We start from the raw sequence: 47,500 nt of genomic DNA, 5'->3' as shown, positions 1-47,500 counted from the left end.
AGATGTGTATAAGAGACAGGCGCTGCTCCATTTCCTGGCGCAGCTGGCGGCGGATCAATGCGGCTGCCTGGCGGCGCTTCTCGTCCGACGTGACCGGCTGCAATGACGGCACCGGCGTTGGCCGGCCTTCCTCATCCACGGCCACCATGGTGAAGAAGCAGCTGTTGGCATGGCGCACGCTGCGCTTGAGGATGTCCTCGGCCACCACCTTGATGCCGATCTCCATCGACGAGGTGCCGGTGTAATTCACCGAGGCCAGGAAGGTGACCAGCTCGCCCACCGCGATGGGCTGGCGGAACATCACCTGGTCCACCGACAGGGTGACCACGTAGCTGCCGGCGTAACGGCTGGCGCAGGCGTAGGCGACCTGGTCGAGCAGGCGCAGGATGGCGCCACCGTGGACCTTGCCGGAGAAATTGGCCATCTCCGGCGACATCAGCACGGTCATGGACAGCTGGTGGGTTTTCAGTTCGGTCGACATGGGGCGATTGTATCGGCAACCGGTAGTGCCGGCCGCTGGCCGGCAACCACGCGATTGTTTCCGGAGGCCATGAAAAAGCCGGCCAGCGGCCGGCTCTACCAGAAGCAGAAGGGCCGCGTGAGCGGCCCTTCGTGTTTCTTACTTCAGCTTCGCATCGGCGCGCAGGGCGGCAGCGCGGTCGGTCTTCTCCCAGGAGAAGGCCGTGGCGTTGACGGTCTCGCCTTCGCCGTTGAGGTAGCTGAACTCCTTCGGCTTGCGGCCGAAGTGACCATAGGCCGCAGTCTGCTGGTACATCGGGTGCACCAGGTCCAGCATCTTGATGATGCCGTACGGGCGCAGGTCGAAGTGCTTGCGGATCAGCTTCTCGATCTTGTCGTCGCTGATCTTGCCGGTGCCGAAGGTGGTGACCGAGATCGAGGTCGGCTCAGCCACGCCGATGGCGTAGGAGACCTGCACTTCGCAACGGTCGGCCAGGCCGGCGGCAACCACGTTCTTGGCCACGTAGCGGGCCGCGTAGGCTGCCGAACGGTCGACCTTGGACGGGTCCTTGCCGGAGAAGGCGCCACCACCGTGACGGGCCCAGCCGCCGTAGGTGTCGACGATGATCTTGCGGCCGGTCAGGCCGCAGTCGCCCACCGGGCCGCCGATCTCGAACTTGCCGGTCGGGTTGATGTGGAACTTGGTGCCCTTGTGCAGCCACTTGGCCGGCAGCACCGGCTTGATGATCTCTTCGCGGACGGCCTCGATGAGGTCCTTCTGCTTGATGCCCGGGGCGTGCTGGGTCGACAGGACCACGGCGTCGATGGCCGAGACCACGCCGTTTTCATAGCGCAGGGTGACCTGGCTCTTGGCGTCCGGGCGCAGCCACGACAGCGGCGAGTTCTTCTTCTTGCGGATCTTGGCCTGCTGCTCGACCAGGCGGTGCGACAGGTGGATCGCGGCCGGCATGTAGCTGTCGGTCTCGTTGGTGGCATAGCCGAACATCAGGCCCTGGTCGCCAGCGCCCATTTCTTCCGGCTTCTTGCGATCCACGCCCTGGGCGATGTGCGGCGACTGCTTGCCGATCAGGTTCAGCACGCCGCAGGTGGCGCCGTCGAAGCCGACGTCGGAGCTGTCGTAGCCGATGTCCGTGATGACCTTGCGGGTCAGCGCTTCCAGGTCGATCCAGGCGCTGGTGGTGATCTCACCGGCCACAATGGCAACACCGGTCTTGACCATGGTCTCGCAGGCCACGCGGGCGCGCTGGTCCTGGGTCAGGATCGCGTCCAGCACCGCATCGGAGATCTGGTCGGCAACCTTGTCCGGATGGCCTTCGGAGACCGACTCGGAGGTGAAGAGATAGCTGGACATCAGGCGTAATATCCCTTGATTCGGATGGAAAGATGGGCGCGAATGATACACGGGGTGCGCCGCCTGTGCATTGTGAACCTGTACCGGTTGCCGGTGGTTAAGCCCGCGTAGGCCCGGCAGGGGCCGTCCGGCCGGGATTGGGGCTCAGCCTCGAGGCCCAGTGTTCCACCAGCGTGACAACGCAGCGGGCGGCTACCGGCCCCGACTGCGCGGGCCACAACGCCCGGCAGCGGCTGTGCGGCCGTCATCGTTCTGCCCAAAAACCGCCATCTGGCTGCCGCCTGCCGGGCGCAGGCTGTCGGCCAATCCGGCCGCCGGGCATGAGTGGATCTGCCATGCAGGAACTTGAACAGCGTCTCCAGCAACGCTTCCCCGATTGGTTCCATGGCCGCCGTGGCCAACTGGCGCGGCCGTTGCTGCGCAGCGTCGGCCGCTGGTCGCGGTTGGACCAGATCGAAGCCTTCCTGCAGCGCAGCTCAGGCCTGCGTGGCTTCGGTTTCGTCGCCGCCGGCCTGGAGTTCATCGACGGCCAGTACCAGGTGGACCCGGCCGCGCTGGCCAGGATCCCGGCCACCGGCCGCCTGCTGATCGTCGCCAACCATCCCTCCGGGGCACTGGATGCCCTCGCTCTGCTGGACGCGGTCGGCCGCATCCGCCGTGACGTGCGGATCGTGGCCAACGACCTGCTGGGGGCGATCGCGCCACTGCAGGACCTGCTGCTGCCGGTACGCATCCTCGGTGGCAAGGCCCAGCGTGGCAGCCTGCATGCCGTCGAAGAGGCGCTGGCCGCCGAGCAGTGCGTGATCGTGTTCCCGGCCGGCGAGGTCTCGCGGCTGTCGCTGCGCGGCATCCGTGATGGTCGCTGGCAGCGCGGTTTCGTCCGCTTTGCCCGTGCCGCTGGCGCGCCGGTGCTGCCGGTGCGTGTGGAGGCGCGCAACTCGGCGCTTTTCTACGGCGCCTCGACCCTGTTCAAGCCGGCGGGCACCGCGCTGCTGGCGCGCGAGATGTTCACCCGTCGTGGCCGTCCGCTGCGGCTGAGCATCGGTGAGCCGATGCAGCTGGGCAAGGGCGGCGACCCGGGCGCACAGCTGCTGGCGGTGCGCCGCGCGCTGTATGCGCTGGGCCGCAATGGGGCGGCGGGCGATGCAGCTGCTGTAGCAGGCCCCGAGCCGCTGGCGTCCCCGGTGCCGCCTTCACAGGTGGCCGCAGGCATCGCCGCGGCGACCCAGCTGGGCCAGACCGCCGACGGCAAGCAGATCCTGCTGGCGACCTGTGCCGCCGATTCGCCGCTGCTGCTGGAGCTGGGGCGTCTGCGCGAGCTGACCTTCCGCCAGGTAGGCGAGGGCACCGGGCGCAGCCGCGATCTGGATGATTACGATCCGCGGTACGAACACATCGTGATCTGGGACGCGGCCGCGCAGCGCATCGCCGGCGCCTACCGGATCATGCGTGGTGCTCACGCGCTGGCCCGGCACGGCCTGTCCGGGCTCTACAGCGCGTCGCTGTTCCGCTATTCCGACGACGCCATCACCCACATCGCCGAAGGCCTGGAACTGGGCCGCAGCTTCGTGGTGCCTGATTACTGGGGCAGCCGCAGCCTGGACTACCTGTGGCAGGGCATCGGCGCCTACCTGCAGTGCCGGCCCGGCATCCGCTACCTGTTCGGCGCCGTGTCGATCAGCGCAGCGCTGCCACGCGATGCACGCGAGCAGCTGGTGGCGTACTACCAGCGCTACTACAGCGGTACCGCCGGCCTGGCCGAATCGAACCGCCCGTTCCAGTACTTCGCCGCGCCGCCAAGTTTCGGCGAGCTGGATGCAGGTGCCGCGTTCGATGTGCTCAAGGCCAACCTGGCCGCACTCGGCACCGGCGTGCCGACGCTGTATCGCCAGTACACCGATCTGTGCGAACCCGGTGGCGCCCGTTTCCTTGCCTTCGGTGTCGACCCGGACTTCAGTGATTCGATCGACGGCCTGATCGAAGTGGACCTGTGCGCGATCCGGCCGAACAAGCGCAAACGCTACCTGCGCGACGCGGGGACGCCGGCATGAGCACGCTGGCGAACCTGTCGCCGCACCGGCGCGCAGTGTTCGTCTCCGACGTGCACCTGGGCTCACGTCATTGCCATGCCACCGAGCTGGCGCGGTTCCTCTCGCAGCTGCGCTGCGAACGGTTGTACCTGGTGGGCGACATCATCGACCTGTGGTGGATGGCGCATCGCCGCGCCAACTGGCGGCAGTCGCACAGCGAAGTCATCCAGGCCCTGCACGCGTTGCGCCGTGCCGGGACCGAGATCATCTACATTCCCGGCAACCATGACGCGTCGCTGCGCCATGTGTGCGGGCTGATGCTCCCAGCGATGCAGGTGCGCCGTCGCGCCATCCATGTGACCGCCGATGGCCGGCGCCTGCTGGTCGCGCATGGGGACGAGTACGACGGCGTGACCCATTTCGGTGGCCTGCAGGAAAAGTTCGGCGACTGGCTGTACTACCGCATCCTGACCGGCAACCAGGCGTTGAATGCGGTGCGGCGGCGGCTGGGGATGCGCTACTGGTCGCTGTCGGAGTTCCTGAAGAAGCGCAGCGGTGCGGCCGAACGCTACATCGAACGCTTCGTGCAGGCCGGGCTGGACGACGTGCGGCGGCGCGGACTGGATGGCATCGTCTGTGGCCACATCCACCGCGCGGCGCTGATCGAGCGCGATGGCCTGGTCTATGCCAACGACGGCGACTGGGTGGAGAGCCTGACCGCGCTGGCCGAAGACCATGATGGCGCGCTGCGCCTGCTCGACCACAATGGCCAGACCCTGGTGGAACTGCCGGGCGCGCGCATCAAGCAAGCGGCTTGACCCACTCTTGTAGAGTCGAGCCATGCTCGACTGCTCTTCTCAGACTGCCCCGCGTACAGCAGTCGAGCATGGCTCGACTCTACAAAAGAGCGCGAGCGGCTGTGCCATCAAGACGGCACGCCCGCAAGCCGCTAGCATCGGCCCATGGATTCCCTGACCCAGATCGTGCTCGGCGGCGCCGTCGCTGCTGCCATCGCCCCGCCCGGACATCGCCGTGCGGCCCTGCTGGCCGGTGCCGCGCTCGGCACCCTGCCGGACCTCGACGCCCTGTGGCTCGGCTTCACTGCCGCCGACCCGGTGGCGAACATGATCGAGCACCGCAGCTTCAGCCACTCGCTGCTGGTGCTGCCTTGGGTGGCGGCACTGATCTGGTGGTTGTTCAAGCGCTTCGGCAATGGCCGCGTCGCCCAGTCACCTGTGCGCTGGTTCTGGGCGATCCAGCTGGCGCTGGTCACCCATCCCATGCTGGATGCGTTCACAGTCTACGGCACCCAGCTGTGGTGGCCGCTGCGCCCACACCCGACCATGGGTTCAAGTGTCTTCATCATCGATCTCGGCTACACGGTATGGCTGCTGCTGGGCTGCGTGCTGGCCTGGTTTGGTCGCGCCCGCCCCTGGGCTGGCAAGGTGCTGGGTGTGGCGTTGCTGGTCAGCAGTGCCTACCTGGGTTGGGGCCTGATCGCCAAGGCGCAGGTCGACCGTGCTGCCCAGCAGAGCCTGGCGGCGATGGGCCTGGGCGATGCGCCGCGCTTCTCGGTGCCGATGCCGTTCAACACCCTGCTGTGGCGCGTGGTGGCAATGACGCCGAACGGCTACGTGGTGGGCGACCGCTCGCTGGTGGCCGACCACGGGCCGATGCGGTTCGAAGGCCACGCATCCAACGTGCAGGCCTTGCGCGAAGCGCAGGCCATTCCGGCGGTGCAGCAGCTGACGTGGTTCAACCGTGGCTTCATGCGTGCGCAGGTGGTGGACGGCCGGTTGGTACTGAGCGACCTGCGCATGGGGCTGGAACCGGACTACACCTTCAACTTCGCGGTGGCCGAGCAGGCTGATGGGCAGTGGCGGGCGATCACGCCCGAGCAGGTGCGGGTGGATTACAGCAGCCCGGCTGCACGCGCCGACGTCGGACGCCGGTTGGCCGCGATGTGGCAGCGGATCTGGCATCAGCCGGCAGCACAGCCGGGTGCGGCCGACCACAGCGCCGTGCATTGATCAGTAGATCCACGCCATGCGTGGATGGCGGGGGGCATCGGCGAAGGCAGCCACGCATGACGTGGCTCCACCGAATCAATACACCGTGGCGCGGCCCTGCACGAACGAATAGAAGAACACCGCATTCGGGTCGTTCTGCACCAGACGGAACTCGCGACGCATGCCTTCCACGGTTTCCTCGTCCACCGATCCGGCCTGCAACAGCTGGTCGGCAGCCGACAGCAGCAGCTGTTCCCAGAACGCGATCATCGTCTTGCGACGGGCCGGTTCGCGGTTGTCCAGGTGGATGGTCTTGATCTCGGTGTGCACGTCGCGGAAGCCGCCGGCCAGCAGCAGGTTGCCCAGCTTGGCGCCGACGAACGGATCTCCCCCGTGGTCGTACTGGAAATCGTTGAAGGCCATCCAGTAGCGCCAGATATGCGGCGAATACGGGTCGAGCAGGAACGAGGCATTCATCACCTCGGTGATGTAGACCGGCGAACCCGGGGCCAGCACGCGGCGCACTTCGCTCAATACGCGTGCTGGTGACGGCACGTGCTCCAGCACCCAGCACAGGAACGCCGCGTCGAAGCTGCGTGCTTCGAACGGCAGCTCGCCGGCGTCGGCCTGCTGCAGGGTGTAGCGGTCGCTGCACCACGGTGTGCGCGCCAGGTTCTCGCGCGCGGTGGCCAGCTGTGTTTCGCTCAGGTCCACGCCGGTCACGTGCAGATCGGGGAAGCGGCGCAGCAGGATTTCGGTCTGCGCGCCGACGCCGCTGCCGACTTCCAGCAGGCGACGCGCGCCGCTGTAGTCGATCTGGCCGAAGATGCTCGATTCCAGCAGCCGGGCCTGGGTCATCAGGCGCTGCTGCTCGGTGCCGGAGAATCCGTGCAGATAGGTCGGGGAGGAAATCGGCGGGGTCATGGGGGCGGGCTCTTGTAGCGTCGAGCGTGATCAATGGAAGGGGCGCGTAGAGTCGAGCTCGCTCGACTGTTCAGAAAGCCAGTCGAGCAAGCTCGACTCTACGGTGTGGAGCAGTCGAGCAAGCTCGACTCTACGGATCAAGGCAGTCGGGCGGGTTACGAGGGGCTGGCGCGCTCAGGCTGCCGAAGACAACGCCGGTTCCCCGGCGATCAGGCGGTCGAAGTACTCGGTGGTCAGCGCGATCTGGCTCTGCGGGTCTTCGGCACGGTTGACCACCGCGCGGAAGGCGGCATTCTCCGGCCGGTCCTTGGCGTACCAGCCCAGGTGCTTGCGCGCGATGCGCACGCCCTGCGGCTCGCCATAAAACGCATGCAGCGCATGCAGGTGACCAAGCAGGATGTCGCGCACTTCATCCAGCGACGGTGGCGGCAGCTCCTCGCCGGTGGCCAGGTAGTGCGCCACCTCGCGGAAGATCCATGGCCGGCCCTGTGCCGAGCGGCCGATCATCACTGCGTCCACGCCGGTTTCCTTCAGGACGTAGGCGGCCTTCTGCGGCGAATCGATATCGCCGTTGGCGATCACCGGAATGCGGAGTGCGGCCTTGATCTCGCCGATCGTGGCGTACTCGGCCTGGCCGGTGTAGTGCTGGTCGCGGGTGCGGCCGTGCACCGCCAGTGCCGCGATACCGCTGTTCTCTGCGATGCGCGCGATCACCGGACCATTGCGATGGTCGCAGTCCCAACCGGTACGGATCTTCAGCGTGACCGGCACGTCCACTGCGTTGACCACGGCTTCGAGGATGCGCGCCACCAGCTGCTCGTCGCGCATCAGTGCCGAACCGGCCCAGGCGTTGCACACCTTCTTGGCCGGGCAGCCCATGTTGATGTCGATGATCTGCGCGCCGTGGTCCACGTTGTAGCGGGCGGCTTCGGCCAACTGCTGCGGCTCGGTGCCGGCGATCTGCACGCTGATCGGTGCCGGCTCGCCGTCATGGTCCATGCGATGGATCGACTTGCGCGTGGTCCAGAAGCGCGGGTCGCTGATGGTCATTTCCGAGGCGGCCAGTCCCGCGCCCAGCCGTTTGCACAGCAGGCGGAAAGGCTTGTCGGTGACGCCGGCCATGGGCGCCAGCACGACGTTGGGGGCAATGGTGTACGGACCGATCTGCATGCGCCCATTGTAGGGCCCGGGCGGCGGTACGGCCGTGTCGGGGGCGTTCCGGTTCAGGCCGATCCGCACCCAGCTCATGCCTTACCGGCATCAACAGATGCTTGACGGTTGCTTCCGCCGCCCCCATGGGCGGGCGATGGTAGGCGGCTACCCCAGGCTCTGCCAGGCCTGGCGGGTACCCAACGCGAAGGCCAGCCCCAGGCTGAGGCAGGCCAGTGAACTGACTACCCAGAAGTACCGGCCGTTGTAGCCGGGCCGGAGCAGCGCCAGCCCGAAGCCCATCGCCGCGCGCAGCAGCAACAGCAGGGCGATGCCCGACAGCACCGGACGGCTGGCCGGCAGCGGCGAATGCCAGCCTGCGGCTGCCAGCGCATACAGCGTCCAGGCGACCAGCACGGCAGTAATGCCGGCGGTCATCAGTGGTGGCCACCAATGCCCCGCCTGTGCCAGCCGGACCATGCGCGGGCCAGCGCCGAACCACCGGTACCAGGGTGCCCCAAAGGCAATGCAGCCGATATGCAGCAAGGCTGCGATGGCACTGCCGGCGGCGGCAACCAGCAACCAGGGGAATCCGTCCATGTCCTGCCCACGCTGAAATGCTGCGCGGATGGTGGGTGAGGGGCGGGATGCGGGCAATGCGGCAGGCGGTCGCAGAGCTGGACAATGGGCAAAAGAAAGGCCCGGATGCCAGCGCACCCGGGCCTTCCCATCCACGCATGGCGTGGATCTACTTCACTTCCACGTCGGCCGGAGTGAAGTGCGGCATCGCCGCTGCAGCGCCTTCCTTCTCGGTCGAACGACCGGCGAACTGGTTGGCGAAGCGCACGTGGCGGGCGAACGGGGCGTCGGCCACCTGCGCCAGCGACGCTGCCAGCGCACCGTTGAAGGCGTCACCGGCACCGGTGGTGTCGATCGCCTGCACCTGTTCGGCACCCACGCGGTAGTACGGCTGGGTATCGCCGCGCAGGTTCTCATCGGCATGCGACACGAACACACCCACCGAACCCAGGGTCACCACCACGGTGCCGTTGCCGACCAGCTTACGGCACAGCGCATGCAGGCTGGCACCGTCCAGCGCGGCGACGTCATTGGCATCCACGCGCTCACCGACATGGCGGCCGAGCAGGGCTGCGAACTCGGTTTCGTTCGGGGTGATCACATCGGCCAGCTTGAGCAGGCCGATGGTCGAGGGGGCATCGGCCGGTGCGGTGTTGAGCACGGTGGTGACGCCGGCCTCGCGGGCCGTGGCCAGTGCCGCTTCGATGGTCTGCACCGGCGATTCCAGCTGCACCAGCACCACCTTGGCGCCGGTCAGCAGGGCCTGCTGCTGTTGCAGGAAGTCGGTGCTCAGCGCGGCGTTGGCACCCGGTCCGATCACGATGGTGTTGCGGCCACGGGCATCGACGTAGATGCCGGCGGTGCCGGTCGGTTCGCTGCTGGCTTCGGCGATCAGACCGAAGCCGTCCTGCGCGGCCAGCTCACGGGCGGTGGCGCCACCAGCGTCGTCGCCCAGCGCGCATACGAAGTGCGTGTCGGCACCGGCGCGGCAGGCCGCCACGGCCTGGTTGAAGCCCTTGCCACCGGGGCCGGTGCTGTAACGGCCGGCAATGGTCGCACCCGGTGCCGGCAGCGACTCGCACCGCCACACGTGATCGACATTGAAGGAACCGACGACAACGACACTGCTGCTCATAGGGAATCTTTTCTCAACCAAGGGTTCAACTGAAGTGCGTCAGCACGCCGGCGATGGTCGCCGTCATGAAGGTGGCAATGGTACCGCCCAACACCGCGCGCAGGCCGAACTTGGCCAGGTCGTGGCGACGTTCCGGGGCCAGGCCGCCAATGCCGCCGATCTGGATCGCGATCGAGCTGAAGTTGGCGAAGCCGCACAGCGCGTAGGTGGCGATCAGGCGACCTTCCTCGGACAGGCTCACGCCCGCGATCTGGCCGTTCACGATCTGCGACAGCTCGGTGTAGGCCACGAACTCGTTGATCACGACCTTCTGGCCGATCAGCGAACCGACGGTGGTGGCATCGGCCCACGGGGTGCCGATCACCCAGGCGATCGGGGCCAGTACGTAACCGAAGATGGTCGACAGGTTGGTCGGCTTGCCGATGGCGGCGGCCAGGCCGGTCACATCGCCGATCCAGGTCAGCGGGGCGTTCAGCAGCGCGATCAGGGCGATGAAGGCCAGCAGCATCGCACCGATGTTCAGCGCCAGCTTCAGGCCGTCACCGGCGCCGGCGGCGGCCGCGTCGATGATGTTGCTGGAGGTCTTCTCGACTTCCATCTTCACCGTGCCGCGGGTCAGCGGGGTGCCGGTTTCCGGGATCAGCAGCTTGGCCACGACCAGGGTGGCCGGGGCTGCCATGATGCTGGCCGCCAGCAGGTGCTTGGCGTAGAAGGCCTGCTGCGCTGGGTCGCCACCGCCAAGCATGCCCACGTAGGCCGCCAGCACGCCGCCGGCGATGTGCGCCATGCCGCCGATCATCATGGTCAGCAGCTCGGACTGGGTCATCTTGGCGATGTACGGGCGCACGGTCAGCGGCGCCTCGGTCTGGCCGATGAAGACGCTGGCGCAGACGCTGGTGGTTTCCGCACCCGACACGCGCATCACCTTGGTGATCGACCAGGCCATCACGCGCACGATGCCCTGCATGATGTTGAGGTGGTACATCACCCCCATCAGCGCAGAGAAGAAGATGATGGTCGGCAACACCTGGAAGGCGAAGATGAAGCCGTAGTTCTTGGTGTCCATCAACGAGCCGAAGATGAAGCCCGAGCCCTCGTTGACGTAGCTGAGGATCTTGACGAAGCCCTTGCCCAGTGCGTCGAACACGTCGCGTCCGCCCGGGACCAGGATCACCAGCGCCGCGAAGGCGATCTGCAGGGTGATACCGGTGGCAACCAGCTTCCAGTCAACCGCGCGCTTGTTATTGGAAAACAACCAGGTGATGCCGATCAGCACCGCCAACCCGAACAGGCCGAAGCCGATCCTGCCCAAACCTTCGACCATGTGAGTGACTCCCCTGGGGCGTCGCGAAAAACGGGAAGCCTAGTGCAGGGCAGGGGCCGGGGCAAGAAAAAGCAGCGTGTGCGCGGCCAACGGTACCGATCAGGCCAGCAACGGCAAGGGCTTGCGGCTGGCGGCGGCGGGTAGAATGGGGTTCGATCCCGGCCCGGATGCGGGCCCGCAGCAGGAGATTCGCATGCAATACCGTCGCCTGGGCTCCACCGGCCTGCCGATTTCCGCCTTGTCCTTCGGCGCCTGGGTGACCTTCGGCGACCAGGTCCCGCGCGATGAGGCCCGCAACCTGGTGGCCGCCGCCTGGGATCATGGCGTCAATTTCTTCGACAACGCCGAGGGTTATGCCAACGGCCGTGCCGAACAGGTCATGGGCGACGTGATCACCGACCTGCGACTGCCGCGCGACGGTTTCTGCGTGTCCAGCAAGGTGTTCTTCGGCAGTGCCAAGGACCCGCGGCCGACCCAGCGCGGCTTGTCGCGCAAGCACGTGACCGACGCCTGCCATGCCGCGCTCAAGCGCCTGCGGGTGGACTACCTGGACCTTTATTACTGCCACCGCCCGGATCCGGACGCGCCGATCGCCGAGACCGTACACGCCATGGATACCCTGGTACGGCAGGGCAAGATCCTCTACTGGGGCACCTCGGAGTGGTCGGCGGCGCAGATCCAGCAGGCGCTGGACATCGCCGAGGCGCGCAACCTGCAGGGCCCGTCGATGGAGCAGCCGCAGTACAACCTGCTGCACCGCGAGCGGGTCGAGGTCGAGTACGCGCCGCTGTATGCGGGTGCCGGCCTGGGCACCACCATCTTCTCGCCGCTCGCCTCGGGCCTGCTCACTGGCAAGTACGACCAGGGCATCCCGGCCGATGCGCGGCTGGGGCGGGAAGGCATGGAGTGGTTGCAGGACCTGGTGCTGGGGGCCGACGCCGGGGCCCGCCTGGGCCAGGTGCGGCGCTTCAGCGAGGTGGCACGCGCGCTCGGCCATGCCCCGGCCACGCTGGCGATTGCCTGGTGCCTGCGCAACCCGAACGTTTCCAGCGTGATCCTCGGCGCCAGCCGGGTCAGCCAGCTGCTGCAGAACCTGCAGGCACTGGACGTGCTGGAGCAGGTCGACGCGGCCGGCTGGGCCCAGGTCGAAGCCGTCTTCGCCTGACAACCCTTTGGAGAGTCGAGCCATGCTCGACTCCAGGTTGGTTGGGCCTTTGTAGAGTCGAGCCATGCTCGACTCCGCACGTAGCGCGGGCATTTCCAGGCGACGGCGCGAGAGCAGTCGAGCGTGGCTCGACTCTACAAAAGCCGTGTGCCCCCACCTTTCAATATATGAAATCTATCGAATTTCAGAATTCGATCATTAATCTCATCAATGAAATTGAGAATGGTTGTTGATTGTCAACTGAGAATCATTATCATTTAACTCGTCCCTCGCACGAGTCCAGATGCTCATGAATGCTCAACCTGTACTGCTGCGCCCCGAAACGCTGACCCTCCGCGATCGACCGGTCCGCGTCGTTCCGCCGGAAGAGGTCATCGACAGCGAAGCCCTGCTCAAGGGCCGTCGTGAAATCCTGATCCAGCACGGCGACCGCTTCTATCGCCTGCGGCACACCAGCAACGACAAGCTGATCCTGACCAAGTAATCGCGGCCTGGTCGCCCGCCTCCCTCCCTCCTGCCGGCAGCGCCGACAGGGTGGGCGACCCGTCCGCTCCCGCTCTCTCCCCCTCGGTCTACCGCGTGCACCTTCCGGGTGTGCCGGTAACCGGGGGTTCCCCTGCCTGACCGAACGAACCCGATGACCCGCCATACCGCCCTGTGTCTTGCTGTCTGGATGGCGTTGCCGCTGTCCGCCCACGCTGCTGCCGCCGCTGCGCCCGACGCGCGCGAATTTGACCGGGTGCAGGTCACCGCGACCCGCACCGAGCGGGCGGTGAGCGACGTGGCGGCCACCGTGGACGTCATCGACCGCGAGCAGATGGACCGGCACCTGGTGCAGGACATCAAGGATCTGGTGCGCTACGAGCCGGGCCTGTCGGTCACCCGCAGCGCGACCCGCTTCGGCCTGGATGGTTTCCGCATCCGTGGCCTGGACGGCAACCGTGTGCGCATCCAGACCGATGGCATCGTCATGCCGACCCGGTTCGACATCGGTTCGTTCGCCAGTTCCAACCGCAACTTCACCGACCTCGATACGCTCAAGCGCGTGGAGATCGTGCGCGGCCCGGCCAGCTCGCTCTACGGCTCCGATGCACTGGGCGGCGTGGTGGCGTTCGTCACCAAGGACCCGGCCGACTACCTCAAGGACGGCAAGAACAGCTACTTCGGCCTGAAGTTCGGCTACGACGGTGAGTGGAAGGGCCTGCTCGGCGGTGCCACCGCCGCCTTTGGTGGCGACCACTGGAGCGGCCTGGTCAACGTCAACCACCACCAGGGCCAGGAAACGGACAACAAGGGCACGGTGCGCAGCGACAACGATACTCGTACCGCGTCCAATCCGCAGGACCGCGACGGCCGCAGCCTGCTCAGCAAGCTGGTCTACGCACCGAGCGAAGACCAGCGATTCCGCCTGACCGTGGAAGGCAACGAAGACACCACCGATACCAATGTGTTGTCGGCGATTGCCAGCGTTGCACCGCGCCCCGGCGCGATGGCTGCGGCTACTGGCATGAAGTCCCACGACACGCAGAAGCGTACCCGCGTGTCCTTTGCCCACGAAATGGATGCGCTGGACCAGCCGTTCGCCGACAGCCTGCATTGGCAGGTGTATGCGCAGAACAGCGAAACGCGGCAGCAGACCGACGAGACCCGCACCGACGGCAGCCGCCGTCACCGCGTGTTCTCCTTCGACCAGCATGCCTTTGGCCTGCAGGCGCAGTTCAACAAGGCGTTCAGCACCGGCAGCGTCGAGCACGCATTGACCTACGGCTTCGAAGGCACCCGTACCGAGATCCGCCAGAAGCGCGACGGCTACCAGGTCAACCGTGCCGGTGTGGTCAGCAACATCGTTACCCCCGACACCTTCCCGGTGCGTGACTTCCCGATCAGCAAGACCACCGAGTTGGGCCTGTACGCGCAGGATGAAATGCGCCTGGCCGACGGCAAGCTGTCGCTGGTGCCGGGCGTGCGCGTGGACCGTTACGAGCTGAAGCCGGAAGTGGACAGCATCTTCGCCGAAGACAACCCGACCACGGCCGTGGCCCAGCTGAAGAAGACCAGCGTGTCGCCGAAGCTGGGCATGGTCTGGCGCTTCACCGACCAGTGGTCGCTGTTCGCCGGGTATGCGCGTGGCTTCCGCTCGCCGCCGTACAACGACGTCAACATCGGCCTGACCAACGTGGCCTTCGGCTACACTGCCATCGCCAACCCGGACCTGAAGCCCGAAACCAGCGACGGCTACGAACTGGGCCTGCGCTTCATCGCGCCGGCGGCGTACGTCAGCGTCAGCGGCTACTACAACGACTACAAGGATTTCATCCAGTCCAACGTCGATACCGGCCGCAACGCACAGGGTTTGACCGTGTTCCAGTCGCAGAACATCGCCGACGCGCGCATCTATGGCGCGGAAATGAAGGCCGGCATCGAGTTCGGTGAACTCAGCCCGGCGCTGAAGGGCTGGGCGCTGCGCAGTGCGTTGGCCTGGTCGCGTGGTGACAACCGGACCGATGACGAACCGCTGGCCTCGGTCGATCCGCTGCGTGGCACGCTGGGCCTGATGTACGACACCGATACCTGGGGCGTCGAACTGGCCGGCACCTTCGTGCAGCGCAAGAAGCGCCTGCCGCCGCCTGCTGCGCAGACCAATCCGAACGCACCGGCGCCGTTCGTCTACCAGCCGGCCGGCTACGGCGTGCTGGACCTGATGGCGCACTGGAACTTCGCACCGGGTGCCACCTTCAATGTCGGCGTGTTCAACCTGGCCGACAAGCGCTACATCGAATGGTCGTCCATCACCCCGAGCCTGATCACCAATCGCGCACTGAGCGATCGTTTCAGCAGCCCGGGCCGCACCTTCTCCGCCAGCCTTGCCGTTTCCTGGTGACCTCATGAGCCGAGCACTGTCCGCACGCAGGAATGACTCCATCGCCGCGCCGCACAGCGCGGCCTGGCCGACCCCGGCACAGCTGGCCACGCTCGGCACCGTGCTGTGCCTGTACCACGCCGACGGCAACGAGCTGGGCGGCTGGCGCCAGGCCGTACGCGTGCATGCCTGCCAGGGCGTGGACAGCGAAGGCCTGCGCGAAAGCCTGTGCTTCCTCGATGGCCGCGGCCGCTGCGTGTGGCGCCTGTACCTGCTGCCGGACAGCGACTTCCTGGCTTGGGACCGGCTGGTGGCTGCGCTGCCGCCGGGGCCCGAGCACGACAGCGATGGCAGCGTCGGCGAACGCCTGTGGCGACGCCTGGCCGGTCATCTGGGTGGCCAGCGCTGGCGCCTGTGCGCGCTGCGCCTGCATGCCGCCGACGATGGCCGCACGCTGGCCGCCAGTCTGTCGACCCTGTCCTCGCTGGGCGCAGCCACCGCGCGCCGCATTGCACGGCTGGAAGGTGCCGAAGGCGAGCTGGCAATCGACGATTGCTGCTGTGCCGATGTCGCGCGGCGTCCGGCGCCGCGGATTCCCGGCGACCTGCCGCTGATCCGCCTGTGACCCACTCCTGATGGAACGCCTGTCGGCCACGGACGGCCTCTCAACGCATCTGCAACCCCGAAGGAAGACCCCGATGAAGCTCCAGACAGCCAGCGCCCTGCTTGTGCTCGCCGCCAGCGGCGTGGCCAGCGCGCAGCCCTCCGATATCGCCCGTGACCACGACAGCATCCTTGCCATGCAGGGTGAGTACACCGTGGACTTCGCCTTCGACGAGACCGTGCTGCTGAAGCCGGGTTACGAGCGCGCACCGGCGATGCGCAGCGGCGGCAGCGAAGTGGTCATCGTGGTCGAGGACACGCCGAAGCGCATCGTGCTGCAGCACCTGCTGCTGGACGAGAAGAGCGGCCACATCACCAAGCACTGGCGTCAGGACTGGGTGTACGAAGCACCGAACCGTTTCGAGTTCAGTGCCGACCAGACCTGGAAGGTGCGCAGCATTCCGGCGGCGGTGAACCAGGGCGCCTGGACCCAGTGCGTATACGAAGTGAGCGACGCACCGCGCTATTGCGGCACCGGCACCTGGACCTACACCAATAACGTGCCGAGCTGGACCAGCGACCTGAGCTGGCGTCCGCTGCCGCGCCGCGAGTACACCAAGCGCAGTGACTACAACGCGCTGGCCGTGATCAACCGCCACACGCTGACCCCGAACGGCTGGACCCACGAGCAGTTCAACACCAAGGTGCAGCGCAACGCCGATGGCAGCCAGGTGGAGATCGCCCGCGAGTTCGGCTTCAACGACTACGTGAAGACCACCGAGGTCGACTTCACCCCGGCGCGCAACTACTGGAAGGCCACCGCCGGTTACTGGGCAAAGGTGCGCCAGCGCTGGGACGGCTTCCTCGGCCAGGCCCCGGGCGTGCACCTGAAGACCAAGATCGACGGCATGGCGATGATCATCCCGATGTTCACCCAGGCCGAAGAGATCCAGGCCGGCAAGAAGGTGAAGGACAAGCAGATCGACGACGTGTTCGCCAAGTACGTGGAAAAGGCCCAGTAAGTCGAGCCCTGCTCGACTCATGGCGCGGATCCTCTGGTCAGGTGCCGCGGCGCGTATCCGCTTCTGGTAGGTGCCGAGCTTGCTCGGCACGCTCTTCGCCGGTGATCGCACACCGCATCCACGCGTGGTGTGGATGTGCCGTGCCGGATATCCGCGCCTGGTAGGTGCCGAGCTTGCTCGGCACGCTCTTCGTTGGCGATTGCACGCCGCATCCACGCGTGATGTGGATGTGCCGTGCCGGATATCTGCTCCTGGTAGGTGCCGAGCTTGCTCGGCACGCTCTCCATCGGTGATCGCACGCTGCATCCACGCGTGATGTGGATGTGCCGTGCCGGATATCCGCTCCTGGTAGGTGCCGAGCTTGCTCGGCACGCTCTCCATCGGTGATCGCACGCTGCATCCATGCCATGCGTGGATGCGATGCACTCAGGACGCCGGCCCACTCAAGGTGGTCAGGTCCAGCCCGGCGTCCTGGAAGGCACGCAGGGTAGCCTGCAGGCTGGCCTCGTCATCGCGGGTGCGGACGCCCATGACAGCTTGGTGGCAACGCACTCGATCCGTGCTGCAGGCGCTCCGGTCCGGCAGCAGCAGCGCGGTCTGTGCGACGAGGATCGCCATGTGCGCCACTTCCTTTCTCGGCTTCGGTTGGCCCCGGTAGAACCGGTCGAACTCAGCACGCAGGTCGGCCACCACGTCGGCATCGCTGCGCGTGCGTGACACGCTGGCCGGAACCAGATAGGTCGGGTGGCCCTCGAGGAAGGCTTGCGCTTCATCGGCCAGCACCGTTTCCAGCACGAAGGCCTGCACCGCGTCAGGAACATAGCCCTCCGCCGCGCGGGCGCCTGCGGGCAGCACCGCGGTGAGCAGCGGGGAACTGGCCAGAAGGATGCGCAGGCAGAGGCTGTATTTCATCTTCATTCCTTGAACCTCGGGAGCGCGGGAGCAACCTTCCGCGCTTCCGGACGATCTGATCGGGTGGGGCGCGCAGCATAGCGCCCCACCCGAGCGTGTCACGATCGCGTCAGGCTTCGCGCAGGGCCAGTGCTGGTGGCGTATGCAGGATCGCCCGCGTACCCCACCAGCCTGCCAGCAGGCTCAAGCCGATGCCGACCAGGCCGCCGATCAGCAGGCCCGGCCACGGCGGCAGCAACGGCAGCTCGAACACCCTCTGCGAAACCACCACGCCGATCGCAGCGGCCGCGCCCACCGCCAGCAACGCCGCCAGCGTGCCCAGCGCACCGAATTCCACCAGTACCGCGCCACGCAGCTGGCGCCGGGTCGCGCCCAGCGTGCGCAGCACCGCGCTGTCGTAGCGGCGTTCACCGGCCGTGGCCTGCAGCGCGGCCAGCAGCACCAGCACGCCGGCCAGCAGACTGAACACCATCACCAGCTGCACCGCCTGTGCCACCCGTTCCATCACATCGCGCACCTGCGAGATCACCGCGTCCACGTCCAGCAGCGACAGGTTCGGCTGCGCGCGTACCAGCTCGCCCAGTCCGGCGGCCTTGCCGGCCGGTAGATGGAATGCCGACAGCAGGTTGTGTGGCGTATCGCCCACCGCATTCGGGTTCAGCAGCACGAAGAAGTTCGGCCGGAAAGTGTTCCAGTCGGCCTTGCGCATGCTGGTGACAGTGAACTCGCGTTCCTGCTCGCCCACCGCAATGGTGATGCGGTCGCCGGGATGCACGCCGTAGCGCTTGGCCCAGCCGATTTCCACCGAGGCTTCGGCGGCGGTGCTGTCTGCCTTCCAGAAGGTGCCGTTGACCAGTGTGTTGGCCGGCGGGAAGCTGTTGCGCCAGCTGAAGTTCAACGGCCGGTTCTCGTCGTCGTCATCGCGCTGGCCTTCGCCCTGTGCCGGCTGCCCGTTCTGCTCCGGCGAGCGGTCCACGCGCAGCGGCGGCTTGCCGTTGATCGCGATCAGGCGGCCAGTGGCCATCGGTTCGATGCTGGCGTCGTTGGCGCCCAGTCCACGCAGTGCGGCCAGCACGCTGTCGCGCTGTTCGGGCTGGATGTTGATCAGGAAGTAGTTCGGCGTATCCGCGGGCAGTCGCTCGCGCCACTGCTGCAGCAGGCCGGGGCCGGTCACCGCCAGCAGCAACAGCGCGCACAGCGACAGCGACAGCCCCACCAGCTGCATCACCGCCAGCATCCGGCGCCGGGTCAGCGCGGCCAGACCCAGCCGCCAGTGGCCATGCAGGCGGTGCTGCAGGCCGCGCAGCAGCTGCAGCAGCACGAAGCCGACCACGCCGGCCGCCACCGCCAGCGCGGCCAACCCGCCCAGCACCCACAGCGCCAGCTTGAGATCACCGGTGACCTGCACCGCCAGCAGCAGGCTGGCCGCCAGGGCAGCCACGTAGGCCAGCAGCGAGGCCGGCGGCAGGGCGGCGAAGGAACGGTTGAGCACCCGCATCGGCGGCACCCCGCGCAGGCGCAGCAGCGGCGGCAGGCCGAAGCCGAACAGCAGCAACAGCCCGATGCCGGCACCGGTCAGCGCAGGCATTGCCTCGGGCAGCGGCAGGCGCTGCGGCACCAGGCTGCCCAGCACCTGCACCAGGCCCTCCTGCGCCGCCATGCCCAGGCCGATGCCGAGTGCGCAGGCCGGCACCGCCAGCATCAGCAGCTGCAGTGCCAGACCGGACAGGATGTCGCGCTGGCGCGCGCCCAGGCAGCGCAGGATCGCCACCTGGTCGATGCGGCGCAGGGCGAAGCGGTTCGCCGCCAGCGCCGTGGCAACACCGGCCAGCAATACCGCCAGCAGCGCGCTGAGGCCGAGGAAGCGCCCGGCCAGGTCGAACGCCTGGCGCACGCCACGCTGGGTGTCGTCCACACTCAGCAGGCGCAGGCCCTTCACCTGCGGCAGCAGCCATTGCCGAAGTGCCGCGATCGGCTCTGCTGCTCCGGCGAACATCAGCCGGTAGTTGATGCGGCTGCCCGGACCGAGCAGGCCGGTGCCTTCCACATCGGCGCGGTTGACCAGCAGGGTGGGGGAAAGCGTAAGCAGGTCGCCGCCGGTATCCGGCTCGGCCTCGATGATGCCGGCGATGCGCAGCGTGCCAGCGCCGAATTCAAGGTCGTCACCGGCCTTCAGTCCCAGCCCCTGGAGAAGGCGTGGGTCGGCATAGGCCTGGCCCTTGGCCGGCATGCCGGCGTTGTCGATCAGGGCGCCGCCGGGCGTGGCCCGCACCCGCAGCGTGCCACGCAGCGGATAGCCCGCCTGCACCGCCTTGATGCTGGCCATCTGGCTGGCATCGGCGTTGAACAGCACGCTGCCGAAGCTGGCGATACGGGTGTAGGAAAGTCCGCGCCGCTGCGCCTCGTCGGCGAACGCCTGCGGCGGGTCATCGCGCCCGGCGATGCCGAGGTCGCCGCCTAGCATTTCCGCTGCGCTGCCGGTCAGTGCCAGGTTGACCCGGTTCACCAGCGTGCCGACCGCGGTCATCACCGCCACGCCCAGCACCAGCGCGGCGAACACGGTCAGCAGGTCGCCGGCCAGCGCCTCGCGGCGCAGCGCGCGCCACGCGTGCCGCAGCAGGTTCATGCCTGCGCCCCACGCTCGACCGGCAGCAGGCGGCCGTCGTCGATGCGGTGGATGTACTGGCAACGCTGGGCCAGGCGCAGGTCGTGAGTGACCAGCACCAGGGTGGTGCCGCTGCCGGCGTTGAGTTCGAACAGCAGGTCGCTGATGTGCTGGCCGGTGGCGTGGTCCAGCGAGCCGGTCGGTTCGTCGGCGAACAGAATGCGCGGGCGGGTGACGAAGGCACGTGCCAGTGCCACGCGCTGCTGCTCGCCGCCCGACAACTGGCGCGGATAGTGGCGGGCGCGATGGGCCAGGCCGACCTGGGCCAGCACTTCTTCGACCCGCGCCCGGTCTTCGCGCCCAGCCAGTTCCAGCGGCAGCGCGACATTCTCGGCGGCGGTCAGTGCCGGCAGCAGATGGAAGCTCTGGAACACGAAGCCGACCTCACGCGCGCGCAGCTGGGCGCGGGTCTCCTCGTCCAGCGCCGCCAGGTCCTGGCCGGCCAGCGCGATGCGGCCGCGGCTGGGCAGGTCCAGCCCGGCCAGCAGGCCGAGCAGGGTGGTCTTGCCGGAACCGGAGGCGCCGACGATGGCCGCGCTGGTCCCTTCATGGACGGTCAGGGTGATGTTGTCCAGTATGTGGACTTCACCCTCCGGGCCCTGCACGGATTTGCCGACCTGGTCGACGGCGATGGCAACGGACGCGCTGCGGGGGGACAGGCTGTCGATGAGGAGACTCCAATGCGCAAGATGGGATGGAGCCGGCGAGCCGGCGCGATGATGGTGCTGCTGCTAGGGTTCCTGCTGCTGCCCGGGCTGGCCTGTGCCAAAGGTCCGGCCGGCACCGTGCTGGTGCTCGGCGACAGCCTCAGTGCTGCCCACAATATCCCTGCCGACGCCGGCTGGGTGAGCCTGCTGCAGCAGCGGGTCAGGCAGCAGTCGAAAACCCCGGCGCGCATCGTCAACGCCAGCATGAGCGGGGAGACCACCGCCGGCGCACTGACCCGCCTGCCGGGCCTGCTGGCGAAGGAAAAGCCGACCGTGGTGGTGATTGCCCTTGGCGGCAATGACGCACTGCGCGGGCTGACCCCGGCGCAGGTGCAGGGCAACCTGGAAAAGATGGTGCAGGCCAGCCAGAAGGCCGGTGCCAAGGTGCTGCTGCTGGGCATCGACGTGCCGCCCAATTACGGGCCAGCCTATCGCCAGCGCCTGGCGGCGGCCTACAAGGCGCTGGCCACGCAGTACAAGGTGCCGCTGCTGCCCTTCCTGCTGGAGGGCGTGGCCCTGCAGCCGGGCATGATGCAGGCCGACGGGCTGCACCCGACCGCACAGGCGCAGCCGAAGGTGCTGGACAACGTCTGGCCGCTGCTCAGACCGCTGCTCTGAACCGTTTGTTTACCTCTTGACGGAACTTCACATCGCGTCCACCGTCGATCCGGCATGTTTCACAAAGCTGAAGTTAGAGGGAATCACATGCGTCAGACGAAGGAGACCTCCGGCTTGGTGCTGGTGGTCGAAGACAACCGCAACATCTCCGAGATGATCGGGGAATACCTGGAAGGTCGCGGCTTCGAAGTCGACTATGCACAGGACGGCCTGGATGGCTACCGCCTTGCGGCGGAGAACAGCTATGACGTCGTGGTGCTCGACTTGATGTTGCCGCGCCTGGATGGCATCGAAGTGTGCCGTCGCCTGCGCAACGATGCGCGCAAGTCCACCCCGGTGCTGATGCTCACGGCACGCGACACGCTGGACGACAAGCTCACCGGCCTCGGTTTCGGCGCCGATGACTACCTGACCAAGCCGTTCGCGATCCAGGAGCTGGAAGCCCGCCTGCGCGCGCTGATCCGCCGCGAGCGTCGCCAGGTCGGTTCGGAAGTGCTGAAGGTCGCCGACCTGGTGCTCGATCCGGTCAGCATGCGTGCCACCCGTGCCGGTACCGAGCTGCAGCTGTCGCCGATCGGCCTGCGCCTGCTGACCATCCTGATGCGCGAATCGCCGCGCGTGGTCACCCGCCAGGAGATCGAACGCGAGATCTGGGGCAACGGCCTGCCGGATTCGGACACCCTGCGCAGCCACCTGTACAACCTGCGCAAGATCATCGACAAGCCGTTCGACCGTCCGCTGCTGCATACCGTGCAGAGTGCCGGCTACCGCATTGCCGACATCGCCCAGCCGATGGCCTGAGCAGGCCCGCGCCGGTGCAGCCGCAGGCCGGGCCGGGCTGCGGCCAGGCACAAGGGCAGGGGATGACCGTCCGGCAGTGCCGCCGGTCATCGCCCGTGCATCCCAACGGCGCGGTGCGCTGCCTATAATCGCAGCGCTCTGACCGGGACCCCGCAATGCCGCACGGCCTGCCGCGCAAGATCCGTATCGCTTTCATCCTGCAGGCAGTGCTGGCCAGCCTGGGCATCCTGCTCGGTGCGTGGCTGGTTTCGCTGGTGATCAAGCACAGCCTGGTCGGCGCCGCCCTGCGCGAGGAGGCGGCGTACTTCTGGACGCTGCACGAGGCCTCGCCGGTGCAGCCGCCACCCAACACCCAGAACATCCGTGGCTACCTGCTGGAAAGCGGGCAGTCGGCCCTGTCGTTGCCGGCCAATCTGCGCAACCTGGAGCCCGGCTTCCACGAACTGCCCAAGGACGACCAGCTGGTGCTGGTCGATGTGCGCCCGGCCGGCCGCCTGTACCTGGTGTTCCTGCGATCGCGCGCGGAAATGCTGGCGTTCTGGTTCGGCATCGTGCCGGTGCTGCTGACCCTGCTGGCGGTGTATGGCGCCAGTTGGGTCACCTATCGTGCTTCCAAGCGCCTGGTATCGCCGGTGAACTGGCTGGCGCGACGCGTCTCGCGCTGGGACCCGGGCCACCCGGAGGCGGCCGACCTGGAGCCGAACAAGCTGCCGGCGGACATGCAGGGCGAGACCCGCCAGCTGGCGGCCGCACTGCATTCGCTGGCCAACCGGGTCAGCGCACACGTGGCGCGCGAGCGCAATTTCACCCGCGATGCCAGCCATGAACTGCGCACACCGTTGACCGTCATCCGCGTGGCCAGCGACATGGCGCTGGGCGATGACAGCCTGGAGCCGCGCCTGCGCCGCAGCCTGCAGCGCATCCAGCGTGCCGGCCGTGACATGGAGGCGGTGATCGATGCCTTCCTGATCCTGGCCCGCGAGGCCGACGTCGAGCCCCAGGTCGAGCTGTTCGACGTCAACGACATCGTCCGCTACGAAGTGGACAACGCCAACGAGCTGCTGGGTACGCGCCCGGTGTCGGTGCACCTGCACAGCGATGGCCCGGTGCAGCTGCATGCGCCGCCGCGGGTGCTGCAGGTGGTGGTCAGCAACCTGGTGCGCAACGCGTGCAGCTATACCGACGAAGGGCGCATCGACGTGCATGTGCACAACGATCGGGTGGTGGTGCGCGATACCGGTATCGGCATGTCGGCCGACGCACTGTCGCGGGCCTTCGAGCCGTTCTACCGCGCCGAGCCGAGCCGCCCGCAGGGCACCGGCCTGGGCCTGTCGATCGTGCGCCGGCTGTGCGACCGCTTCGGCTGGAAGGTCAGCCTGGCCAGCGAGCCGGGTCAGGGCACCGAGGCCACGGTGATCTTCCGGTAGAGGGCTTTTGCCGGGCTGCGCCCGGCACCCGCCGAGGCGACATCAACATCAAAAGCGGGCATTCCGTGAAATGGCGGGGCGGTGTGGGTTTGCAGGACACGCCGTAAACCCGTCCATGGGGGCTCGATGGCGCCATCCATGGCGCCAACGGTCCTGCAAACCCACACCGCCCCGCCTTCGACAGTTTCCCGCGATCCGCAGTAGATCCACGCCATGCGTGGATGGGGTTGCTCAGTTGCACTTCACCTTCGGCGCCAGCGCCCTGGTCCAGATCGCATAGCCGGCCGGGGTCATGTGCAGCATGTCCTCGCGGAACAGCGACGCATCCGGCTGGCCGTCGGCGCCCAGCATCGGCGTGTAGACGTCGGTGAAACCGGTGTTGGGCAGCTTGGCCAGGGCTGCCTTGATCAGCGTGTTGGCCTCGTTGATCGCCGGCAGCAGGTGCACGCGCGACGGGCTTGGCTTGATCGACAGGTACTCCACCTTCGTCTTCGGCAGGTCGCGATGCACGCGCTGCACGAAGGCAACCACATCGTCGCGCACCTGCACGGCGCTGCGGCCGCTGTTGAGGTCGTTGTCACCGGCGTAGAAGAACACCTTGCACGGTGCATATGGCACCACGATCTGGCCGGCATACCAGGTGCTGTCGCGCACTTCCGAACCGCCGAAACCACGGTTGAACACCGGCTCGCCGGGGAAGTCGGCTGCCAGGCCTTCCCACATGCGGATCGAGGAGCTGCCGATGAACTCGATGCCGCCCCGTGGCGGCGGGCTGGCCTGGTCGGCGCTGGCAAAGTGGGCCATGTCGCCGGCCCAGGCCACGTTGGAGACCTGCTCGGGCACGCGCGGCGGCTTGGCCGGGCTCAGCGCCTGGGCCAGGGGGGCGGCGGTCAGCAGGCCCAGCATCAGCAGGCAGGTACGGCGACGGGACATCAGGCGCTCCAGCAGGGAAGGGGAAAGCCATCATAGAAGCTGGGGCGGGCCGGGGCTTGCCCCTGGCAGTCCATTCACCGGGCCGGTGCCGGGATGCGGCTGGCGGCCTTGTGGCAAAATGGCGGCCATCTGCCTATCCCTGTGCACCCATGATTCCCTGCCGTGCGTCTGAGCGGTCGCTGCGCCGCGCCCCTGTTGCTGGATGTTCGACCCGTGGCTGATCAGTTCGGCCATCTGCCCCGCGGCCCGCGCCGCATCTTCCAGGCCGCCCGCTGGTCCTGGCAGGGCCTGCGCGCCGCCTGGCTGCATGAGTCCTCGTTCCGGCTGGAGGTCTACCTGCTGATCCTGCTGACCCCGGTCGCGGTCTGGCTGGGCCAGACCCCGGTCGAGCGTGCGCTGCTGATCGGCTCGATGCTGCTGGTGCTGGCGATGGAACTGGCCAACTCGGCCATCGAGGCGGTGATCGAACGTTACGGCAGCGAGATCCACGAGCTGGCCGGCCGCGCCAAGGACATGGGTTCGGCGGCAGTGTTCGTGCTGATGATGAACGTGCTTCTGTGCTGGGCGCTGGTCGTGGTCCCGCATGCAATGGCCGGCAATTACGGCTGATCCCCATTCCCCCACTGCCCTGAAGAGTTTCCATGTCCTTTGAGTTCCTCGCCGACCCCAATGCCTGGGTGACCCTGTTCACCCTGAGCGCACTGGAAATCGTGCTCGGCATCGACAACCTGGTGTTCATTTCCATCGCGGTCAGCAAGCTGCCGGAAGAGCGTCGCCCGTTCGCGCGCAAGCTCGGCATCGCCGTGGCCTGCATTACCCGCATCGCCCTGCTGGTGTCGCTGGCCTATCTGGCGCACATGTCCGCCAACCTGTTCACCGTGGCTGGTATGGGCATCTCCATCCGCGATCTGGTGCTGATCGTCGGTGGCCTGTTCCTGATCATCAAGGGCTACATGGAGATCAAGGAACTGATCACCGGTGGCGAAGACGAGAACCCGGCCACCAGCAAGGCCTCGGGTGTATTCGGCATGGTCATCCTGCAGATCGCCATCATCGACATCGTGTTCTCGCTGGACTCGGTGATCACCGCCGTCGGCATCGCCGATCACATCCCGGTGATGGTCGCCGCCATCCTGCTGTCGGTGCTGGTGATGCTGCTGGCCGCCAACCCGCTGGGCCGCTTCATCGACGCAAACCCGACCGTGAAGATGCTGGCACTGGCCTTCATCCTGCTGATCGGTGCGGTGCTGATCCTGGATGGCCTGGACGTGCACGTGCCCAAGCCCTACATCTATGCCGCCATGGGCTTCTCGGTGCTGGTGGAATGGCTGAACCTGCTGATGCGCCGCCGCGCACGCGATCACCACGTGCCGGGTGCTGGCGACTGGTAAGCAGATCACAGGCAAATGTGTGTCCCAGAACCCCCGGCCAGCGCCGGGGGTTCTGCGTTATGGGACCCATTGGGCTCGCCGGGCCATGCCCGGCGGGGAGGTTCCCGCCAGCTGTGAATTGAGGTCAACAGTGTTTTCCCGGGGCGAGGCTTAATCCGCGGCAGCAAAGCGCGCAGGCTACGCGCTCTTTTCCAGGACCTGTCCCACGCAGGATGACCCCATGAACTCCAGAGCCGCCTTGTTGGCCCTTGCCGTCGGCGCCTTCGCCATCGGCACCACTGAATTCGCGCCGATGGGCCTGCTGCCTGTCATTGCCGACGGCGTCGGCGTGAACATTCCCACCGCCGGCATGCTGATCACCGCCTATGCCGTGGGCGTGATGCTGGGCGCGCCGGTGATGACCCTGCTGATGGGACGGTTTGGCAAGCGCACCGCGCTGATGCTGCTGATGTCGATCTTCGTGGTCGGCAACCTGCTCTCGGCACTGGCCCCGAACTACGGCCTGCTGTTGCTGTCGCGTCTGGTCACCAGCCTCAATCACGGTGCCTTCTTCGGCATCGGTGCGGTGGTCGCCGCCAGCCTGGTGCCGAAGGACAAGCAGGCTGCCGCCGTGGCCACCATGTTCATGGGCCTGACCATCGCCAACATCGGCGGTGTGCCGCTGGCCACCTGGGTGGGCCAGCAGCTGGGCTGGCGTCTGTCCTTCGCCGGTACTGCGGTGCTGGGCCTGGTCGCGATCACCGCGCTCGGCCTCGCGCTGCCGGCATCCGCGCCGGGGCCGCGCCCGGACGTGCGCCGCGAACTGAGAGCGATCCTGCAGCCGCAGGTGCTGCTGGCGATGGCTACCACCGTGCTTGGCGCCGGCGCGATGTTCACCCTCTATACCTACGTGGCGCCGGTGCTGACCGAGCTGACCGGCGCGTCCAACGCCTTCATTGCGATGTCGCTGGCGCTGATCGGCATCGGCTTCACCTTCGGCAACGGCATCGGCGGGCGCATGGCCGACTGGTCGCTGGATGGCGCCACCCGCATCCTGCTGGCGGTCCTGGCCGTGTTGATGTTCGTGCTGCCGCTGGCTTTCATGAGCCACGTTACCGCAGCGCTCGGTGTGCTGCTGTTCGGCGCGGCGACTTTCGCCATCGTGCCGCCGTTGCAGATCCGGGTGATGCAGGCGGCCAGCGAGGCGCCGGGCCTGGCGTCGTCGATCAACGTCGGTGCGTTCAACCTGGGCAATGCCGTGGGTGCGGCGCTGGGCGGTGCGGTGATAAGTTCGGGCCTGGGCTATGCGGCGATTCCGGTGGCCGGTGGCCTGCTGGCGGCCTCAGGGTTGCTGCTGGCGTGGCTGGGGCGTCCGCGCACTTCGGTGGCCGAGGCTTGCTGAGAGGGGAGGGTTTCCGGCAGGGCTGCGCCCTGCACCCGCCGAAGCAACAGCAACAGCAACAGCCTGCATTCCGTGGGTTGGCGGGGTGGGTCCGGTTGCGGGGGACGCCGTGAATCCGTCCATGGAGGCTTGGCCGCGGCATCCATGCCGCGGACACCCCCGCAACCGGACCCACCCCGCCTTCGACAGATTCCCGCGGTCTGTCGGAACGGCGTTCTGCTTTGGTAGGTGTCGACCTTGGTCGACACGAATGCCTGAAGAATCGGCTTTTGCTTTTGTTTTTTCTTTTGATCTTCCCGCGGTGCGCAGGAAATTGTCCGTGGCCGGGAGGGTGGGTTGGCTGGGGGCGTGAGCCGCATGGGCCCGAGGCATGCCTCGGGCGGGTTGGGCAGGACGCCCAACCCCGGCCTTGCCGTGCGCGCAGGACAGCGCACACGAGCAAGCGGCGATCGAGCTTACATGGACGTACTTGCAGCGCCCCCCAGCCAACCCACCCTCCCGGCCAACCACAGAGAACCCGCCAGCCACCGCGGAGGGGGCGGCGCCCGATGGCCGGTCTTTCACCCGAACCATGGCATGCTCGGCGCCAAGCCCACCCGGAACCTCCGCCATGCGCCTGTTCACCCGTGTCCTGCCCCTGATGCTGTTGGCCTCCCTGCTCTCCGGCTGCGGCTACAACGCCATCCAGCAGAAGGATGAAGCGGTCAAGGCCAGCTGGTCGGAGGTCATCAACCAGTACAAGCGCCGCGCCGACCTGGTGCCCAACCTGGTGCAGACCGTGAAGGGCTTCGCCAGCCAGGAAGAGCGCGTGCTGACTGAAGTGACCAACGCCCGTTCGCGTGTCGGCCAGATCAACGTCAATGCCGACGACGAAGCCTCGCTCAAGCAGTTCCAGCAGGCCCAGGGCGAACTTGGCAGCGCGCTGTCGCGGCTGCTGGTGGTCACCGAGAACTACCCGGAACTGAAGTCGAACCAGAACTTCCGCGACCTGCAGGCGCAGCTGGAAGGTACCGAGAACCGGGTCACCGTCGCCCGCGGCCGTTACATCCAGCAGGTGCAGGACTACAACACCTACATCCGCTCGTTCCCGCAGGTGATCACCGCCAAGATCTTCGGCTACAAGACCAAGCCGAACTTCACCGTGGACAACGAAGCGCAGATCTCCAACGCGCCGGCGGTCGATTTCGGCAACGCGCCGCAGCAGCAGCCGGCACCGCAGCCGGGGACCTGATCGATGCGCCTGGCCTCTGCGCTGCTGGCCCTGCTGCTGTGGCTGCCGCTGGCCTCGCATGCGCAGCAGCTGGCGCCGGTTCCTGCGCTGGATTCGCCGGTGGTCGATACCACCGGCACGCTGGATGCCGCGCAGAAGCAGGCGCTGGTGCAGCAGGCGATCGAACTGCAGCAGCGCAAGGGCAGCCAGCTGCAGGTGCTGGTGGTGCCGACCACCCAGCCGGAGGACATCGCGCAGTACACCACGCGGGTCTTCGACCAGTGGCAGATCGGCCGCAAGGGCGTGGATGACGGGGTGCTGCTGGTGGTGGCCAAGGACGACCGGCGCGTGCGCATCGAGCCGGGCTACGGTCTGGAAGGCGCCATTCCCGATGCCATCGCCAACCGGGTCATCCAGGAATACCTGGTGCCGCGCTTCCGCAGCGGTGACTACGCCGGTGGCATCACCGACGCCACGGCGGTGCTGGTCAAGCTGATCGACGGCGAAACGCTGCCGGCACCGGTCAGCGGCCATCGCGGGCGTGAGCCCAGCGGTGGCGGCGATACCTGGTTCCTGGCGTTGTTCATCGGTGTGTTCGCCGGCAGCATCCTGCGCGGCGTGTTCTCGCGCGTGCCGCGACCGCTGCGCGGCCTTCTCGGCGGCGCCGGTGCAGCGCTGGCGGCGTTCCTGTTCACGTCCACGCTGCTGGCCAGTGGCCTGGCAGGCGTCGTAGGGCTGATCGTGGCCATGCTCTCCGGTCATCCGGGCCGCTTTGCCGGCGGCGGCGGCTGGGGCGGTGGCAGCTGGGGTGGCGGAGGCGGCTTCGGCGGGGGCGGTGGATTTGGTGGTGGCGGCGGCTGGGGTGGCGGTGGTGGCCGCTCCGGTGGTGGCGGTGCTTCGGGGGGCTGGTGATGATCCAACGTCTATGTCGGCACGTGTTTTCGCCGTCGGTACGGCGCGCGTTCCCGCCCGCCACATTGCAGGCGATAACCGAGGCCATCGCGGCCGGTGAGCAGCGCCACGGTGGGCAGGTGATGTTCGCGGTGGAAGCGGACCTGCCGCTGGCCGCGCTGTGGCACAAGGTCACCCCGCGCCAGGCTGCCGAGCATGCCTTTGCCCGCCTGCGCACCTGGGATACCACCCACAACAACGGTGTACTGATCTACCTGCTGCTGGCTGACCACGCCATCGAGATCGTCGCCGACCGGGGCCTGCAGGGCCGGGTCAGTCCGGCGCAGTGGCAGCGGGTCTGCACCCACCTGCGCGAGGGCCTGCGTGGTTCCCATCCGGTGGAAGCGCTGCAGGATGCCATCGACGAGGTCTCCAGCCTGATCGAAGGGCACTTTCCGGCCTCGACGCGGTCGAACGATGACGCGTTGCCGAACTCGCCCCAGCTCCTTGGTTGAGCCGGGGCGGCACTGGCCCGAGAATAGGCGTTCAACCGCAAGGCACCTTCCATGATCTATTTCCACGACATCGACCCCATCGCCCTCTCGCTGGGGCCGATCAAGGTGCACTGGTACGGCATCATGTACCTGCTCGGCTTCACTGCGGCCTGGCTGCTGGGCCGCAAGCGCATCGCTGACGGGCGCCTGCCGGGTGTCGATGCCAACGGCTTCTCCGACCTGCTGTTCTACGCCATGCTCGGCGTGGTGCTGGGCGGGCGCATCGGCTACATGCTGTTCTACGCGCTGGGCGATTTCCTGCACAACCCGCTGCTGCTGTTCAAGGTGTGGGATGGCGGCATGAGTTTCCACGGCGGCCTGCTGGGCGTGATTGCCGCCTGCTGGTGGTGGTCGCGCAAGCACAAGCTGCATTTCTTCGACACCATGGACTTCATGGCGCCGCTGGTGCCGCTGGGCCTGGGCTTCGGCCGTATTGGCAATTTCATCGGTGCCGAGCTGTGGGGCAAGTACACCGATGGCAGCTGGGGCGTGGTGTTCCCGTCCGGCCTGCCGGCCCCGCTGAACCAGCTCGACACCGCCACCCTGCAGGCGCAGTTCGCCACCGGCGCGCTGAACCCGTACGCCCGCCATCCCTCGCAGCTGTATGAAGCGGCGCTGGAAGGCCTGGTGATGTTCGTGGTGCTGTGGACGGTGTCGGCCAAGCCACGCCATCGCTACCTGATCGGTGGCCTGTTCGCCCTGCTGTACGGCATCTTCCGCTTCGCGGTCGAGTTCGTGCGCATGCCCGACAACGGCATCTACATGGCCTTCGGCTGGCTGACCAAGGGCCAGATCCTGTGCGTGCCGCTCATCGCCTTCGGGCTGGTGCTGCTGGTCCTGTCGCGCCGCGCACCGGTGCTGCAGCCGCAGCCGATGGTGGCCGCGGAGGGCAAGGCATGAAGGCCTACCTCGACCTGCTGTCGCATGTGCTCGAGCACGGCACCGAGAAGAGTGATCGCACCGGCACCGGCACGCGCAGCGTGTTCGGCTGGCAGATGCGCTTCGACCTCAGCGAAGGCTTCCCGCTGGTCACCACCAAGAAACTGCACCTGCGCTCGATCATCCACGAGCTGCTGTGGTTCCTGAAGGGCGATACCAACATCGGCTACCTGAAGGACAACCAGGTGCGCATCTGGGACGAGTGGGCCGACGAGAACGGCGACCTCGGCCCGGTCTACGGCAAGCAGTGGCGCAGCTGGGCCACCGCCGATGGCCGCGAGATCGACCAGATGCAGTGGCTGGTGGACGAGATCAAGCGCAACCCCGATTCGCGCCGGCTGGTGGTCAGCGCCTGGAACGTGGGCGAGCTTTCGCAGATGGCGCTGATGCCGTGCCACAACCTGTTCCAGTTCTACGTAGTGGACGGCAAGCTCAGCTGCCAGCTGTACCAGCGCAGCGGCGACATTTTCCTCGGTGTGCCGTTCAACATCGCCAGTTACGCGCTGCTGACCCACATGGTGGCGCAGGCCACCGGCCTGGGCGTGGGTGACTTCGTGCACACGCTGGGCGATGCGCACCTGTATTCGAACCACTTCGAGCAGGCCCGCGAGCAGCTGTCGCGTGAGCCGCGCGCGCTGCCGAAGCTGTGGTTGAACCCGGAGGTGACCGACCTGTTCGGCTTCCAGTTCGACGACATCCGCATCGACGGCTACGATCCGCATCCGGCGATCAAGGCGCCGGTGGCGGTATGAGCGCGCGCATGCTTTCCCGCTGCCTGTTGGCGCTGTGTGCCGCGCTGCCTCTGGGCATGGCCCAGGCCGCACCGTCGGATACGCTGTCGCTGGCCAGGCAGGTCAATGATCAGATCGTGCACAAGCACATGCGCGAGGAAGTGCAGGCGTTCGCCGGGGCATTCAACGGCAGCACGATGATGCCCCAGGATGTGCCGGAAGGCTGCCGGGCACAGATGCGTGAGGCGGTGACCGGCATGTACACGGCGATGACCGAGCACCTGAAGGCGGGCGTCGAGAACCCGGCGTATCAGCGTGAGCTTGAACAGGGTCTGGCCACCGTCTATTCCAACGACCAGCTGAAGGCGTTCCTGGCGCGCGGTGCCAGTGACGATATCGCTGCGCTGTCGGCAGAGATCCTGTCGGGACCGGGCCTGAAGGAGATCGAAGAGGCGCAGAAGCAGAAGATCCTCGCTGGCCTGGATGAGCAGACCACGTCCAGCCCTGCGCTGGCTGCGGCATTGCAGGCCGCCAGTGCCGCGAACGCTGCCTGCGAACGCCTGCAGATCGACGCCAGCTGAGGAGGTGGTAGCAATGAAGCTGTCGATGATCGTGGCGCTGGACCGCAACCGTGGCATCGGCCAGGGCAATGCCATGCCCTGGCACCTGCCGGATGATTTCAAGCACTTCAAGGCGCTCACCCTGGGCAAGCCGATCCTGATGGGGCGCAAGACGGCCGAGTCGATCGGCCGCGTGCTGCCGGGGCGGACCAACCTGGTGCTGACCCGCAGCGGCCAGGTGCCGTTCGAGGGCATGCGCGCGGTGGCGTCGCTGGACGAGGCGAAGGCGATTGCCGAAGGCGAGGGCGCCAGCGAGCTGTGCATCATCGGCGGCGGCGAGATCTTCCACCAGCTGCTGGACCAGGCCAGTGACCTGTACCTGACCTGGGTGGATGCCGAAGTCCCCGCCGATACCCATTTCCCCGAAGTGGACGTGCAGGACTGGCAGGAAGTGAGCAGCGAGCCGCACCCGGCGGACGAACGACACGCCTACGCGTTCCGCTTCGTGCACTACGTGCGCCGCTGATCGCGGAAATACCAACGAAAACACCGACGGGGTAGAGTCGACTGTTAGTCGACTATCGCGCGCAGCGCGGGGTTTTCAGAGGGCGTCAGGAGCAGTCGACTAACAGTCGACTCTACCGGGACTGTCGCTACGGCATCCGGTAATGCCCGATGATGGCGTGCCGGAACAGCAGGTTCTCTTCGAGGGTGCCGCGCGCGATGTTGTGCAGTACCAGCGGCGTGCCATCGGCCAGCTGCCGGTCGGAGACGATGCCCACATGCAGCAGGCCGTTGCCGTTGAGCTTCCAGGCAACGATGTCACCGGCCGCATAGTCGGTGGCGAGGGCGGTGATCGGTTGCTGCCAGCCCTGCCGTTCGAACCAGCGCATCAGGTTCGGTACACGACGATGATCGATGTTGCGGTCCGGCCGTGACAGGCCCCAGATCGCCGGATAGGCACTGAAGTTGCCGCGCATGTCTTCATGCACGCGTGCCTGCAGGTCCAGGCCCTGGCTGCGCAGGGCGCGCACCACCACATCGGTGCACACGCCGCGATCCAGTGGCACGTCGCCGCCGGGATAGGCCAGCACTTGATAGGCAGGGTCGTAGCGGGTGGTGACGCCGATCTGCGCGCGCGCCGCAGCCACCAGTGGCGGCGAAGGCGCCTGTGGTGGCGTCGGTGTGCGTTCAGCGCTGTCCGCAGCCGTGGGAGCAGTCGGCGAGCCGGGCTGGCAGCCGCTGGCCAGGGCCAGCGTCAGCAGCAGCACCGTCCATGGTGCCCAGCCGTGCCGCGTCATGCCTGCGGCGGGGTGCTGTTGTTGTTGGGACCGCCGGAGCCACCACCACCACCGCCACCACGGCGACGACGACGGCGCGGGCCGCGGTTGCCCGGGTTGGCGGCCGGAGCATTGCCGCCGCCCTGTTCCTTGCCCTGCGCCGGTGCAGCCGGGCGCTCGTGCGCCGGGCGCGCTGGCGGGCGGGCGTTGGGCACGGGTGCCGGTACATCGCGGCCTGGCACCTGCACCACGCGCAGTTCATCGGTATCGAGCTGGATCGCGGTCAGCTTGCCGCCCCAGACCGCGCCGGTGTCGATGGCGTGCACGCCCTGGGTGATGGTCAGGCCCAGCGCCGACCAGTGGCCGCAGACCACCTTGAGGTCACGCTCGACCCGGCCCGGCACTTCGAACCAGGGATACAGCCCCTGTTCCTGGGTGCCCGGCGTGCCCTTGTCCTCGATGCCGATACGCCCGCGCGGGGTGCAGTAGCGCATGCGGGTGAGCACGTTGATGATCGCGCGCGAGCGGTCGTAGCCGGACAGGTTCGGTGCCCAGCTCGGCTTGTCGCCGTACATGTTGCGGAACAGCTTGCGGTAGCCGGCGCCGTGCAGCTGTACCTCGACTTCGGCTGCATGCTTCTCGGCCATCTGCGTGGTCCACTTCGGCGCCAGGCCGGCGTGCACCATCATCCAGCCCAGCTCGCGGTCCACGTGCACCAGCTTCTGCAGGCGCAGCCAATCCAGCAGTTCGTCGCGGTCCTCGGCCTGCACGATGCGCAGCAGGTCCGGGTTGACCTTGCGCTGTTCCTCTTCGGTGCGCGCACCGACGGCCAGCAGCGAAAGGTCATGGTTGCCCAGCACCACCACGCTGTGCTCGCGCAGCGAATGCACCAGCCGCAGCGTTTCCAGTGACTGGCCACCGCGGTTGACCAGGTCGCCGCAGAACCACAGGGTGTCCTGCGCCGGGTCGAAACGGATCTTCTCCAGCAGTCGCTGGGTGACGTCATAGCAGCCCTGCAGGTCGCCGATCGCCCACACACTCATCGTTCGGCCTCCGTGTCAGTGCAGGGTACGCGGGATGGCCAGCACGAAAGGTGCGACCGGCGCGGCAAATTCGGTGCCGTCGTCGGCGACCATGTCGTAGTGGCCCTGCATGGTCCCGTGATCGGTCCCCAGCATGACACCGGACGTGTAATGGAAGTCTTCACCGGGACGCAGGCGCGGCTGCTCGCCGATCACCCCGTCACCATCGACATGCTCGACGCGGCCGTTGGCATCGGTGATGCGCCAGTGGCGTGCGACCAGGCGCGCGGCAACACGCCCCTGGTTGTGGATGCGGATCGTGTAGGCGAACGCATAGCGCCCGTCTTCCGGCGCGGATTGATCGTCGAGGAAGCGCGGAGCGACTTCGACGGAGATGGCATAAACGTCAGCGTCTTCCATACCGGCAGTGTAATCAGGAGGCATTGGCCAAAGCGATGAATTCGGCCACGTCCAGCTGTTCGGCGCGGGCATCGGGACGCACGCCGGCGGCAACGAACTGTTCGGCGGACACCACGTTGTTCAGGGCGTTGCGCAGGGTCTTGCGGCGCTGCCCGAAGGCGGCCTTGACCACCTCGGCGAAACGCTTGTGGTCGTGGATGTTGATCGTGGCCGGGTCACGCGGCACCAGCCGCACCACGGCCGAATCGACCTTCGGCGGCGGCCGGAACGCGCCCGGCGGCACCACGAACAGCGAGGTCACCTGGCAGTAGGCCTGCAGCATCACGCTGAGCCGGCCATACACCTTGCTGCCGGGGCCGGCGGCCATGCGGTCGACCACTTCCTTCTGCAGCATGAAGTGCATGTCGCGGATCACCGCCGCATGTTCCAGTGCATGGAACAGGATCGGCGAGGAGATGTTGTAGGGCAGGTTGCCGACCAGGCGGATCGGCTGGCCGGCAGCCAGCTCGGTGAAGTCCACGCGCAGCACGTCGCGGTGGACGATGGTCAGCTCGCCCAGCGGCTCGGCGGCGGCGGTCAGCGGCGCGATCAGGTCGCGGTCGAACTCGATCACCGTCAGTTTCGGATGCACGCGCAGCAGCGGCAGGGTGATCGCGCCCTGGCCGGGGCCGATCTCGACCAGGCGGTCACCGTCTTTCGGGTTGACCGCCATCACGATCTTGTCGATGTAGTGGCGGTCGGCCAGGAAATGCTGGCCAAGCTGCTTCTTGGCCGGGGCGGTGAACACCGGGCCGGAGGGGGAATGCGGGGAATTCATGCGCTCAGTGTACGTTGCCGCGCAAGCTGCGCACACAACGTCGTTGCCGCCTGCAGGCTGGAAGGATCGGCAATGCCGCGGCCGGCAAGGTCCAGCGCGGTGCCATGGTCCACCGCCACGCGCGGGTAGGGCAGGCCCAGGGTCAGGTTCACCGCCTGCTCGAAGCCCGAATACTTCAGCACCGGCAGGCCCTGGTCGTGGTACATCGCCAGCACGGTGTCGAAGCCTGCCAGCTTGGCCGGCAGGAAGGCGGTATCGGCCGGCAGCGGCCCGATCAGGTCCATGCCCTCTGCGCGCAGGCGCTGCAGCAGCGGGATGACCAGGTCCAGTTCCTCGCGGCCCAGATGACCGTCTTCACCGGCATGCGGGTTCAGGCCGAGCACGGCGATGCGTGGCGCGGGCAGGCCGAATTCGCGGCGCAGCGCAGCGTGCACGGTGCGCAGGGTGTGTTCCAGGCCGGGCGCGGTGATCGCGTCGGCCACCTCGCGCAGTGGCAGGTGGGTGGTGGCCAGGGCCACGCGCACGATGTGGTTGGCCAGCATCATCACCACCTTCACCCCGGCCTGGTCGGCCAGCAGTTCGGTGGTGCCGCTGTAGGCGATGCCGCCTTCGTTGATGACCGCCTTGTGCACCGGGCCGGTGACGACGCCGTGCAGTTCGCCGGACAGACAGGCCTGGCCGGCACCGAGCAGGGCGCCGATGACGGCGCCGGCATTGGCCGGATTGGCCTGGCCGAAGTGGCTGGGCACGGTATTGGCTACCACGCGCACACGCAGATCGCCGGGGACGCGTGCTTCGGCGTCCTCGGGCAACAGCTGCAGGGGCAGGTTCAGCGCGGCCGCGGCCGCGCGCAGGGTATCCGGGTCGGCGAAGGCCAGCAGCCGGCAATCTTCACGCGGCTGCTGGACGAGGCGGACACACAGCTCCGGGCCGATCCCGGCGGGCTCGCCCGGTACCAGAGCGAGCTCGGGGCGCATCGGTCAGGACTGCGGCGGCGTGGCGGTGTTTTCCGCGCGGTCGCCGCTGCGGAAGCTGACGTAGGCTTCGCCACGCAGTTCCTGCAGGAAGCGGTTGTACTCGTCTTCCAGCTTGCGGCGGCCGATGGTCTCGCGGACCTGGGCACGCTGGTTGTCAGTGGTCACGTCGGTCTGGCGGGTGCCCACGCGCTGCACGATGTGCCAGCCGGCATCGGTGCGGAACGGCTGGCTGACGCCGCCATCCTGGATGCCGGACACCTGCTGGCCGAACGCCGGACCGAACGCGTCGGCCGGGAACCAGCCCAGATCGCCGCCCTGGCCCTTGCTGTTGTTGTCCTCGGAGGACTCCTTGGCCACGGTCTCGAAGTCCGCGCCACCGGCGATGCGGGCACGCAGGGTATCGATCTTGGCCTTGGCGGCAGCGTCGGTCTGGTGATCGTCCACGCGCACCAGGATGTGGCGGCCGTGGTACTCGGTGACCGTGTGCTCGCCACCGCTGGCGGCGCTGGCATCACGCACTTCCACCAGCTTCAGCAGCTGGAAGCCGCTGGGGCCGCGGATCGGGCCGACCACTTCGCCGGGCTTCATCTTTTCCATCATCTGCGCGAAGGCCTGCGGGATTTCGTCCAGGCTGCGCCAGCCCAGGTCCCCGCCTTCCAGCGCGTTGGGGCTGTCCGAATAACGCACGGCGGCGGCGTTGAAGTCCAGCTCACCCTTGTCCAGCAGGGCCTTCACGCCTTCGGCCTTCTTCTGGCCGGTGGCGATCTGGTCGGCGTTGGAGCCGTCGGGCAGGGCGATCAGGATGTGCGCCAGGTGGTACTGGTTGCCAACCGTGGCCTGCTGCTTCAGGGCGGCGTCGACTTCGCCCTCGCTGACGCTGATGCGGCTCTGCGCGAAGCTCTGGCGCAGGCGCTGCACGGTGATTTCATCGCGCACCGAAGCGCGGAAATCGTTGAAGTCGATGCCGTCGTGGGCCAGGCGCTGGCGCAGTGCATCCAGGTTCGAGCCGTTCTGCTGGGCGATGGCATTCATCGCCTGGTTCAGCTCCTGGTCGCTGACGCGGATGCCGCTGCCCTGGGCGCGGGCCACCTGCAGCTTGACCAGCACCAGGCGCTCGAGCACCTGGCGGCTGAGCACGTCTTCCGGCGGCAGCTGGTTCTCACGGCCGGCGTACTGCGCCTTGATGTTGGCGATCGCACGCTGGAGCTCGCTCTGCAGGATCACGTCCTCGTCGACGACGGCGGCAATGCGGTCCAACGGCTGCGCCTCCTGCGCGAGCACCTGCAGGGGGGCGGACACGCTGGACACCGCCAGCAGGGAGGCGAGAAGAACGGGGAAGCGCTTGGTCATGGGATCTGATTCGGATCGTAGTCATCCCGGGTCGCCCCGGTGTTGCTGGGCGGCACGAGATAGAGGTCGTCGCGGTTGTAGCCGAGGATAGCACGGCGCAGCGTACGGTCCGTGTCCTGGCCGATGGAGCTGAGGCCCTTGAGGACGAACTCCAGCTGGATGGAATTGTTCATGTCGCCTTCGCGGTTGCGCACGTAGCGGCGGGCCACTGCACGCACGGCCAGGCAGCAGCTGTCCCACTGCACGCCGGCGATGATCTCCAGCGGTTCCTTGTCCTGCAGCGAGTAGTAATACCGGCCCACCAGGCTCCAGCGCGCATTCAGCGGGTACAGGAACGACAGGTCGGCCTGCTCCAGCAGGGTCCGGTCATGCTTGTTGGCGGTCGCCGGGGCGCCGGCATTGATGCGGTAGCGGTAGCTGAGGTTGATCACGCCATCGTTGGGCATCAGATAACGGGCGCGGACGCTGGCCAGATCCTCGCGCTTGTACTTCGGGTCCCACTGGTAGGTGGCGCCCAGGGTCCAGCGGTCGTTGATCATGTAGTTGCCGTCGGCGATCCACGCCGACTTGCCCTTCTCCACCGGCGCGCCGCCCGGCGTGGTGCTCACCCGCGATTCGTCGAAGTACTGGATCTGGCCGATCGCGGCCGAGAAGCGTTCCTTGCCGGTGGTCTGGTCGATGAAGCGGGTGCCCAGTGCCAGGGTCAGCTGGTTGGCATCGTTCTGGCGGTCGGCGCCGGTATAGCGCGAGTCGCGGAACAGCTGGCCCCAGCTGAAGGTGAAGTCACGGGTGTCGAAGATCGGCAGCTCGTCCTGGTTGCGGTAGGGGGTGCGCAGGTAGAACAGGCGCGGCTCCAGGGTCTGCAGGAATGACTTGCCTCCGATCGACGTCTCGCGATCGAAGAACAGGCCGGCATCAAGGCTGCCGATCGGCAGGCTGCGGCTGGGCGAGGTATTGCCGCGCAGCTGTTCCGGGGTGGCCGTGGCCGGGTCGATGCCCTGCGAGCGCAGGATCTGGGCCTGGATGCCCCTTACCCCATCCACTAGACCACGGTCCAGTTGATAGGCGGTGTAGCGGTAGGCCAGGGTAGGGGTCACATACCAAGCTGCGCCACTGATCGGGAACGACACGTAGGGCTTCACGTCCAGTCGCGAACCGCCGCTGACACCGACGCCGTCGGTCCACTGCACTCCATTACGGGTGTACTGCAGATCCTCGCCGGCGCCGACGGCATTCTTGAAGTTGATGTCGTCATGCGTGAAACGCACCGCTTCGGTGTAGATGCCGGTTTCCAGCCACGGCAGCACCGGCTTGTTCCAGTTGAAGAACAGGCGTGGCTCGCGGTTGTAGGGCAGGGCGCGCTCGTCGAGGGTGTAGTCGGTCAGCTGCCAGCGGTCGGCCATGATGCCGGCCGTCCAGTTCTGGCCGGTGCCGTACAGGCCGATGGTGCTCTGCAGGTTGGAGGCGGTCACCCCCACCAGGCGGTTGGCGAAGTCCTCGACATAGCGTTCGTCGCTCACCCAGGCCAGGTTGGCGCGGGCCTGCCAGTGGCTGTTCACGTTGTGGTAGCCGTCGAACATCACCCGGCCGCGGTCGCGGTCGCGCAGCTTGTCGTTGGGCATGTAGCTGGTCAGCACCTCGCCACGGCCGCCGTTGTAGAGGTAGCGGAACTCATTGTCGAGCAGCAGGCCGCGCCGGCTCATGTAGCGCGGGGTCAGGGTGTCGTCGTAGTTCGGCGCCAGATTGAAGTAGATCGGCTGCGCGTAGTCGACACCGTTGCGGCCGGACATGCCCAGCTGCGGGAACAGCAGGCCGGTCTTGCGACGGTCATCGATCGGGAACTTGAAGTAGGGCGCCCACAGCACCGGCACCTTGCCGATGCGCAGCACGGCGTTGCGGGCCGTGCCGAAGCCTTCGTCGTTGTCCACTTCGATCTGCGGCGCCGACAGCTTCCATACCGGCTGCGACGGGTCGCAGGTGGTGTAGGTGGAGCGGTGCATCTGGCCGACCGCGCCCTGCAGGTCGACCGACTCGGCATCACCGTTGCCCCGGCGCGACACCAGCTGGTACTTGATGTCGGAGATCTTGTGGGTGTCGCTTTCCTGGTTGCCTTCGGCGCGCTTGGCGACCATCCGGATCGACCCGTCCTGGTAACGGACATTGCCGTCGGCGATGTAGTTGCCGGTCTCGGTGTCGAAGCTGAGCTTGTCGGTACCGACGAACTGGTCACCCCGGCGCAGCGCCACGTTGCCCTCGTACTGCGGCACGGTAGTGGTGCCCAGCAGCTGGTCGCCTTCGATGTCGGTCGGCTGGTTCTCGCGGGCGGCTGCGGCAGCAGCCTTGTCCTGGGCCGGGACCGGGGTGGGGGCGTCGGTGAACGCGGGAATGACGTCAGTGGCCGGGCACAGGCCCCAGTTGAGCGGCTTATCATCGGCCATCGCCGGCAGGCTGATGGCGATGCTCAGAGGCAGGGGAAGCAGGCGGAGGGCTCGGCGCACGCGGTTCGGATTCGGGCGAAAACGGACGGTAGCTTGCCCCATCCCTTGCATAGGGGCAATGAAGGGCGCCGGAGCCTGCCGGTTCGGGTTCATCCGGCGGAGGCACCCGCAGAGGGTGTGATCAGGGCCTGGACATGGGCCACGCTGCACTCGGCCAGGGCCTGCAGGTCGTAGCCTCCCTCCAGCATCGAGACCACCCGGCCGGCGGCGTGACGGCGTGCCAGCGCATGCAGCTCACGGGTGATCCAGGCGAAATCGTCGGTCTCCAGCATCAGATCGGCCTGCGGGTCGCGCAGGTGGGCGTCGAAGCCGGCGGAGATCAGCAGCAGCTGCGGACGGAAGTCGTCGATGGCTGGCAGCATCTCGTCGGCCCAGACGTTGCGGAAGCGGAAGCCGCCGCTGCCCGGTGGCAACAGGATGTTCATCAGGTTGCCGGCACCGCGGTCGCGGCGCAGGCCGGAATTGGGGAACAGCCCGGCCTGGTGGGTGCTGTAGTAGGAGACCCGGGCATCGTGCTGGAAGATGTCCTGGGTGCCATTGCCGTGGTGGACGTCGAAGTCGACCACCGCGATACGCTCCAGTCCGTGGCGGTCGCGGGCATAGGCGGCAGCGATGGCGATGTTGTTCAGCAGGCAGAAGCCCATCGCCGTGCTGCTGGTGGCGTGGTGGCCCGGCGGGCGTACCGCGCAGAAGGCCAGCGGGTCCTCGCCCAGCATCACCGCATCGACCGCGGCCACGCCGGCACCGGCGGCGTGCACGGCGGCGCTGGCCGAACCGGGCGAGGTCCAGGTGTCCATGTCCAGCTGGCGCAGCGGCGCGGTCTGCGGCTGCAGCACGAAGTCGAGCAGGGCGCTGTCGTGGACCCGAGTCAGTTCGCCGAACTTGGCCGGCGGCGCCTCGCGCCAGTCCAGCTGATCAGGGAAGGCGGCGTGCAGTGCGTCGAGTACGTACTGCAGGCGCTGCGGGCACTCCGGATGGCCGGGGCCGGGGTCATGCAGCAGGCAGGACGGATGGGAGTAGACCAGCATCGTGCCGACTCAGCGCTGGCGCTGCTGTGGCTGCCACAGCGCTTCGCCGTGGCCATCGGCACGGGCCAGCACCCGGGCCAGCACGAACAGCAGGTCCGACAGCCGGTTGAGGTACTGCAGCGCTTCGCTGCGCACAGCCTCGTGGCGGGCCAGGGTGACCGTTTCGCGCTCGGCGCGGCGGACAATGGTGCGCGCCAGGTGGCAGCGCGCGGCGGCTTCGCCGCCGGCCGGCAGGATGAATTCCTTCAGCATCGGCAGGTCGGCGTTGTAATGGTCCAGCTGCTGTTCCAGGGCCGAGACGTCGGCGGCGTGGATCGCGGCATGGCCGGGAACGCACAGCTCGGCGCCCAGGTCGAACAACTGGTGCTGCAGATGCACCACCAGCGCGCGCACATCCTCGGGCAGGGGCGCGGCCAACAGCAGGCCGAGCGCGGCATTGGCCTCGTCGACGGTGCCGTAGGACGCCACGCGGGCGTCATCCTTGGCTACGCGCTGGCCGTCGCCAAGGCCGGTACTGCCGTCGTCGCCGGTGCGGGTGTAGATGCGCGAGAGGCGATGACCCATGGCGCGGCTCAGTGGCGGATGTCGCGGCGGGCCTGCTGGAGCTTCAGCACCTGCTCCACGGCCAGCTGCAGGGCGGCGGCCAGCGCCACATAGATCGCCGTGGTGCGCAGGTAGGGCCCGAACCACTGCGCGTAGTTCTGTGCCCAGCCGGCCAGGGTCGGCTCGCCCACGTTGCGGCTGCTCCAGTAGAAACCGCCCTGTGCCAGCAGGTGGCAGACCGCCACCGAAGCGACCAGCAGCAGTGCGCCCTTGGCCAGTACCGGCCAGCGCGCGCTCTGGTAGTTGCGGCCCAGCAGCATGCCGCCGGCCCACAAAGAGAAGTAGGCCGGCAGCAGCAGCCAGTAGCCCGGCGACACGCAGTAGTGCTGCCAGAAATCCAGACCGCTGCTGCGGATCACGATCCAGTCCACCAGCACCGCGAACACCATCAGCAGCGGGAACGCCCAGCGCGTCCAGCGCGCCAGGTAGAAGCCACCGATGAAGAACACGGCCCAGGAGGCATCCGGAATGGCCGCGAAGTGATTGACCCGGGTCGCCGCCAGCAGCAGTACGAGTACGGACAGGACGAAGGCGCGGTTGGCGGTATCGGACATGGTGGGGCCCGGAGCGGATTCAGGTTTCATTCTAGCCCGCCGCGCAGGTTGGCGCAGGTGCCGCCCGTTCGGCGTACAGTCGGGGCGAGCGCGTATCATGAACACATGAGTGAACGACATGACGTGCTGATTGTCGGTGGTGGCCTGGTCGGTGCCAGCCTGGCCATCGCCCTGGACCGCCTGGGCCGCGACGTGGGCCTGCTTGAGGCCAGCCCGGCCGGCGAGCTGCCTGCGGTGTTCGACCAGCGCAATCTCAGTTTCGCCGCTGCCACCGTCAATGCGCTGACCGCGCTGGGGGTGATGCAGAAGCTGGCGATGGCACCGGGCCCGATCCGGCGCATCCATGTCAGTCGTGCCGGCGATTTCGGCCGTGTGCAGCTCGAAGCGGCCGATTACGACCGGCCGTGGTTCGGCCAGGTGGTGGTCGCGCGCGATTTCGGCCAGGCGCTGGAAGCGCGCCTGCAGGAACTGCCGCGCCTGCGCCGTTACCGGCCGATGCGGTTCCTTGGGCTGGGTGAGGTGGTCGATGGTTACCGCCAGGTACGGGTGGCTGACGAGGCCGGCGAGCGCGTGCTGCTGGCACGGCTGGTGGTCGGGGCCGATGGCACCACCAGCGGCGTGCGTGGCGCGCTGGGCATCGAGGTCGACCGTCATGATTTCCAGCAGACCCTGTTCGTGGCCCGCGTGCGCAGCCAGCGTGCGCCGGACGGCACCGCCTGGGAGCGGTTCACCGATACCGGCCCAACCGCCCTGCTGCCTCGCGGTGACCGCCACTTCGGAACCGTGCACGGCGTAGCGCGCGACCAGGCCGATGCGGTGATGGCGTTGGACGATGCGGCCTGGCTGCAACGCCTGCAGAGCGCGATCGGCTGGCGTGCCGGCCGCCTGCTCGAGTCCGGCCCGCGCAGCGCCTACCCGCTCATCCAGGTGCTGGCGCGCGCGCTGGCCGGTGAGCGCACGGTGCTGCTCGGCAATGCCGCGCAGACCATCCATCCGCTGGGCGCACAGGGCTTCAACCTGGGCCTTCGCGATGCGCTGACCCTGGCCGAACTGCTGGAGGATGCGCATGAGGACGCCGGCAGTGATGCACTGCTGAAGGCCTACGTCGCGCGTCGCGAGGAAGATCGCCGGCAGACGGTGGCGTTCTCCGGTGGGCTGGCACGATTGACCAGCAACGCGGCACCGCTGATGCGGCCGCTGCGCAGCCTCGGCCTGGTGGCCGCGCAGCGCGCGTCGGTGCAGTCGATGCTGGTTGGTGGTGCGATGGGCTTCCGTGGTGACGTGCCGCGCCTGTGCCGTGGAGAAGCCGCATGAGCCGGCGCACGCGGCTTGATGTGGCCATCGTCGGTGGGGGCGTGGTCGGTGCCGCGTGTGCGCTGGCGCTGGCCGATGCCGGCCTGTCGGTAGCGCTGGTGGAAGGCCGTGAACCGGCACCGTGGCAGGCCGCACAGCCGGACCTGCGCGTGTTCGCCTTCGCCGCTGACAACGTGCAGCTGTTGAGCCGCCTGGGTGTGTGGCCGGCGATCGCGCAGGCCCGCGCCTGGCCTTACCGGCGCATGCAGGTGTGGGATGCGGCCGGTGGCGAGGATCTGCTGTTCGACGCCGATCGCTTCGGCCGTCGTGAGCTGGGCTACATCGTCGAGAACGGCCTGCTGCAGGATCGCCTGTGGGCGGCGCTGCCGGCGGCGGGCGTGCAGCTGCACTGCCCGGCACGGGTGGAAGCGCTGGAACAGGATGAAGACGGCGTGCGCCTGCGGCTGGATGACGGGCGCCGCCTGGAAGCGGCACTGGCGGTGGCCGCCGACGGTGCCGAGTCAACCCTGCGCCAGCTGGCCGGGATCGAGGTTGAAAAGCATGACTACCACCAGCGTGGCGTGGTGGCCTATGTGGACAGCGATCTTCCCAACCAGGCCACGGCCTGGCAGCGCTTCCTGCCGACCGGGCCGCTGGCGCTGCTGCCGGTGGCCGAGCGCCGCAGTTCGATCGTCTGGACCCTGCCCGAGGATGAAGCGGCTCGCGTGCTGGCCCTGGACGAGGACGCCTTCAACCGCGAACTGACCCGTGCCTTCGCTGCGCGCCTGGGCGAACTGCGATTGGCGTCACCGCGTGCGGCCTTCCCGCTGCGTCGCCAGCTGGCCCGTCACTACGTGGCTGGCCGCGTGCTGGCGCTGGGTGATGCTGCGCATGTGGTGCATCCGCTGGCCGGGCAGGGCGTGAACCTGGGCCTGCGCGATGTCGCCGCCCTGCAGCAGTGGCTGGCGCCGTCGGCCGAACGCCGCGGCCAGCCGCGGCTGTCGCCGCAGCGCCTGCAGCGCTGGGCACGCGAACGGCGCAGCGACAACCACATCGCCGCCTACAGTTTCGATGCGATCAATCGGCTGTTCTCCAACGACGAGATGCACCTGACCCTGGCCCGCGGCCGCGCGCTGGGCTGTGTCGGCAAATGGCCGCCGCTGGTGCAGGCGTTCTGGAAGCGCGCCGCCGGGGTCTGATGCAAAAAGGGGACGGAGGGGATTAAGTCGTATGTGCACATACGACTTAATCCCCTCCGTCCCCTTTTTCAATCAACCAGCCAACCAGCCAGGTCGGCACGATCCAGCTTGCCGCGACGCTTCACGTCCAACGCATTGAACTCATCGGCCAGCGCCGGATTCGCCTGCGCTTCTTCGCGACTGATGAAACCATCGCTGTTCACATCCAGCGCAGCGAAGTGGATGCGGTACTGGCCGACCACGCTGCTCGGTTCCAGCGAACGCACGGTCACCTGTGCCTCGCCGGCTGGCCGTGCAATCTCGACGCTGCCGCTGACCCGGCCGGCATCCAGCGGTTGCTGGCGGATCGCGCCGCCGGTCGGGCCCAGTGGCTGGCTCTGTGCAGGGGTGTGCGGCAGCTGCTGGGCAATGGCCGGTGCGGCTGCCAGCACGGTGATCAGCATGGCGAGCGGGTGGTATCGCATGGTTCCCTTCCTCGGTAGCGCCGGGCCATGCCCGGCGGGCATGTTCCTCAGCGCAGCGGCGAGGCCAGTACCGTGATCTCCTCACGGTCGTGATAGAGCTGCTTGGCACGTACCACCAGCGGCTTGCCGGCCTGCTCCTGGAACAGGTCCAGGCACAAGCGGGTTTCGTCCCAGCGCTTCTTCATCGGCAGCTTCAGGTTGAAGATCGCGTGCCTGCACCAGCCTTCGCGGAACCAGGTGGCCATGCGTTCGGCCACGCGCCGCGGCTGCTCGACCATGTCGCAGACCATCCAGTCCAGCGGCTGTTCCGGGTGCCAGTGGAAGCCATCGGCGCGCAGGTGCTCGACCAGGCCGGTGTCCAGCACGTGCTGGCGCAGCGGGCCGTTGTCGATGCTCAGCACGTGCATGTGCTGGCGGGTCAGCACCCAGGTCCAGCCGCCGGGTGCGGCACCCAGGTCGGCCGCGCGCATGCCGGGCCTGGCCAGCGCCTCGCGCTCTTCCGGGGTCAACAGGGTCAGCAGTGCTTCGTCCAGCTTCAGCGCCGAACGCGATGGCGCTTCGGGCAGCAGCTTCAATCGCGGGATGCCCAGTGCCCACGGCGCGCTGTCGGCCGGGTCGGCCACGCAGACGAAGGCGTGGGTGCCGTCGACGAACACCACGTGCAGGCGCGGCAGGCGATCGTTCGGCTTGTCGGTGAGCTTGCCGGCCTTGCGCAGCGCCGGGCGCAGCGCATTGCCGAAGGCACGGGCCAGCCCGGACAGCGGCTTGCCGGCGTCCGAATCGGGATGTTCCACCCACAGGTCGCCGAAGCGCGGCGCATCGGCCAGCACCTCCAGCATCGGGGTGATGCGGTCGGCCGGGTCCAGCTGCGGCAGCTCGGCCAGCACCACCAGCTTCTGCCGCGCGAAGATCAGTTCGCGCCAGCGCAGGCGCGGCGCCAGTGCCGCAGCTTCTTCGCACATGAACAGCACGTAGCCATCATTGCGCTGGGTGCGCGCGTAGCCGGCGAAACCGGCTTCACCGGCGCGGAACTGCAGCTCGCCAGCCAGCTCGGGCTCGAAGCCCTGCCGGCACAGGCACAGCAGGCCGATGCCGGCCTCAGTAACGGGCGCCATCGCTTTCCCCATAGGCGCGCAGCACGCTGCGTGCGGCGTCGCGGTTCAGGCCCTGCACCACTTCGATGCCGCGCTTGTTGAGTTCACCCACCCAGTCGGCCGGCAGCGGGCCTTCGTCGAACGGGGTCAGCTCTTCGACGTCGGCCGAGTTGGCACCGATCAGCAGGCGGTCGATGCCGGCCCACACGGTGGCGCCGTAACACTGGCAGCACGGCTGCGAACTGGTGGCCAGGGTGACCGGCGACAGCACCGCGTTCAGGCGCGGGGTCTGCAGGCGCTGCTGGGCCAGCATGTAGGCCATGTTCTCGGCGTGCGCCAGCGAGGTCGCGTGCGGCATCACCCGGTTCACGCCGGCGGCGATGACCTTGTCATCCGGGCCGAACACCACTGCACCGAACGGGCCGCCACTGGCGTGCTCGACGTTCAACCGCGACAGCTCGATCGCTAGCGCGACCTTGGCCTCATCGCCCGGATATCGACGATCCAGGTCGATCTGGTCGTGGATCCAGGCGGGAAGGGTCAGGTGGAC

General features: G+C 67.6%; 47 protein-coding genes (1 of these 47 cut by a window edge). 23 read left to right on the top strand and 24 right to left on the bottom strand.

The features are described 5' to 3' along the window. Positions 1-481: acyl-CoA thioesterase (locus AC5O77_RS08925; protein ID WP_494506676.1), on the bottom strand; the 481-nt coding region annotated here is incomplete at its 3' end. A 138-nt stretch (positions 482-619) separates the two neighbouring features. After that, the gene (metK, locus tag AC5O77_RS08920; protein ID WP_010481882.1) at positions 620-1,831 is read right to left on the bottom strand and encodes a methionine adenosyltransferase; all 1,212 of its coding nucleotides are present in this window, start codon (positions 1,829-1,831) and stop codon (positions 620-622) included. A gap of 335 nt (positions 1,832-2,166) precedes the next feature. On the opposite strand from metK, the gene olsF reads away from it, so the two are divergent. The 3 genes from olsF (at position 2,167) to AC5O77_RS08905 (ending at position 5,891) form a co-directional block, all read left to right on the top strand. Then, entirely contained in the window at positions 2,167-3,882 is a 1,716-nt protein-coding gene (gene olsF, locus AC5O77_RS08915) for a bifunctional ornithine lipid synthase OlsF (RefSeq protein ID WP_478057645.1), read from the top strand. Then, the gene (locus AC5O77_RS08910; RefSeq protein ID WP_197611182.1) at positions 3,879-4,679 is read left to right on the top strand and encodes a UDP-2,3-diacylglucosamine diphosphatase; all 801 of its coding nucleotides are present in this window, start codon (positions 3,879-3,881) and stop codon (positions 4,677-4,679) included. Before olsF ends, AC5O77_RS08910 begins: the two co-directional genes overlap by 4 nt. A 144-nt stretch (positions 4,680-4,823) precedes the next feature. Continuing rightward, a complete protein-coding gene (locus AC5O77_RS08905) occupies positions 4,824-5,891 on the top strand; it encodes a metal-dependent hydrolase (RefSeq protein WP_478057644.1) in 1,068 nt (355 codons plus the stop codon). A gap of 75 nt (positions 5,892-5,966) precedes the next feature. On the opposite strand, the gene AC5O77_RS08900 is transcribed toward AC5O77_RS08905, so the two are convergent. The 5 genes from AC5O77_RS08900 to AC5O77_RS08880 all read right to left on the bottom strand — a co-directional run bounded on the left by AC5O77_RS08900 (position 5,967) and on the right by AC5O77_RS08880 (position 10,981). Beyond that, on the bottom strand, positions 5,967-6,794 hold the full coding sequence (locus AC5O77_RS08900) for a class I SAM-dependent methyltransferase (RefSeq protein WP_032129690.1): 828 nt from the start codon (positions 6,792-6,794) through the stop codon (positions 5,967-5,969). A gap of 174 nt (positions 6,795-6,968) precedes the next feature. Then, positions 6,969-7,964: a tRNA dihydrouridine synthase DusB gene (dusB, locus tag AC5O77_RS08895; protein ID WP_478057643.1), complete on the bottom strand. Its 996-nt coding sequence runs from the start codon at positions 7,962-7,964 to the stop codon at positions 6,969-6,971. Positions 7,965-8,111: 147 nt separating this feature from the next. After that, entirely contained in the window at positions 8,112-8,543 is a 432-nt protein-coding gene (locus AC5O77_RS08890; protein WP_317218143.1) for a hypothetical protein, read from the bottom strand. 148 nt (positions 8,544-8,691) lie between these two features. Then, positions 8,692-9,657 (bottom strand): ribokinase, encoded by a 966-nt coding sequence (locus AC5O77_RS08885; RefSeq protein ID WP_478057642.1) that lies wholly within the window; start codon positions 9,655-9,657, stop codon positions 8,692-8,694. A 25-nt stretch (positions 9,658-9,682) separates the two neighbouring features. Then, positions 9,683-10,981, bottom strand: coding sequence for a NupC/NupG family nucleoside CNT transporter (locus AC5O77_RS08880; RefSeq protein ID WP_032129935.1), 1,299 nt, complete (start codon positions 10,979-10,981; stop codon positions 9,683-9,685). A 193-nt stretch (positions 10,982-11,174) separates the two neighbouring features. Here AC5O77_RS08880 and AC5O77_RS08875 point away from each other — a divergent pair, with 193 nt between their 5' ends. The 5 genes from AC5O77_RS08875 to AC5O77_RS08855 all read left to right on the top strand — a co-directional run bounded on the left by AC5O77_RS08875 (position 11,175) and on the right by AC5O77_RS08855 (position 16,631). Then, positions 11,175-12,146: an aldo/keto reductase gene (locus AC5O77_RS08875; RefSeq protein ID WP_032129941.1), complete on the top strand. Its 972-nt coding sequence runs from the start codon at positions 11,175-11,177 to the stop codon at positions 12,144-12,146. Between the two features lie 289 nt (positions 12,147-12,435). Further along, positions 12,436-12,630 (top strand): hemin uptake protein HemP, encoded by a 195-nt coding sequence (gene hemP / locus AC5O77_RS08870; protein WP_005412278.1) that lies wholly within the window; start codon positions 12,436-12,438, stop codon positions 12,628-12,630. Positions 12,631-12,783: 153 nt separating this feature from the next. Next, positions 12,784-15,027, top strand: coding sequence for a TonB-dependent hemoglobin/transferrin/lactoferrin family receptor (locus AC5O77_RS08865; protein WP_430542009.1), 2,244 nt, complete (start codon positions 12,784-12,786; stop codon positions 15,025-15,027). A 4-nt stretch (positions 15,028-15,031) separates the two neighbouring features. Further along, a complete protein-coding gene (locus AC5O77_RS08860; RefSeq protein ID WP_285303191.1) occupies positions 15,032-15,631 on the top strand; it encodes a ChuX/HutX family heme-like substrate-binding protein in 600 nt (199 codons plus the stop codon). Positions 15,632-15,704: 73 nt separating this feature from the next. After that, positions 15,705-16,631, top strand: a complete 927-nt coding sequence (locus AC5O77_RS08855) for a DUF6607 family protein (protein WP_032129933.1) — start codon at positions 15,705-15,707, stop codon at positions 16,629-16,631. Positions 16,632-17,057: 426 nt separating this feature from the next. Here the strand turns inward: AC5O77_RS08855 and AC5O77_RS08850 are convergent, their stop codons facing one another. The 3 genes from AC5O77_RS08850 to AC5O77_RS08840 all read right to left on the bottom strand — a co-directional run bounded on the left by AC5O77_RS08850 (position 17,058) and on the right by AC5O77_RS08840 (position 20,813). Next, a complete protein-coding gene (locus AC5O77_RS08850) occupies positions 17,058-17,543 on the bottom strand; it encodes a hypothetical protein (protein ID WP_478057641.1) in 486 nt (161 codons plus the stop codon). Positions 17,544-17,652: 109 nt separating this feature from the next. Then, a complete protein-coding gene (locus tag AC5O77_RS08845) occupies positions 17,653-20,169 on the bottom strand; it encodes an ABC transporter permease (protein ID WP_478057640.1) in 2,517 nt (838 codons plus the stop codon). Continuing rightward, positions 20,166-20,813 (bottom strand): ABC transporter ATP-binding protein, encoded by a 648-nt coding sequence (locus tag AC5O77_RS08840; protein ID WP_100437902.1) that lies wholly within the window; start codon positions 20,811-20,813, stop codon positions 20,166-20,168. Before AC5O77_RS08840 ends, AC5O77_RS08845 begins: the two co-directional genes overlap by 4 nt. Before the next feature lie 75 nt (positions 20,814-20,888). Here AC5O77_RS08840 and AC5O77_RS08835 point away from each other — a divergent pair, with 75 nt between their 5' ends. The 3 genes from AC5O77_RS08835 (at position 20,889) to AC5O77_RS08825 (ending at position 23,761) form a co-directional block, all read left to right on the top strand. Then, positions 20,889-21,533: an arylesterase gene (locus AC5O77_RS08835; RefSeq protein WP_478057639.1), complete on the top strand. Its 645-nt coding sequence runs from the start codon at positions 20,889-20,891 to the stop codon at positions 21,531-21,533. An 87-nt stretch (positions 21,534-21,620) separates the two neighbouring features. Further along, entirely contained in the window at positions 21,621-22,334 is a 714-nt protein-coding gene (locus tag AC5O77_RS08830; RefSeq protein ID WP_002811889.1) for a response regulator transcription factor, read from the top strand. Between the two features lie 155 nt (positions 22,335-22,489). Then, positions 22,490-23,761 carry a sensor histidine kinase gene (locus AC5O77_RS08825; protein WP_032129926.1) on the top strand — a complete coding sequence of 424 codons (1,272 nt, stop codon included), beginning with the start codon at positions 22,490-22,492 and terminating at the stop codon, positions 23,759-23,761. 231 nt (positions 23,762-23,992) lie between these two features. Here the strand turns inward: AC5O77_RS08825 and AC5O77_RS08820 are convergent, their stop codons facing one another. Then, positions 23,993-24,694, bottom strand: coding sequence for an SGNH/GDSL hydrolase family protein (locus tag AC5O77_RS08820; protein WP_478057637.1), 702 nt, complete (start codon positions 24,692-24,694; stop codon positions 23,993-23,995). 213 nt (positions 24,695-24,907) lie between these two features. On the opposite strand from AC5O77_RS08820, the gene AC5O77_RS08815 reads away from it, so the two are divergent. The 10 genes from AC5O77_RS08815 (at position 24,908) to AC5O77_RS08770 (ending at position 32,877) form a co-directional block, all read left to right on the top strand. Then, positions 24,908-25,303: a diacylglycerol kinase gene (locus AC5O77_RS08815; RefSeq protein ID WP_032129924.1), complete on the top strand. Its 396-nt coding sequence runs from the start codon at positions 24,908-24,910 to the stop codon at positions 25,301-25,303. 32 nt (positions 25,304-25,335) lie between these two features. Then, the gene (locus tag AC5O77_RS08810; RefSeq protein WP_004144462.1) at positions 25,336-26,085 is read left to right on the top strand and encodes a TerC family protein; all 750 of its coding nucleotides are present in this window, start codon (positions 25,336-25,338) and stop codon (positions 26,083-26,085) included. A gap of 220 nt (positions 26,086-26,305) precedes the next feature. Then, positions 26,306-27,466 carry an MFS transporter gene (locus AC5O77_RS08805; protein ID WP_478057636.1) on the top strand — a complete coding sequence of 387 codons (1,161 nt, stop codon included), beginning with the start codon at positions 26,306-26,308 and terminating at the stop codon, positions 27,464-27,466. A 610-nt stretch (positions 27,467-28,076) separates the two neighbouring features. Beyond that, positions 28,077-28,697 carry a LemA family protein gene (locus AC5O77_RS08800; RefSeq protein WP_032130538.1) on the top strand — a complete coding sequence of 207 codons (621 nt, stop codon included), beginning with the start codon at positions 28,077-28,079 and terminating at the stop codon, positions 28,695-28,697. Positions 28,698-28,700: 3 nt separating this feature from the next. Further along, complete coding sequence (locus tag AC5O77_RS08795) at positions 28,701-29,588, top strand: TPM domain-containing protein (RefSeq protein ID WP_100437906.1); 888 nt, start codon at positions 28,701-28,703, stop codon at positions 29,586-29,588. Continuing rightward, positions 29,588-30,082: a TPM domain-containing protein gene (locus AC5O77_RS08790; RefSeq protein WP_032966445.1), complete on the top strand. Its 495-nt coding sequence runs from the start codon at positions 29,588-29,590 to the stop codon at positions 30,080-30,082. The genes AC5O77_RS08795 and AC5O77_RS08790 overlap by 1 nt, the downstream gene beginning before the upstream one ends. Before the next feature lie 51 nt (positions 30,083-30,133). Then, positions 30,134-31,021, top strand: a complete 888-nt coding sequence (lgt, locus tag AC5O77_RS08785; protein WP_478057635.1) for a prolipoprotein diacylglyceryl transferase — start codon at positions 30,134-30,136, stop codon at positions 31,019-31,021. Then, entirely contained in the window at positions 31,018-31,812 is a 795-nt protein-coding gene (locus tag AC5O77_RS08780; protein ID WP_478057634.1) for a thymidylate synthase, read from the top strand. The genes lgt and AC5O77_RS08780 overlap by 4 nt, the downstream gene beginning before the upstream one ends. A gap of 8 nt (positions 31,813-31,820) precedes the next feature. Beyond that, positions 31,821-32,372 carry a hypothetical protein gene (locus AC5O77_RS08775; protein WP_478057633.1) on the top strand — a complete coding sequence of 184 codons (552 nt, stop codon included), beginning with the start codon at positions 31,821-31,823 and terminating at the stop codon, positions 32,370-32,372. A gap of 13 nt (positions 32,373-32,385) precedes the next feature. Beyond that, positions 32,386-32,877 carry a dihydrofolate reductase gene (locus AC5O77_RS08770; RefSeq protein ID WP_049440214.1) on the top strand — a complete coding sequence of 164 codons (492 nt, stop codon included), beginning with the start codon at positions 32,386-32,388 and terminating at the stop codon, positions 32,875-32,877. 127 nt (positions 32,878-33,004) lie between these two features. Here the strand turns inward: AC5O77_RS08770 and AC5O77_RS08765 are convergent, their stop codons facing one another. The 10 genes from AC5O77_RS08765 to AC5O77_RS08720 all read right to left on the bottom strand — a co-directional run bounded on the left by AC5O77_RS08765 (position 33,005) and on the right by AC5O77_RS08720 (position 42,900). Then, positions 33,005-33,652, bottom strand: a complete 648-nt coding sequence (locus AC5O77_RS08765; RefSeq protein ID WP_478057632.1) for a DUF1287 domain-containing protein — start codon at positions 33,650-33,652, stop codon at positions 33,005-33,007. Next, a complete protein-coding gene (locus AC5O77_RS08760; protein WP_121504905.1) occupies positions 33,649-34,674 on the bottom strand; it encodes a symmetrical bis(5'-nucleosyl)-tetraphosphatase in 1,026 nt (341 codons plus the stop codon). The genes AC5O77_RS08765 and AC5O77_RS08760 overlap by 4 nt, the downstream gene beginning before the upstream one ends. Before the next feature lie 15 nt (positions 34,675-34,689). Beyond that, entirely contained in the window at positions 34,690-35,073 is a 384-nt protein-coding gene (gene apaG, locus AC5O77_RS08755) for a Co2+/Mg2+ efflux facilitator ApaG/CorD (RefSeq protein WP_005412297.1), read from the bottom strand. 13 nt (positions 35,074-35,086) lie between these two features. Then, a complete protein-coding gene (gene rsmA, locus AC5O77_RS08750) occupies positions 35,087-35,890 on the bottom strand; it encodes a 16S rRNA (adenine(1518)-N(6)/adenine(1519)-N(6))-dimethyltransferase RsmA (protein ID WP_049398140.1) in 804 nt (267 codons plus the stop codon). Further along, positions 35,887-36,867, bottom strand: a complete 981-nt coding sequence (pdxA, locus tag AC5O77_RS08745; protein ID WP_049398141.1) for a 4-hydroxythreonine-4-phosphate dehydrogenase PdxA — start codon at positions 36,865-36,867, stop codon at positions 35,887-35,889. The genes rsmA and pdxA overlap by 4 nt, the downstream gene beginning before the upstream one ends. Before the next feature lie 3 nt (positions 36,868-36,870). Then, positions 36,871-38,217: a peptidylprolyl isomerase gene (locus tag AC5O77_RS08740; protein ID WP_032129906.1), complete on the bottom strand. Its 1,347-nt coding sequence runs from the start codon at positions 38,215-38,217 to the stop codon at positions 36,871-36,873. Continuing rightward, on the bottom strand, positions 38,214-40,715 hold the full coding sequence (lptD, locus tag AC5O77_RS08735; protein WP_149908808.1) for an LPS-assembly protein LptD: 2,502 nt from the start codon (positions 40,713-40,715) through the stop codon (positions 38,214-38,216). Before lptD ends, AC5O77_RS08740 begins: the two co-directional genes overlap by 4 nt. Before the next feature lie 89 nt (positions 40,716-40,804). Then, positions 40,805-41,743 (bottom strand): histone deacetylase family protein, encoded by a 939-nt coding sequence (locus AC5O77_RS08730; protein ID WP_478057630.1) that lies wholly within the window; start codon positions 41,741-41,743, stop codon positions 40,805-40,807. 9 nt (positions 41,744-41,752) lie between these two features. Further along, on the bottom strand, positions 41,753-42,307 hold the full coding sequence (locus AC5O77_RS08725) for a cob(I)yrinic acid a,c-diamide adenosyltransferase (RefSeq protein ID WP_100437913.1): 555 nt from the start codon (positions 42,305-42,307) through the stop codon (positions 41,753-41,755). Positions 42,308-42,315: 8 nt separating this feature from the next. Then, a complete protein-coding gene (locus AC5O77_RS08720; RefSeq protein WP_032129909.1) occupies positions 42,316-42,900 on the bottom strand; it encodes a hypothetical protein in 585 nt (194 codons plus the stop codon). A 105-nt stretch (positions 42,901-43,005) separates the two neighbouring features. Here AC5O77_RS08720 and ubiH point away from each other — a divergent pair, with 105 nt between their 5' ends. Beyond that, a complete protein-coding gene (gene ubiH / locus AC5O77_RS08715) occupies positions 43,006-44,214 on the top strand; it encodes a 2-octaprenyl-6-methoxyphenyl hydroxylase (protein WP_478057629.1) in 1,209 nt (402 codons plus the stop codon). Next, complete coding sequence (locus AC5O77_RS08710; protein ID WP_032129911.1) at positions 44,211-45,392, top strand: UbiH/UbiF family hydroxylase; 1,182 nt, start codon at positions 44,211-44,213, stop codon at positions 45,390-45,392. The genes ubiH and AC5O77_RS08710 overlap by 4 nt, the downstream gene beginning before the upstream one ends. 68 nt (positions 45,393-45,460) lie before the next feature. Here the strand turns inward: AC5O77_RS08710 and AC5O77_RS08705 are convergent, their stop codons facing one another. The 3 genes in view from AC5O77_RS08705 to AC5O77_RS08695 are tightly spaced (at most 47 nt apart) and all read right to left on the bottom strand, a layout consistent with a single transcriptional unit that may run on beyond the window. Next, positions 45,461-45,856 (bottom strand): EF-hand domain-containing protein, encoded by a 396-nt coding sequence (locus tag AC5O77_RS08705; RefSeq protein ID WP_100437916.1) that lies wholly within the window; start codon positions 45,854-45,856, stop codon positions 45,461-45,463. Positions 45,857-45,903: 47 nt separating this feature from the next. Continuing rightward, positions 45,904-46,971 carry a 23S rRNA (cytidine(2498)-2'-O)-methyltransferase RlmM gene (rlmM, locus tag AC5O77_RS08700; RefSeq protein ID WP_478057628.1) on the bottom strand — a complete coding sequence of 356 codons (1,068 nt, stop codon included), beginning with the start codon at positions 46,969-46,971 and terminating at the stop codon, positions 45,904-45,906. Then, a protein-coding gene (locus AC5O77_RS08695) for a nucleoside deaminase (protein WP_004154307.1) crosses the window boundary here: on the bottom strand, positions 46,955-47,500 show its 3' portion. The gene runs 15 nt beyond the window's last position; the window shows 546 of its 561 coding nt (coding positions 16-561); its start codon lies off the right edge, out of view — the gene reads right to left on this strand; it ends in the stop codon at positions 46,955-46,957. The genes rlmM and AC5O77_RS08695 overlap by 17 nt, the downstream gene beginning before the upstream one ends.

This window comes from Stenotrophomonas sp. INTA L402-1, from assembly GCF_059295135.1.
The sequence above is the reverse complement of the archived record's forward strand: the minus strand, read 5'-3'. Positions and strand labels throughout refer to the sequence as shown.

Coding starts and splice junctions, on each gene's coding strand:
- dusB (WP_478057643.1), bottom strand. CDS start 7,964: ATGCAGATCGGTCCGTACACCATTGCCCCCAACGTCGTGCTGGCGCCC.
- AC5O77_RS08765 (WP_478057632.1), bottom strand. CDS start 33,652: ATGACGCGGCACGGCTGGGCACCATGGACGGTGCTGCTGCTGACGCTG.
- AC5O77_RS08705 (WP_100437916.1), bottom strand. CDS start 45,856: ATGCGATACCACCCGCTCGCCATGCTGATCACCGTGCTGGCAGCCGCA.
- AC5O77_RS08795 (WP_100437906.1), top strand. CDS start 28,701: ATGCGCCTGGCCTCTGCGCTGCTGGCCCTGCTGCTGTGGCTGCCGCTG.
- AC5O77_RS08835 (WP_478057639.1), top strand. CDS start 20,889: ATGCGCAAGATGGGATGGAGCCGGCGAGCCGGCGCGATGATGGTGCTG.
- AC5O77_RS08850 (WP_478057641.1), bottom strand. CDS start 17,543: ATGAAATACAGCCTCTGCCTGCGCATCCTTCTGGCCAGTTCCCCGCTG.
- AC5O77_RS08830 (WP_002811889.1), top strand. CDS start 21,621: ATGCGTCAGACGAAGGAGACCTCCGGCTTGGTGCTGGTGGTCGAAGAC.
- AC5O77_RS08910 (WP_197611182.1), top strand. CDS start 3,879: ATGAGCACGCTGGCGAACCTGTCGCCGCACCGGCGCGCAGTGTTCGTC.
- AC5O77_RS08885 (WP_478057642.1), bottom strand. CDS start 9,657: ATGAGCAGCAGTGTCGTTGTCGTCGGTTCCTTCAATGTCGATCACGTG.
- AC5O77_RS08855 (WP_032129933.1), top strand. CDS start 15,705: ATGAAGCTCCAGACAGCCAGCGCCCTGCTTGTGCTCGCCGCCAGCGGC.
- AC5O77_RS08770 (WP_049440214.1), top strand. CDS start 32,386: ATGAAGCTGTCGATGATCGTGGCGCTGGACCGCAACCGTGGCATCGGC.
- metK (WP_010481882.1), bottom strand. CDS start 1,831: ATGTCCAGCTATCTCTTCACCTCCGAGTCGGTCTCCGAAGGCCATCCG.
- AC5O77_RS08730 (WP_478057630.1), bottom strand. CDS start 41,743: ATGCTGGTCTACTCCCATCCGTCCTGCCTGCTGCATGACCCCGGCCCC.
- rlmM (WP_478057628.1), bottom strand. CDS start 46,971: ATGGCGCCCGTTACTGAGGCCGGCATCGGCCTGCTGTGCCTGTGCCGG.
- AC5O77_RS08845 (WP_478057640.1), bottom strand. CDS start 20,169: ATGAACCTGCTGCGGCACGCGTGGCGCGCGCTGCGCCGCGAGGCGCTG.
- AC5O77_RS08710 (WP_032129911.1), top strand. CDS start 44,211: ATGAGCCGGCGCACGCGGCTTGATGTGGCCATCGTCGGTGGGGGCGTG.
- hemP (WP_005412278.1), top strand. CDS start 12,436: ATGAATGCTCAACCTGTACTGCTGCGCCCCGAAACGCTGACCCTCCGC.
- AC5O77_RS08860 (WP_285303191.1), top strand. CDS start 15,032: ATGAGCCGAGCACTGTCCGCACGCAGGAATGACTCCATCGCCGCGCCG.
- AC5O77_RS08900 (WP_032129690.1), bottom strand. CDS start 6,794: ATGACCCCGCCGATTTCCTCCCCGACCTATCTGCACGGATTCTCCGGC.
- AC5O77_RS08800 (WP_032130538.1), top strand. CDS start 28,077: ATGCGCCTGTTCACCCGTGTCCTGCCCCTGATGCTGTTGGCCTCCCTG.
- AC5O77_RS08890 (WP_317218143.1), bottom strand. CDS start 8,543: ATGGACGGATTCCCCTGGTTGCTGGTTGCCGCCGCCGGCAGTGCCATC.
- AC5O77_RS08805 (WP_478057636.1), top strand. CDS start 26,306: ATGAACTCCAGAGCCGCCTTGTTGGCCCTTGCCGTCGGCGCCTTCGCC.
- AC5O77_RS08880 (WP_032129935.1), bottom strand. CDS start 10,981: ATGGTCGAAGGTTTGGGCAGGATCGGCTTCGGCCTGTTCGGGTTGGCG.
- AC5O77_RS08775 (WP_478057633.1), top strand. CDS start 31,821: ATGCTTTCCCGCTGCCTGTTGGCGCTGTGTGCCGCGCTGCCTCTGGGC.
- AC5O77_RS08790 (WP_032966445.1), top strand. CDS start 29,588: ATGATCCAACGTCTATGTCGGCACGTGTTTTCGCCGTCGGTACGGCGC.
- rsmA (WP_049398140.1), bottom strand. CDS start 35,890: ATGAATTCCCCGCATTCCCCCTCCGGCCCGGTGTTCACCGCCCCGGCC.
- AC5O77_RS08725 (WP_100437913.1), bottom strand. CDS start 42,307: ATGGGTCATCGCCTCTCGCGCATCTACACCCGCACCGGCGACGACGGC.
- AC5O77_RS08810 (WP_004144462.1), top strand. CDS start 25,336: ATGTCCTTTGAGTTCCTCGCCGACCCCAATGCCTGGGTGACCCTGTTC.
- apaG (WP_005412297.1), bottom strand. CDS start 35,073: ATGGAAGACGCTGACGTTTATGCCATCTCCGTCGAAGTCGCTCCGCGC.
- AC5O77_RS08760 (WP_121504905.1), bottom strand. CDS start 34,674: ATGAGTGTGTGGGCGATCGGCGACCTGCAGGGCTGCTATGACGTCACC.
- AC5O77_RS08780 (WP_478057634.1), top strand. CDS start 31,018: ATGAAGGCCTACCTCGACCTGCTGTCGCATGTGCTCGAGCACGGCACC.
- AC5O77_RS08865 (WP_430542009.1), top strand. CDS start 12,784: ATGACCCGCCATACCGCCCTGTGTCTTGCTGTCTGGATGGCGTTGCCG.
- AC5O77_RS08820 (WP_478057637.1), bottom strand. CDS start 24,694: ATGTCCCGTCGCCGTACCTGCCTGCTGATGCTGGGCCTGCTGACCGCC.
- AC5O77_RS08825 (WP_032129926.1), top strand. CDS start 22,490: ATGCCGCACGGCCTGCCGCGCAAGATCCGTATCGCTTTCATCCTGCAG.
- AC5O77_RS08720 (WP_032129909.1), bottom strand. CDS start 42,900: ATGTCCGATACCGCCAACCGCGCCTTCGTCCTGTCCGTACTCGTACTG.
- ubiH (WP_478057629.1), top strand. CDS start 43,006: ATGAGTGAACGACATGACGTGCTGATTGTCGGTGGTGGCCTGGTCGGT.
- AC5O77_RS08740 (WP_032129906.1), bottom strand. CDS start 38,217: ATGACCAAGCGCTTCCCCGTTCTTCTCGCCTCCCTGCTGGCGGTGTCC.
- AC5O77_RS08905 (WP_478057644.1), top strand. CDS start 4,824: ATGGATTCCCTGACCCAGATCGTGCTCGGCGGCGCCGTCGCTGCTGCC.
- AC5O77_RS08875 (WP_032129941.1), top strand. CDS start 11,175: ATGCAATACCGTCGCCTGGGCTCCACCGGCCTGCCGATTTCCGCCTTG.
- olsF (WP_478057645.1), top strand. CDS start 2,167: ATGCAGGAACTTGAACAGCGTCTCCAGCAACGCTTCCCCGATTGGTTC.
- lgt (WP_478057635.1), top strand. CDS start 30,134: ATGATCTATTTCCACGACATCGACCCCATCGCCCTCTCGCTGGGGCCG.
- pdxA (WP_049398141.1), bottom strand. CDS start 36,867: ATGCGCCCCGAGCTCGCTCTGGTACCGGGCGAGCCCGCCGGGATCGGC.